51 protein-coding genes (1 of these 51 running past the window's edge) are annotated in these 56,823 nt (G+C 69.5%); 28 read left to right on the top strand and 23 right to left on the bottom strand.

Features of this window, described 5'->3' with window-relative positions; genetic code table 11:
• A protein-coding gene (locus MKK58_RS23965; RefSeq protein ID WP_243915465.1) for a pyridoxal phosphate-dependent aminotransferase crosses the window boundary here: on the top strand, positions 1–949 show its 3' portion. The gene continues 254 nt to the left of window position 1, outside the view; the window shows 949 of its 1,203 coding nt (coding positions 255–1,203); its start codon lies off the left edge, out of view; its stop codon occupies positions 947–949.
• 114 nt (positions 950–1,063) lie between these two features.
• On the opposite strand, the gene MKK58_RS23960 is transcribed toward MKK58_RS23965, so the two are convergent.
• Positions 1,064–4,183: a ribonuclease E/G gene (locus tag MKK58_RS23960; protein WP_243915464.1), complete on the bottom strand. Its 3,120-nt coding sequence runs from the start codon at positions 4,181–4,183 to the stop codon at positions 1,064–1,066.
• Between the two features lie 768 nt (positions 4,184–4,951).
• Here MKK58_RS23960 and MKK58_RS23955 point away from each other — a divergent pair.
• Positions 4,952–6,232 carry an N-acetylmuramoyl-L-alanine amidase gene (locus tag MKK58_RS23955; protein ID WP_243915463.1) on the top strand — a complete coding sequence of 427 codons (1,281 nt, stop codon included), beginning with the start codon at positions 4,952–4,954 and terminating at the stop codon, positions 6,230–6,232.
• Positions 6,233–6,467: 235 nt separating this feature from the next.
• On the top strand, positions 6,468–8,897 hold the full coding sequence (locus MKK58_RS23950; protein ID WP_243915462.1) for a penicillin-binding protein 1A: 2,430 nt from the start codon (positions 6,468–6,470) through the stop codon (positions 8,895–8,897).
• A 64-nt stretch (positions 8,898–8,961) separates the two neighbouring features.
• Here the strand turns inward: MKK58_RS23950 and MKK58_RS23945 are convergent, their stop codons facing one another.
• Positions 8,962–9,525, bottom strand: a complete 564-nt coding sequence (locus MKK58_RS23945; protein ID WP_243915500.1) for a TetR/AcrR family transcriptional regulator — start codon at positions 9,523–9,525, stop codon at positions 8,962–8,964.
• A 58-nt stretch (positions 9,526–9,583) separates the two neighbouring features.
• Here MKK58_RS23945 and MKK58_RS23940 point away from each other — a divergent pair, with 58 nt between their 5' ends.
• A complete protein-coding gene (locus MKK58_RS23940; protein ID WP_243915461.1) occupies positions 9,584–9,982 on the top strand; it encodes a DUF2306 domain-containing protein in 399 nt (132 codons plus the stop codon).
• A 115-nt stretch (positions 9,983–10,097) separates the two neighbouring features.
• Here MKK58_RS23940 and MKK58_RS23935 read toward each other — a convergent pair whose 3' ends face one another.
• The 3 genes from MKK58_RS23935 to MKK58_RS23925 form a co-directional block, all read right to left on the bottom strand.
• Positions 10,098–12,218, bottom strand: coding sequence for a TonB-dependent receptor family protein (locus MKK58_RS23935; protein ID WP_243915460.1), 2,121 nt, complete (start codon positions 12,216–12,218; stop codon positions 10,098–10,100).
• A gap of 189 nt (positions 12,219–12,407) precedes the next feature.
• Positions 12,408–13,400 (bottom strand): DUF1775 domain-containing protein, encoded by a 993-nt coding sequence (locus tag MKK58_RS23930; protein WP_243915459.1) that lies wholly within the window; start codon positions 13,398–13,400, stop codon positions 12,408–12,410.
• Between the two features lie 43 nt (positions 13,401–13,443).
• Positions 13,444–13,788 carry a hypothetical protein gene (locus MKK58_RS23925; RefSeq protein ID WP_243915458.1) on the bottom strand — a complete coding sequence of 115 codons (345 nt, stop codon included), beginning with the start codon at positions 13,786–13,788 and terminating at the stop codon, positions 13,444–13,446.
• A 314-nt stretch (positions 13,789–14,102) separates the two neighbouring features.
• Between MKK58_RS23925 and MKK58_RS23920 the strand changes: the two genes are divergently transcribed.
• The 12 genes from MKK58_RS23920 to MKK58_RS23865 all read left to right on the top strand — a co-directional run bounded on the left by MKK58_RS23920 (position 14,103) and on the right by MKK58_RS23865 (position 26,650).
• On the top strand, positions 14,103–15,401 hold the full coding sequence (locus MKK58_RS23920) for a murein L,D-transpeptidase (RefSeq protein WP_243915457.1): 1,299 nt from the start codon (positions 14,103–14,105) through the stop codon (positions 15,399–15,401).
• A 272-nt stretch (positions 15,402–15,673) separates the two neighbouring features.
• The gene (gene glyA / locus MKK58_RS23915; RefSeq protein ID WP_243915456.1) at positions 15,674–16,978 is read left to right on the top strand and encodes a serine hydroxymethyltransferase; all 1,305 of its coding nucleotides are present in this window, start codon (positions 15,674–15,676) and stop codon (positions 16,976–16,978) included.
• A 135-nt stretch (positions 16,979–17,113) separates the two neighbouring features.
• The gene (nrdR, locus tag MKK58_RS23910) at positions 17,114–17,692 is read left to right on the top strand and encodes a transcriptional regulator NrdR (protein ID WP_243915455.1); all 579 of its coding nucleotides are present in this window, start codon (positions 17,114–17,116) and stop codon (positions 17,690–17,692) included.
• A gap of 14 nt (positions 17,693–17,706) precedes the next feature.
• Positions 17,707–18,825 (top strand): bifunctional diaminohydroxyphosphoribosylaminopyrimidine deaminase/5-amino-6-(5-phosphoribosylamino)uracil reductase RibD, encoded by a 1,119-nt coding sequence (gene ribD, locus MKK58_RS23905; protein WP_243915454.1) that lies wholly within the window; start codon positions 17,707–17,709, stop codon positions 18,823–18,825.
• 1 nt (position 18,826) lies between these two features.
• On the top strand, positions 18,827–19,471 hold the full coding sequence (locus MKK58_RS23900; RefSeq protein ID WP_243915453.1) for a riboflavin synthase: 645 nt from the start codon (positions 18,827–18,829) through the stop codon (positions 19,469–19,471).
• Between the two features lie 200 nt (positions 19,472–19,671).
• Positions 19,672–20,178: a 6,7-dimethyl-8-ribityllumazine synthase gene (ribH, locus tag MKK58_RS23895; RefSeq protein WP_243915452.1), complete on the top strand. Its 507-nt coding sequence runs from the start codon at positions 19,672–19,674 to the stop codon at positions 20,176–20,178.
• Between the two features lie 5 nt (positions 20,179–20,183).
• On the top strand, positions 20,184–20,693 hold the full coding sequence (gene nusB / locus MKK58_RS23890; RefSeq protein WP_243915451.1) for a transcription antitermination factor NusB: 510 nt from the start codon (positions 20,184–20,186) through the stop codon (positions 20,691–20,693).
• A gap of 5 nt (positions 20,694–20,698) precedes the next feature.
• Positions 20,699–21,727: a thiamine-phosphate kinase gene (gene thiL, locus MKK58_RS23885; protein ID WP_243915450.1), complete on the top strand. Its 1,029-nt coding sequence runs from the start codon at positions 20,699–20,701 to the stop codon at positions 21,725–21,727.
• An 89-nt stretch (positions 21,728–21,816) separates the two neighbouring features.
• Entirely contained in the window at positions 21,817–22,260 is a 444-nt protein-coding gene (gene uraH / locus MKK58_RS23880) for a hydroxyisourate hydrolase (RefSeq protein ID WP_279578528.1), read from the top strand.
• A 5-nt stretch (positions 22,261–22,265) separates the two neighbouring features.
• Positions 22,266–22,916, top strand: coding sequence for a 2-oxo-4-hydroxy-4-carboxy-5-ureidoimidazoline decarboxylase (gene uraD / locus MKK58_RS23875; protein ID WP_243915449.1), 651 nt, complete (start codon positions 22,266–22,268; stop codon positions 22,914–22,916).
• A gap of 631 nt (positions 22,917–23,547) precedes the next feature.
• Positions 23,548–25,695 (top strand): sodium-translocating pyrophosphatase, encoded by a 2,148-nt coding sequence (locus MKK58_RS23870; protein ID WP_243915448.1) that lies wholly within the window; start codon positions 23,548–23,550, stop codon positions 25,693–25,695.
• Between the two features lie 511 nt (positions 25,696–26,206).
• Positions 26,207–26,650 carry an NUDIX hydrolase gene (locus tag MKK58_RS23865; RefSeq protein WP_243915447.1) on the top strand — a complete coding sequence of 148 codons (444 nt, stop codon included), beginning with the start codon at positions 26,207–26,209 and terminating at the stop codon, positions 26,648–26,650.
• 131 nt (positions 26,651–26,781) lie between these two features.
• On the opposite strand, the gene eutC is transcribed toward MKK58_RS23865, so the two are convergent.
• From eutC to MKK58_RS23825, 8 genes are all read right to left on the bottom strand, one after another.
• Entirely contained in the window at positions 26,782–27,585 is an 804-nt protein-coding gene (gene eutC, locus MKK58_RS23860) for an ethanolamine ammonia-lyase subunit EutC (protein WP_243915446.1), read from the bottom strand.
• The gene (locus MKK58_RS23855) at positions 27,582–28,979 is read right to left on the bottom strand and encodes an ethanolamine ammonia-lyase subunit EutB (RefSeq protein WP_243915445.1); all 1,398 of its coding nucleotides are present in this window, start codon (positions 28,977–28,979) and stop codon (positions 27,582–27,584) included. The genes eutC and MKK58_RS23855 overlap by 4 nt, the downstream gene beginning before the upstream one ends.
• Positions 28,980–29,102: 123 nt before the next feature.
• The gene (locus MKK58_RS23850; RefSeq protein ID WP_243915444.1) at positions 29,103–29,963 is read right to left on the bottom strand and encodes a transglutaminase-like domain-containing protein; all 861 of its coding nucleotides are present in this window, start codon (positions 29,961–29,963) and stop codon (positions 29,103–29,105) included.
• Between the two features lie 124 nt (positions 29,964–30,087).
• Complete coding sequence (locus MKK58_RS23845) at positions 30,088–30,681, bottom strand: lactate utilization protein C (RefSeq protein WP_243915443.1); 594 nt, start codon at positions 30,679–30,681, stop codon at positions 30,088–30,090.
• The gene (locus tag MKK58_RS23840; RefSeq protein WP_243915442.1) at positions 30,678–32,282 is read right to left on the bottom strand and encodes a lactate utilization protein B; all 1,605 of its coding nucleotides are present in this window, start codon (positions 32,280–32,282) and stop codon (positions 30,678–30,680) included. Before MKK58_RS23840 ends, MKK58_RS23845 begins: the two co-directional genes overlap by 4 nt.
• Complete coding sequence (locus MKK58_RS23835; RefSeq protein WP_243915441.1) at positions 32,279–33,022, bottom strand: (Fe-S)-binding protein; 744 nt, start codon at positions 33,020–33,022, stop codon at positions 32,279–32,281. The genes MKK58_RS23840 and MKK58_RS23835 overlap by 4 nt, the downstream gene beginning before the upstream one ends.
• Before the next feature lie 219 nt (positions 33,023–33,241).
• Positions 33,242–33,934 (bottom strand): LysE family translocator, encoded by a 693-nt coding sequence (locus tag MKK58_RS23830; RefSeq protein ID WP_243915440.1) that lies wholly within the window; start codon positions 33,932–33,934, stop codon positions 33,242–33,244.
• 16 nt (positions 33,935–33,950) lie between these two features.
• Positions 33,951–34,097, bottom strand: coding sequence for a hypothetical protein (locus MKK58_RS23825; protein ID WP_243915439.1), 147 nt, complete (start codon positions 34,095–34,097; stop codon positions 33,951–33,953).
• Between the two features lie 28 nt (positions 34,098–34,125).
• On the opposite strand from MKK58_RS23825, the gene MKK58_RS23820 reads away from it, so the two are divergent.
• Together MKK58_RS23820 and MKK58_RS23815 are read left to right on the top strand one after the other, a co-directional pair.
• Positions 34,126–34,494: a hypothetical protein gene (locus MKK58_RS23820; protein ID WP_243915438.1), complete on the top strand. Its 369-nt coding sequence runs from the start codon at positions 34,126–34,128 to the stop codon at positions 34,492–34,494.
• 32 nt (positions 34,495–34,526) lie between these two features.
• Positions 34,527–35,603, top strand: coding sequence for a helix-turn-helix transcriptional regulator (locus MKK58_RS23815; protein WP_243915437.1), 1,077 nt, complete (start codon positions 34,527–34,529; stop codon positions 35,601–35,603).
• A 46-nt stretch (positions 35,604–35,649) separates the two neighbouring features.
• Here MKK58_RS23815 and MKK58_RS23810 read toward each other — a convergent pair whose 3' ends face one another.
• The gene (locus MKK58_RS23810; RefSeq protein ID WP_243915436.1) at positions 35,650–36,579 is read right to left on the bottom strand and encodes a ribokinase; all 930 of its coding nucleotides are present in this window, start codon (positions 36,577–36,579) and stop codon (positions 35,650–35,652) included.
• A 159-nt stretch (positions 36,580–36,738) separates the two neighbouring features.
• On the opposite strand from MKK58_RS23810, the gene MKK58_RS23805 reads away from it, so the two are divergent.
• Positions 36,739–37,443 carry a GntR family transcriptional regulator gene (locus MKK58_RS23805; RefSeq protein WP_243915435.1) on the top strand — a complete coding sequence of 235 codons (705 nt, stop codon included), beginning with the start codon at positions 36,739–36,741 and terminating at the stop codon, positions 37,441–37,443.
• Positions 37,444–37,470: 27 nt separating this feature from the next.
• Here MKK58_RS23805 and poxB read toward each other — a convergent pair whose 3' ends face one another.
• Complete coding sequence (gene poxB, locus MKK58_RS23800; protein WP_243915434.1) at positions 37,471–39,231, bottom strand: ubiquinone-dependent pyruvate dehydrogenase; 1,761 nt, start codon at positions 39,229–39,231, stop codon at positions 37,471–37,473.
• A 127-nt stretch (positions 39,232–39,358) separates the two neighbouring features.
• Positions 39,359–39,715: a hypothetical protein gene (locus MKK58_RS23795; RefSeq protein WP_243915433.1), complete on the bottom strand. Its 357-nt coding sequence runs from the start codon at positions 39,713–39,715 to the stop codon at positions 39,359–39,361.
• Positions 39,716–40,134: 419 nt separating this feature from the next.
• On the opposite strand from MKK58_RS23795, the gene ilvD reads away from it, so the two are divergent.
• The 4 genes from ilvD to MKK58_RS23775 all read left to right on the top strand — a co-directional run bounded on the left by ilvD (position 40,135) and on the right by MKK58_RS23775 (position 45,251).
• Positions 40,135–41,865, top strand: coding sequence for a dihydroxy-acid dehydratase (gene ilvD, locus MKK58_RS23790; protein ID WP_243915432.1), 1,731 nt, complete (start codon positions 40,135–40,137; stop codon positions 41,863–41,865).
• A complete protein-coding gene (locus tag MKK58_RS23785; RefSeq protein ID WP_243915431.1) occupies positions 41,852–42,754 on the top strand; it encodes a tetratricopeptide repeat protein in 903 nt (300 codons plus the stop codon). The genes ilvD and MKK58_RS23785 overlap by 14 nt, the downstream gene beginning before the upstream one ends.
• Before the next feature lie 605 nt (positions 42,755–43,359).
• Positions 43,360–44,454, top strand: a complete 1,095-nt coding sequence (locus MKK58_RS23780) for a DegT/DnrJ/EryC1/StrS family aminotransferase (RefSeq protein ID WP_243915430.1) — start codon at positions 43,360–43,362, stop codon at positions 44,452–44,454.
• Positions 44,451–45,251 (top strand): class I SAM-dependent methyltransferase, encoded by an 801-nt coding sequence (locus MKK58_RS23775; RefSeq protein WP_243915429.1) that lies wholly within the window; start codon positions 44,451–44,453, stop codon positions 45,249–45,251. Before MKK58_RS23780 ends, MKK58_RS23775 begins: the two co-directional genes overlap by 4 nt.
• 123 nt (positions 45,252–45,374) lie before the next feature.
• Here MKK58_RS23775 and MKK58_RS23770 read toward each other — a convergent pair whose 3' ends face one another.
• From MKK58_RS23770 to xth, 3 genes are all read right to left on the bottom strand, one after another.
• Complete coding sequence (locus MKK58_RS23770; RefSeq protein WP_243915428.1) at positions 45,375–46,550, bottom strand: glycosyltransferase family 2 protein; 1,176 nt, start codon at positions 46,548–46,550, stop codon at positions 45,375–45,377.
• Positions 46,551–46,821: 271 nt separating this feature from the next.
• Entirely contained in the window at positions 46,822–47,451 is a 630-nt protein-coding gene (locus tag MKK58_RS23765) for a glutathione S-transferase family protein (protein WP_243915427.1), read from the bottom strand.
• A 64-nt stretch (positions 47,452–47,515) separates the two neighbouring features.
• Entirely contained in the window at positions 47,516–48,310 is a 795-nt protein-coding gene (xth, locus tag MKK58_RS23760) for an exodeoxyribonuclease III (protein WP_243915426.1), read from the bottom strand.
• A 125-nt stretch (positions 48,311–48,435) separates the two neighbouring features.
• Between xth and MKK58_RS23755 the strand changes: the two genes are divergently transcribed.
• The 4 genes from MKK58_RS23755 to MKK58_RS23740 all read left to right on the top strand — a co-directional run bounded on the left by MKK58_RS23755 (position 48,436) and on the right by MKK58_RS23740 (position 53,096).
• Positions 48,436–49,140: a ceramidase domain-containing protein gene (locus MKK58_RS23755; protein ID WP_243915425.1), complete on the top strand. Its 705-nt coding sequence runs from the start codon at positions 48,436–48,438 to the stop codon at positions 49,138–49,140.
• 165 nt (positions 49,141–49,305) lie between these two features.
• Positions 49,306–50,628 (top strand): homoserine dehydrogenase, encoded by a 1,323-nt coding sequence (locus MKK58_RS23750; RefSeq protein WP_243915424.1) that lies wholly within the window; start codon positions 49,306–49,308, stop codon positions 50,626–50,628.
• A 130-nt stretch (positions 50,629–50,758) separates the two neighbouring features.
• Positions 50,759–51,745 (top strand): class II fructose-bisphosphatase, encoded by a 987-nt coding sequence (gene glpX / locus MKK58_RS23745; protein WP_243915423.1) that lies wholly within the window; start codon positions 50,759–50,761, stop codon positions 51,743–51,745.
• 307 nt (positions 51,746–52,052) lie between these two features.
• Positions 52,053–53,096, top strand: a complete 1,044-nt coding sequence (locus MKK58_RS23740; protein ID WP_243915422.1) for a DUF2778 domain-containing protein — start codon at positions 52,053–52,055, stop codon at positions 53,094–53,096.
• 49 nt (positions 53,097–53,145) lie between these two features.
• Here MKK58_RS23740 and MKK58_RS23735 read toward each other — a convergent pair whose 3' ends face one another.
• From MKK58_RS23735 to MKK58_RS23720, 4 genes are all read right to left on the bottom strand, one after another.
• Positions 53,146–54,021, bottom strand: a complete 876-nt coding sequence (locus MKK58_RS23735; RefSeq protein WP_243915421.1) for a tetratricopeptide repeat protein — start codon at positions 54,019–54,021, stop codon at positions 53,146–53,148.
• Between the two features lie 261 nt (positions 54,022–54,282).
• Positions 54,283–55,407, bottom strand: a complete 1,125-nt coding sequence (locus MKK58_RS23730) for a 5-(carboxyamino)imidazole ribonucleotide synthase (RefSeq protein WP_279578526.1) — start codon at positions 55,405–55,407, stop codon at positions 54,283–54,285.
• A 13-nt stretch (positions 55,408–55,420) separates the two neighbouring features.
• Positions 55,421–55,918: a 5-(carboxyamino)imidazole ribonucleotide mutase gene (gene purE, locus MKK58_RS23725; protein WP_243915420.1), complete on the bottom strand. Its 498-nt coding sequence runs from the start codon at positions 55,916–55,918 to the stop codon at positions 55,421–55,423.
• A 137-nt stretch (positions 55,919–56,055) separates the two neighbouring features.
• Positions 56,056–56,274 carry a YdcH family protein gene (locus MKK58_RS23720; protein ID WP_238281906.1) on the bottom strand — a complete coding sequence of 73 codons (219 nt, stop codon included), beginning with the start codon at positions 56,272–56,274 and terminating at the stop codon, positions 56,056–56,058.
• A gap of 194 nt (positions 56,275–56,468) precedes the next feature.
• On the opposite strand from MKK58_RS23720, the gene MKK58_RS23715 reads away from it, so the two are divergent.
• Entirely contained in the window at positions 56,469–56,651 is a 183-nt protein-coding gene (locus MKK58_RS23715) for a YdcH family protein (RefSeq protein ID WP_243915419.1), read from the top strand.
• Positions 56,652–56,823: the final 172 nt, after the last annotated feature.

Here is a 56,823-nt window from a genome sequence, read left to right as displayed (position 1 = left end):
CCTGCCGGCCCTGCGGGAGCGGATCGCCCGTCACTATGCCGAGACCTACGGCGTGGCGGTCGCGCCGAGCCGGATCGTGGTGACCACGGGCTCCTCGGCCGGCTTCGTTCTGGCCTTCCTCGCTCTGTTCGATGCCGGCGCGCGGGTCGCGGTGCCCCAGCCGGGCTACCCGGCCTATCGCAGTCTGCTGCATGCCCTCGACCTCGTGCCCGCGCCCCTGATCCTGCGGGATGCGGACCGCTTCGCCCCCACGGGCGCGGCCCTGCGCGAACTGCACGCGCGGGAGGCGCTCGCCGGCATCCTGGTGATGAGCCCGGCCAATCCCTCCGGAACGGTGATCGAGCCCGAGCGCCTCGCCGATCTCTGCGCGACGGCGCGCGGGCTCGGCCTGCGCTTCATCTCCGACGAGATCTATCATGGGCTCGCCTACGGCCTGCCCACCGAAACCGCGCTCCGCTACGACGACGACGCGATCGTCATCAACTCGTTCTCGAAGACCTGGTGCATGACCGGCTGGCGCATCGGCTGGATGGTGGTGCCCGACTGGCTGGTGCGGCCCGTGGAGCGCCTGGCCCAGAACCTCTACATCTCGGCGCCCTACCTCTCGCAGGTGGCGGCGCTGGCGGCCTTCGATGCCGTGGAGGAGGTCGAGGCCGTACGGGCCGGCTACGCCGCCAACCGAGCCCTGCTCCTCGACGCCTTCCCGGGCCTCGGCCTCGGGCGCACGCATCCGGCGGACGGCGCCTTCTACCTCTATGCCGACGTCTCCGACCTCACGAACGATGCCAGCGCGTTCTGCCGGCGCATGCTGGACGAGGCCGGCGTCGCCGCCACCCCGGGGCTCGACTTCGACGCGGTGGACGGTGGCCACCACGTGCGCTTCTCCTTCGCGGGCTCGCGGGCCGATTGCATCGACGCGGTCCGGCGCCTGAAGGGCTGGCTGCGCTGAAACGCGAAACGGGGCGGGCGCCGTGCCCACCCCGTTCCCCTTGACACCATCCCTGACTGATTCCGGCTTGGGCCGGGATCGGTCGGGCGTCCGCTTACGCGACTCCGCCGGCGCTTACTCGCCCGTCAGGGCCGCCTTGGTGCGCGACCACCACCCGGCGCGCTTCGGGCGATCGGGATCGGCGGGGGTCAGTACCACGGCCACGGGCTCGGGGGCGGGCGTCCGGACCGGAGCCGGGGCGGGCGCCTCGGCCGGCTGAGCCTCGGTCTCCGGCTTGGGCGCGACCGGCAGATCCTCCGCCTGGATCACGTGCCCTTCCGAGAAGGCCGGAGCCTGCGCGGGCGGGGTCTCTGCGGTCGAGGCGGCGGCGACCGCCTCCGCGCTCACCGGCTCCTCGCCGCCGAGGAAGGCGGACGGCGCATCGCTCGCGCCCTGATCGCCGTCGATCGAGCCGACGGGCTTGTCCTGGGGAGCCCGGTCCTCGGAGACCGGCTGCCCGAAGGACTCGTCCTGAGAGGTCTCGTCACGGGCGATGTGGTCCTGGCCAATCCGGTCCTGAGAGGTCTGGTCCCGGAAGCCCTCGCTGCCCTCGCCGTCGCGCGAGCGGCCCTCGCGGTCACGGCCACGGCCGCCGCGACGGCCCCGGCGGCGGCGGCGTCCGCTGCCGTCGTCATCGCCCGCCGCCGGGGTCTCGCCGGCCGCGACGACCTCGTCGCCCTCGGCCTGGGCGGCGACCTCATCGGTCTCCTCGCCCTCGCCGTCATCCTCGCCCTCGGACGTGGCACCCTCGGCCCCGGAGGATTCGCCGCCCTCGGGACGGCCGCCGCGCCGGCGACGGCGCCGGCGACGACCGCCCCGGCCCTCGCCGCCCTCGGCGGATTTCTCGCGCGCTTCCTCGGACGCGCCCTCGGCCTCGGCCTCGTCGGCTTCCGCCTCGCCCATCTCGGTCTCGGCCTCGATCTCGGGATCGAAATCCTCCTCCGGCTCCAAGGCGGAGTTGATCGCCACGGCGCGCACGCCGGTCACCGGTCCCTCGAGCCGGCTCGCGGGCTCGCCGCGATCGAGCTGGAAGGCGGAGGTGGCGGCCAGGCGCTCGTCGGCCGCGATCGTCACGGAGACGCCGAAGCGCACCTCCAGTTCGCGCAGGTGGGCGCGCTTCTGGTTGAGGATGTAGAGGGCGACCTCGGTCTTCGTGCGCAGGATGAGGTTGTGGCTGGTGCTCTTGAGGAGCGATTCCTCGATGGCCCGCAGGATCTGCAGGGCCACCGACGCGGTGGCGCGGACATAGCCCGAGCCGCCGCAATGCGTGCAGGGGAGGGAGGAGCTCTCCAGCATGCCGGTGCGGATGCGCTGGCGGCTCATCTCCAGGAGGCCGAAGGGCGAGATCCGGCCGACCTGGATGCGGGCGCGATCGTTCTTCAGGCACTCGTTGAGCTTCTTCTCGACGGCGCGGTTGTTGCGCTTCTCGTCCATGTCGATGAAGTCGATCACGACGAGGCCGGCGAGATCGCGCAGGCGCAGCTGGCGGGCGACCTCCTCGGCCGCCTCCAGGTTGGTGCGCAGCGCCGTGTCCTCGATGTCGTGCTCGCGGGTCGAGCGGCCCGAGTTCACGTCGATGGAGACCAGGGCTTCCGTCGGGTTGATGACGAGGTAGCCGCCCGACCTCAGCGTGACGTGCGTGGAGAACATCGCATCGAGCTGCTGCTCCACCCCGTAGCGGGCGAAGATGGGCGTCGACTCGCGATAGGGCTGCACGACCTTGGACTGGCCCGGCATCAGCATGCGCATGAAGTCGCGCGCCTCGCGGTAGGCCTCGTCGCCCGCCACCAGGATGTCGTCGATGTCCTTGTTGTAGAGGTCGCGGATGGCGCGCTTGATCAGCGAGCCTTCCTCGTAGACCAACGCCGGGGCGGACGAGGACAGCGTCAGCTCGCGCACGCTCTCCCACAGGCGCATCAGGTACTCGAAGTCGCGCTTGATCTCGGGCTTGGTGCGCGAGGCGCCGGCCGTGCGCAGGATCACGCCCATGCCGTCCGGCACCTCCAGGTCCTGCGCGACCTCCTTGAGGCGCTTGCGGTCGGCCGCGCTCGTGATCTTGCGGGAGATGCCGCCGCCGCGTCCCGTGTTGGGCATCAGCACCGAGTAGCGGCCGGCAAGCGACAGGTAGGTGGTCAGCGCCGCGCCCTTGGTGCCGCGCTCCTCCTTGACGACCTGCACCAGGATGATCTGGCGGCGCTTGATCACCTCCTGGATCTTGTAGTGCCGACGGTAGGCGCGCGGACGCTCGGGGATCTCCGCCATGGCGTCGCCGCCGACCTGGGCGATCTTCTGCCGGCGCTCGCCGTCCTCGCCCTCGCCCTCCTCGTCGTCCTCATCCTCGTCGTCCGAATCGTCGTCGTCATCTTCCTCGGACTCGTCGTCCGAATCGTCGTCGTCCTCATCCGAATCGTCATCCGCGTCGGACTCGTCCTCGGACGTGGCGGGAGCCTCGGCCTCCTCGGCGTTAGGGGTCTCCTCGGCGACGGCGTCGCCCATCGGCGCGGCCTCGAGGGCGAGTTCGGCGGCCGGGGCCACCGGCTTCTCGGCCGTAGCGCCCTCGAGCACGCCGTCCTCGGTCGGCTTCGCCTCGGCCTCGGGCGACGCATCCGCGGGCGCGGCGTCGGCGCGTTCGGCCTGCGGCAGGTCGGCGGAGGCATCGCTCTCCGGCGCGTTTGTCTCGTGCGCGGCGGACTCATGCGCCACGGTCTCGTGGGTCGTGGCGAGGCCGCCTTCCAAGAGCGCGTCCGCCGCGCCGATCGCCGGATCGCCCTCGGGACGGTCCTCGAACGCCTCGGAAGTCACGCTCTCGGAGGTTTTTGCCACCTTCGCGGCGTTGCCGTCGCGACGGCCGCGCGAGCGGCGGCGGGGCTTGCGCTCCTCGCGCTCGCGGTGCTCCTCCGCCTCGCGGGCCTCGTCCTCCAGCAGCGCCTGCCGGTCGGCGAGCGGGATCTGGTAGTAGTCGGGATGGATCTCGCTGAAGGCGAGGAAGCCGTGGCGGTTGCCGCCGTACTCGATGAAGGCCGCCTGGAGCGAGGGCTCCACGCGGGTCACCTTGGCGAGGTAGATGTTACCGCGAAGCTGACGCCGGTTGGCGGCCTCGAAGTCGAATTCCTCGACCCGGGACCCGTGGACCGTGACGACCCGGGTCTCCTCCGGGTGCATCGCGTCGATGAGCATCTTGTTGTTGTTGGCCATGACGAACTTTCGACATGGCGGCCGACGTCGTTCTCCTCGAACCGCGCGGTCCCGATGGTGCGCCCCCCGATCCCGACGCGTCGGATGGTGGGGTCAGCGCACGTAACGACCCGGGGAAGGGGGTCGCGGAAGCTGTGGGGAAGGGATTGCCGCCAACCGCCGTTGGGCGCCGGATCTCGGCGCGCGTGGGGTTGATCCTGGCCAGGGTCGACGAGAAGGCGGCGCCACGCGAAACGCGCAGGCGTTGAACACGAGCAACGGCAACCGATGCTGTGTGTCCGCTCATTCTCTCCCTGACCTCGCGAAGACTGTATGGGCCCGTCCGAGGACAGGCCGGCATTTGAAGAACGGTGCGGCGGCCAAAAAAGGCCACCGAATGAACCGACTCCCACCCGGCCTTGGTATGCCGCCATGTCTGACGCGGGGAACCGACTGCGAATGCGATCCGGCGCGATGCCGGGCCGCGTCCGCGGGCCGCGGAGCAAACCGCACGGCACCGGGAAGGGGACCGTATCATTACAGAGCGTCGCGACGTTTTGGCAAGGTCCTTAATCTGTCACGGGCGTCGCGACGCCGCTTCGATGATCCTCCGGCGTGCCAAGCCTGGGTTGTCGCCTCCGGGACACAAGGGTCCGGGAAGTGGAACCGGCCCTTTGAGGAACGGTTAACCAACCCGTCGGTATCCCTTAGAGGCAGGCTCACGCCACAGCCCGCTCGCGAGCACGCCCCGATGGCGCGCCCGTCCTCACGGGGATGATTGCCGGAACGATGCCGAGACGCGCCCGCCTCCTCCGCTCCGTCCTCCTCGCCCTGGTCTGCACCGGGGCGGTCCCGGCCGCGGGTCCCGGCGCGATGGCCCAGGACACCGACAAGGCGCGCGGCACCGCCTCCCAGGCGGCGGTCGCCATCGCGGCCGACCTCGCGACCGGCGGCGGAACCACGAAGCTGACCCTGACGCTCTCGAAGGCCATCGAGGCCAAGGCCTTCGTGATGGAGCGGCCGGACCGGGCCGTGATCGACCTCGCCGAGGTGAACTTCCAGCTCGGCCCCGAGACCGGCCGCAAGCGCGACGGGCTCGTCTCCTCCTTCCGCTACGGGCTGTTCGCCCCCGGCCGCTCGCGCATCGTCGTCGACCTCGCCCAGCCCGCCAGCGTGGGTAAGATCGAGACCGTGACCCGCCCCCGCGACGGCGCCGTGCTCCTCAGCGTCGAGTTCCAGCGCGCCGACCGCGACGCCTTCCGCCGCGCCGCCGTGGCGAGCGATCCCGCACCCGCCCAGCGCAAGGCCGCCGCACCGGAGCCGACGGATGCCCGCCCCCTCATCATGGTGGATGCCGGCCACGGCGGCACCGACCCGGGCGCCATCGCGGCCACGGGCGTGTTCGAGAAGGACATCGTCTTCGGCTTCGCCCAGTCCCTGGTGACGCGGCTCGAATCGGGCGGCCGCTACCGGGTGCGCATGACCCGCGACCGGGACGTGTTCGTGCCGCTCTCCGAGCGCGTCCGCCTCGCCCGAGAGGCGAAGGCCGATCTGTTCGTCTCGATCCACGCCGACTCCATCTCGTCGGCGCCGCAGGTGCGCGGCGCCACCATCTACACCGGCTCCGAGAAGGCCACCGACGCCGAATCGGCCAAGCTCGCCGAGCGCGAGAACCGGGCCGACGCCGCCGCCGGCACCGAATCGAACGAGGGGCCGGGCCACGTCGCCGACATTCTGCAGGACCTCACCCTGCGGGAGACCCGCACCTTCTCCTCGGGCTTCGCCAAGGGCCTGATGGCCCATCTCGGCCCCGTGATGGAGATGAGCGCCAAGCCGCACCGCGAGGCCGGCTTCATGGTGCTGCGCTCGCCCGACGTGCCCTCCGTGCTGGTCGAACTCGGCTACCTGTCGAGCAAGCGCGACCTCGACCTGCTCCAGTCCGAGGGCTGGCGGGCCGAGGTCACCGGCGGCATGGCCAAGGCCATCGACGCCTTCTTCGGCAACCGCACCTCCCTGACCCGCCCGGTTCCGCCCCGGCGCTCGGCGGCAATCGCCCCAGTTTCACCATAGAATGGTTGTGAAACCGGGGCTCGCAACGCCCCGGTCGGATCGACGTCGATGAGCCTCGACGAGAACCGTCGCGGGCACCTTGAGCCTACGCCGCCCATCGCACGCGCCTCGCCCGCACAATCGCGGCGAGACCCTTGCATTTAGGGCCGGGACGCGGTCCAGGGAGCACACGCCACGGTGGCGGGTGCTCTCGCGGCCGGCGGGCGGCGGCGGATCATCGACGGACGGGACCCGGATGCGCTTCATCCTTCGTTTCTTCGGCTTCCTGTTCAGCATCGGCGCGATGGTCTTCGTGATCGGCGCGGCGGGGGCGGCGTTCTTCTACTGGAAGTTCAGCCAGGACCTGCCGGACCACGCCGCGCTCGCCAATTACGAGCCGCCGGTGATGAGCCGCGTCCACGCGGCGGACGGCTCCCTGCTGGCCGAATACGCCACCGAGCGCCGGCTCTACCTGCCGATCCAGGCGATGCCGAAGATCGTGGTCGCGGCGTTCCTCTCGGCCGAGGACAAGAACTTCTACAAGCACGGCGGCGTCGACCCCGAGGGGCTGGTCCGCGCCGCGCTGACCAACTTCAAGAGCGGCAAGAAGCAGGGCGCCTCGACCATCACCCAGCAGGTGGCCAAGAACTTCCTGCTGTCGCCGGAGCAGACCTTCGAGCGCAAGGCCAAGGAGGCGCTGATCGCCTTCCGGATCGAGGCCGCCTACTCGAAGGACAAGATCCTCGAACTCTACCTCAACGAGATCTTCCTCGGCACCATCGTGCCCGGCCGCAACCTGCACGGGGTCGCGGCGGCCGCCCTAGATTATTTCGGCAAGTCCGTCCACGAGCTGACGATCAACGAGGCGGCCTACCTCGCCGCTCTGCCCAAGGGGCCGAACAACTACCACCCCTACCGCCAGACCCAGAAGGCCCTGGACCGGCGCAACGAGATCATCGGCCTGATGGCCCAGAACGGGTACATCACCAAGGAAGAGGCCGAGGCCGCCCGCAAGATGCCGCTCGGGGTCAACCCGCGCGTCGCCTTCGCAAACGCCGCCAATGCCAACTACTTCACCGAGGAAGTGCGCCGCGAGATCGCCGAGCGCTACGGCGAGAAGAAGCTCTACGAGGGCGGGCTGTCCGTGCGCGCAACCCTCGACCCGAAGATGCAGGCCTGGGCCCGCAAGGCCCTGGTGGACGGCCTGATTCGCTACGACCAGTCCCATGGCTGGCGCGGCGCGCAGGCCAAGGTCGACCTCGTGGGCCGCGACTGGGGTCTCGCCGTCTCGGAGGTCTCCGGCCTCGGCGACGTCGCCCCCTGGCGCCTCGCGGTGGTGCTGAGCACCACGGGCGGCGCCGCGCAGATCGGCCTCCAGCCCCGCCGCGAGGCCTCGGGCCACGTCTCCAAGGACCGCGAGACCGGCACCATCGGCGCCGACGGCACCCGCTGGACCGGGCGCTCACCCGCCGCCGCCCTGAACCCGGGCGACGTGGTCTACGTGGAGGCCATCGACGGGGGCCGGGGCCTGTACCGCCTGCGCCAGCGCCCGGAGATCTCCGGCGCCATCGTGGCGATGGACCCCTATACGGGCCGCGTCCACGCGATGGTCGGCGGCTTCTCCTACGACGAGAGCCAGTTCAACCGTGCCACCCAGGCGATGCGCCAGCCCGGCTCCTCGTTCAAGCCGATCGTCTACTCGGCGGCCCTCGACAACGGCTACACCCCGTCCTCCATCGTGCAGGATTCGCCGATCACCATCGAGGCGGGTCCCGGCCAGGAGGCCTGGACGCCCTCGAACTACGACGGCAAGTCCGGCGGCCCGCACACGCTGCGCTATGGCATCGAGCACTCGAAGAACCTGATGACGGTGCGGCTGGCCAAGGATGTCGGCATGCCCCTCATCGCCGAGTACGCCCGCCGCTTCGGCGTCTACGACGACATGCTGCCCGTGCTGCCGATGTCGCTGGGTGCGGGCGAGACCACCGTCATGCGCATGGTCACCGCCTATTCGATGCTCGCCAATGGCGGCCGGCGCATCCGCCCGACCCTGATCGACCGCATCCAGGACCGGGTCGGCGAGACCATCTACAAGCACGACACCCGCAAGTGCCTGGGCTGCGACGCCGACAAGTGGTCGGGTCAGGATGAGCCCAAGCTCGTGGACGATTCCGAGCAGGTCCTCGATCCGCTCACCGCCTACCAGATGACCTCGATCATGGAGGGCGTGGTCCAGCGCGGCACCGCCACGATCCTGAAGCAGGTCGGCAAGCCGCTCGCAGGCAAGACCGGCACCACCAACGATGCTAAGGACGCGTGGTTCGTGGGCTTCTCGCCGGATCTGGCCGTGGGCGTCTATCTCGGCTTCGACAAGCCGCGCTCGCTCGGCGACCGGGCCACCGGCGGCGGCCTCGCTGCCCCGATCGCCCTCGACTTCCTGAAGCAGGCGCTCAAGGACAAGCCGCCGACGCCGTTCCGCGTGCCCCCGGGCATCAAGCTGATCCGCGTCTCGGCCTCCTCCGGCATGCGGGCCGGCTCCGGCGACGGCCCCGGCACGATCCTGGAGGCGTTCAAGCCCGGCACCGCGCCGCCGGACGCCTACGTGGCCGCGCCGTCCCAGAACAGCGCCCCGGCCGCAGTGCCGCCGGACGCGGACCGCGCCGCCCAGGCCGGCGGGCTGTACTGAAGTCACGCCGCGCGCCGCCGGGACGATTACGGTCCGGCGGCGCGCGCGAAGTCATCGCTCGCGATCAGGGCGCCGTCCCATCGGCGGCGAGGGCCCTGGAAGCAGCCTCCAGGCTCAGCTGACCGTCGGCGACGAGGTGGGCGAAGCCGTGGACGATGGCCCAGGCGCGAAGCGTCGCCGGCCCGATGGTGCGGGATTCGCACGCATCGCCCCCGGATGCGGCTCGGCCCGAAGCGACCCGGTCGAGCGCCCGCAGGGCTTCGAGGGCGGCGCTGGCGAGGTCCGGAAAATCCGCCTTGCACAGGCTGCTGCCGAACATCAGCAGGAAGCACGGGCGTTCCGCCACGGCGAAGGCGAGGTAGGCTTCCCCCATCGCCGCGAGATCGTCCCCCGCCGCCGCGAGGCGCGCGCGCAGGCGGCCGAACCCCTCGGCCGCGACCCCGGCCAGGAGGGCATCCCGGCTCGGAAAATGCCGATAGGGCGCGTTGTGCGAAACCCCGGCCGCGCGGGCGACCTCGCGCAGGCTCACCGCCCCGATACCGTCCCGATGCAGGATCCCGGAGGCCGCGTCCAGCAGCGAGCGCCTGAGATCACCGTGGTGATACGGCGCCTTGTCGGATGTTGACACTGCCAACTTCTGCTCTCATGTTGTCTGCGTCAACATAGCAGATGTGCGGAGAGACGGCATGACGCTCGAGCCCCTGATCGCTTCGGGCCCCGTCATCCAGGCCCATGCGCTGGCGGCGATTCTCGGGATCGGCCTCGGCACGCTCCAGTTCGCGATGCCGAAGGGCACGCCGGGGCATCGCCGGCTCGGACGGGTCTGGGTCGGCCTCCTCGCCTTCGTCGCCCTCTCGTCCTTCGGCATCCACGAACTGCGGCAGGTCGGCCCCTTCAGTTGGATTCACGGCCTGTCGATCCTCACCCTGGGCGTGCTCGCCGTCGGCATCGCCCTGGCCCGGGCGGGGCGGATCGCTGCGCATCGCTGGACGATGATCGGCCTGTTCGTCGGCGGCCTTCTCATCACCGGGCTGTTCACGCTGGTGCCGGGCCGGATCATGTACCGGGTCCTCTTCACCGCTTAGACCAAGTCTCAGGGAGCCTGACCCATAGGTCAGCCTCCCTGAGGTCCGGCGGACGACCGCCGCCGCGCCGTCGCGCGGACGGACCTCGATGAGTCAGGCTCATCGAGGTCCGGTATTAGAAGGCCGCCCGCACCCCGCCGAAGACGCTGCGGCCGACGCCCGGATAGAAGGCCACCGGACCGCCGGCCACGGTGGCGGCGTTGGTGACCACGCTGATGTCTGAGACGTAACGGGTGTCGGTCAGGTTGCGGGCATCCACGAACAGCGAGACGCCGTTCGCGAAGTCGAACCCCGCCGCCACGTTGAACACCGTGTAGCCCGGCACCTGCAGGGTGTTGGCGTGGTCGGCGAAGGCGCCCCGCGGCACCCAGTCGAGGGACGGGCTGATGTGGAAGCCCTCGCGGTTCCGGTAGGTCATCACCGTCCGCAGGACGTCGTCCGGGATGCCGGCGATGCGGTTGTTGGCGAAGACCGGGTCGCCCACGAAGCGGAAGTCGTTGTGGGTCCAGATCTGCGAGACGACGAGGCCGTCGCCCCGTCCGAACAGGTCGCGGGCGAGATCGAGTGAGACGGCCGCCTCTACGCCCTGGTGGCGGGTGCGCGGCGCATTGAAGGTCGCGGCCGGGATGTTGAGCCCGGGATTGATCGAGAAGTTGATCAGTTCGTCGCGGATCTCGGAGCGGTAGAGCGTCACGTCCCAGGAGAGCCGGTCGATGCGCCCCCGGGTCCCGGCCTCGTAGGTCACCGCCCGCTGGGCCCGCAGCGGCACGAAGGTGGTGTTGAGGGAATTCATCTGCACGAGGTCGGAGAAATCCGGCACGTCGCGCGAGCCGGTGACGTCCCCGAAGACCTGGATCTCCGGCAGGGGCTGCCAGAGCAGGCCAAGCTTCGGGTTGATGCCCTGGTAGGTTTCGTCGGCGAAGGAGGCGCGCGCGTTGGCGCCGCTGAAGCCGCCCTTGTTGCTGTAGGTGCGGTTCGACGAAAACGCCTTGGCGCCGGTCATCAGTGCAACATCCGGCAGGAACCAGAACCGGTTCTCGCCATAGGCCTCGTAGTTTGATGCACTCAGGACCGCGCGCAGCGTCTGGGCGCCGCGCTGGCCGCCGTTGTTGACGAACTGGAGCGCCGAGTTCTGGCCGGCGAAGGCGCGCAGCCCCAGGATCGTATCGTTGCGGAAGCCCCCCACGTCGAAGCTGCCGGCCCAGCGCGGCGCGATGCCGTAGGTCCAGCCATCCTGGTCGATGACCTGAAAGATGGGGTGATACAACGACTTGTGGATGGCCCAGGTGTCGATGTCGAGCTTGCCCATATCGAGCGCGAAGGAGGTCCGGTTGGCGATCCGCTCGGTCTCGACCTTGCGCGACTGGTTGCCCGAGATCGCCGTGGGGTTGGCGAGCGTCGGGTTGTTCAGGGCGTTGAACAGGCTCAGCGTGCCGGGGAGCTTCTGATCGGTGAGGTAGATGCCGGCGTAGAACCGCGTCTCGACACCCGGCGCGAGCTGGTAACCGAGATTGGCGTTGAAGTTCTGCGTCCGTTGGGTCTCATGGTTCCGATAGCTGTCGGAATTCGTGATCGTGCCGTTGATGAGAAAATCGGCCGGGCCGGAAATCCGGGAGGCCTGGAAGTTCTCGCGAATCGTGTTGAAGGCGCCCCCGTCGATGCGGAGGATGTTGGGCGCGAAGGCCGTATAAGCCGTCGGCGTGACGACGTTGATGGCGCCGCCCAGCGTCGTGGCTCCGAAGGTGAGGGCGTTGCCGCCCTTGTAGACCTCGATCGAGCGCAGGCTGAGCGGGTCGACCTGGTAGAAGTCGCCGCTGCCATCGGCGAGGTTCAGCGGGATGCCATCCTGCAGGAGCTCGAGTCCCCGCAGGTGGAAGCCCCGCGAGATGCCGGACCCGCGCACCGAGAGGCGCAGTTCCTGCCCGTAGCGCTCCTGCACGTAGACGCCCGGCACTTCCTTCAGGGTGTCGCGCAGGGTGTTGGCGTAGCGGTTCTGGAAGGCGCTGGCATCCACGAAGGCCACGGAGCCGACGGTTGCGTTCACGGCGGCGCGCTGGGCGGTCACGCTCGGCACGGTGAGGGAACCCGCCGCCACGCCCTCGACGCTGAGTTCCGCGAGCGTCGCGGCGGCGGAATCCTGTGCGGTGGCCCGGTTCATCGCGAGACAGATCGCCAGGAGCGAGACGCCTGCGGCGAGGGTGCAGGACACGGCGAGGCGGGGCAGGGGAGCGGACATCGGACAGGCTCCGGACCACGGGCCCGCGCTCCGCGACAGGCGCGGAGGGGCCGGCGTGATCCCGGTGAGAGAAACCAGGGGGTTAGGACAGGGCCGATGCCCCGCGGCGTGAACCACGCCGGAGGGCAGATGCGGGCGCACCGGATCGAAGGACGCCTTCGCCCGGGCACTTCCCGCGCCGGTGCGCGCTCAGTGGTTGTGATGATCCGACGTTGCGGGCGCGCCGGGCTTCGAAGCCCCGATCGGCGCGACGCTGAAGCTCACCGGTACGCTTCCGGCCCGCTCGAAGGTCAGGCTGCCCTGGATCACGTCGCCGGCCTTCGGCGCGCCGTTGAGACCCTCGAACATGAGGTGCAGGCCGCCCGGCTTCAGCTCCACCGTCTCGCCGGGCTTGATGGTGAGGCCGCACTCGACCGGGGCCATCTTCATCACGCTCCCGTCCATGCTCATGGAATGGATCGAGCCGCGCGCAGCGAGCGGGATCGCGGTGCCGGTGAGCCGGTCGGCCTGCGTGCCGGTATTGGTGATGCGCACGTAGCCGCCCGCCACCTTGGCGCCGCCGGGGGTCGCGCGGATCCAGGGCGTCTCGATAGTGAGGTCGCCGGCCTTCACGCTCGTGGAGGCGGCCGCGCCGGCGGGCGCCGTTTTGGTCGCGGCCGCGACGACCCGGACCCCGGGGGCGGGCGACTTGAGGGTATGGGCGTCCTGGCCCGCGACCGGGATCTCGCTCCAGCGATACTTTCCCTTCGCGCAATCCTGCTCGATGGGGAAGTAGACCGTGGCGCCTGGGGCGAAGGCATCCGTGACCCGCGCCAGGAAGGTGAATTCGTCGACCTGATCGTCCGGCAGACTGCCTCCGGTCCAGGTGATGGTCTTCACGCCCTCGCGGATATCGCCGTGGAAATAGGGATAGGCACGGGCGTAGGGGCCCTTCTCGGTGGTCACGGTCCAGCCGGGCTTCGGCATCGGCTTGGCGCCCACGATGCCTTCCGGGATGGTGACGCTGACGCGGTTGGTCGGCTGCCCGTCGCAGCCATGGGTGATCTGGACCACGCCGCGATAGCTGGCGTTGGGGGTCGCCTCCTTGCGCTCGAGGGTGGCGTGCGCGCGGGCGGCGGTGGTGGTCAGCGCAAGGGAGAGCACGAGGCCGGCGAGGGGCGCGGCGTGGAGAATGCGGGTCATGAGTCGAGTCCGTGTCGGAAGGGATCGGAAGTGTGTGATCGCTTCAGACGACGGGGGGACCGCGCGGCCGGGGTATCGCGCCCGGCGGACCGCGCACGAAGTGGGCGGCCTTACGCTGCCACGCGATGCGGCTCAGGACGGCGCGGGGAGGCCAGACGACGGCGTGGGCATCGATCTCCGGCAGGGCCACCTGCAGCATCGGCCCGGCCACGGTACAGCAGGACTGATGATGGGCATGGGAGGGGTCCGGCACGGCCGGACTCGCGTCGTCCGCCTGCCCGAGACACAGAACGCCGTGCGAGATCGAGGCGGGCAAGGGGACGAGCCCGCCCAGGATGGCGTTCAGCACGAACGCGTACAGCGCGATCACCGCAGTGACCGCGCGCAAGGGGGCCCAACCTCCGTGGCCTGCCTGATGTGCCGGGAACGTCATCGTTACTCGACTTACGCCATCGGGCGTGCGGGCGCCATGCCGATCGCGGAACGCCGCACGGTGCTGTGGCGCACGGGCCGCAGTCGAGGGGCTGTGTTCGGGGATCGCGGGGATAAACCCCGCTATGCCACAATGTGGCCGGGTGACCATGAGTTCTTAACCCTACCCCGACACGTTCGCGGCACGGGGAGTTCGAAGTCCCGGCGCGGCGCGTTTGGGATCACGGGCGCCACATGTCGCTTCGTAAATCAGATCAGAGTTCACGTCCGATGCTGAAACAGGCTTTCCACACCCGGTCGCTCGGCCTTGCACTGCTCGCGTCGGCGGGCGTCCTCGGTTCGTCCGCGATGGCGCGCGAGGCCGGCGGATTCGCCCAGGCCGAATGGGCGCAGGACTACGCCTCGCCCGCCGCCATGCAGGTGCAGCGCTCCTCCACGCCGATCCTGTCGCCCCAGACCGTGGCGGCCACCGAGCAGATGATCGAGCGCTACCGCGACATCGTCAATCGCGGCGGCTGGAAGCCCGTCTCGGGCGCCGACCGCCTGCGCGTCGGCGCCAAGGGCCCGGCGGTCGCGGCCCTGCGCCAGCGCCTGATCATCACGGGCGATCTCGATCCGGCCTCGGGTGGCTCGGGCGTGTACGATTCCTACGTCGCGGCCGGCGTGAAGCGCTTCCAGGCCCGGCACGGCCTCAGCCAGACCGGTGCCATGAGCCAGACCACGCAGGCGGCCATGAACGTGCCCGCCGACGTGCGCCTGCACCAGCTCGAGATCAACGTGGTGCGCCTGCGCTCCTACGCCGGCAACCTCGGCAACCGCTTCGTCATCACCAACATCCCCGCCGCCCTGGTGCAGACGGTGGAGAACGGCCAGGTCGTGACCCTCCACGCCGCCGGCGTCGGCAAGATCGACCGTCAATCGCCGATCATGAACACCAAGGCGACGCAGATCAATTTCAATCCCTTCTGGACGGTCCCGGCTTCCATCGTGAAAAAGGACCTCATCCCCAAGATGCAGAAGGACCCGACCTACCTCACCGAGAACAAGATCCGCATCTTCGCGGGCGACAACGAGATCTCGCCGGCCTCGGTGAACTGGAACTCGGACGAGGGCACGCGCTACCGCTACCGCCAGGATTCGGGCGCCGACTTCAACTCGATGGGCATCGTGCGCATCAACATCCCGAACCCCTACGGCGTGTTCATGCACGACACGAACTCGAAGGGTGTCTACGGCGACGATTTCCGCTTCATCTCCTCGGGCTGCGTGCGCGTGCAGAACGTGCGCGAGTACATCACTTGGCTCCTGAAGGACACGCCCGGCTGGGGCCGCGAGCAGGTCGAGCAGGCCATCGAGAGCGGCAAGCGCGTCGATGCCACGCTGTCCTCTCCGGTGCCGGTCTACTGGACCTACATCACCGCCTGGTCGACCCCGGACGGCCTCGTTCAGTTCCGAGACGACATCTACAAGCGCGACGGCGTGAACGTGCCCTCGACCCTCTCGGCACCGACTCCCGTCGCCAGTGCCGAACCGGTTCAGAGCTTCGAGCCGGGCGACGAGGAGAACTAAACTTCACGCGAGACGGCAAGACTGTCCGCAATTCGGGCCCGCGCTGAAAAGCGCGGGCCTTTTGCATGGCGGATGCGACGCCACGACACGGGTTGTTGCGTCCGCGACGCATCACGTCGCGCTCTGCGCTGAATTTTTTTGACGACCCGCAAAAAAATGCCTGTGCTTGGCCTTGGAACCGGGCCCGTGTAGTAATCCAGCCTTCGAACGCCCGCCCGCCCAACGCCAGCGGATTACGGGTGCGTCCGCCCGTTCAACAATCGAGGCTTTCCATGAGCGCCGGTACTGCTGCCGACAAGCACTTCTCCAACTCGTTCTTTGCGGCTCCCCTCACGGACGCGGATCCGGAGATCGCCCAGGCGGTGGCTCAGGAACTCGGCCGCCAGCAGCACGAGATCGAGCTGATCGCCTCCGAGAACATCGTCTCGCGCGCCGTCCTTGAGGCGCAGGGCTCGGTCCTCACCAACAAGTACGCGGAAGGGTATCCGGGCCGGCGCTACTACGGCGGCTGCCAGTTCGTCGACATCGCCGAGAACCTCGCCATCGAGCGCGCCAAGCGCCTGTTCAACTGTGGCTTCGCGAACGTGCAGCCGAATTCCGGCTCCCAGGCGAACCAGGGCGTGTTCATGGCCCTGATGCAGCCGGGCGACACCTTCATGGGTCTCGACCTCGCGGCCGGCGGCCACCTCACCCACGGCGCCCCCCCGAACGTCTCGGGCAAGTGGTTCAAGCCGGTCTCCTACACCGTGCGCCGCGACGACCAGCGCATCGACATGGAGCAGGTCGAGGCCCTCGCGCACGAGCACAAGCCCAAGGTCATCATCGCCGGTGGCTCCGGCTACCCGCGTCACTGGGACTTCGCGAAGTTCCGCGAGATCGCCGATGCCGTCGGAGCCTACTTCTTCGTCGACGCGGCCCATTTCGCGGGCCTGATCGCGGCCGGCGTCCACCCGTCGCCGTTCCCGCACGCCCACGTCGTCACCACCACCACCCACAAGACCCTGCGCGGCCCGCGCGGCGGCATGATCCTGACGAACGACGAGGCGCTCGCCAAGAAGTTCAACTCGGCGATCTTCCCCGGCCTCCAGGGCGGCCCGCTCATGCACGTCATCGCCGGCAAGGCCGTGGCGTTTGGCGAAGCCCTGAAGCCCGAGTTTAAGATCTACGCCAAGCAGGTCATCGAGAACGCCAAGGCGCTCGCCGACACGCTGATGTCGAGCGGCTACAACATCACCTCCGGCGGCACCGACAACCACCTCATGCTGGTCGACCTCACCAGCAAGGGCCTCACCGGAAAGGCAGCGGAAGCCGCGCTCTCCCGCGCCGACATCACCTGCAACAAGAACGGCGTGCCGTTCGACACGCAGAAGCCCACGGTCACCTCGGGCATCCGCCTCGGTACCCCGGCCGGCACCTCGCGCGGCTTCGGCGTCGCCGAGTTCAAGCAGATCGGCGGCTTCATCGTCGAGGTGCTCGACGGCCTCGTGGCCAAGGGCGAGGCGGGCGATCCCGCCATCGAGGCGAGCGTGAAGAGCCGCGTGCACGCCCTCACCGACCGCTTCCCGATCTACAGCTGAGACGAGACGCCCCGGAGGGGCTGTTCTCCGGCGCTTGAACCGGCGCCCCGCACCATGCCATGCAGCGGCCGCGGACCCTCGGGTCCGCGGCCGCTCCCGTTCTGTCGATCTTCGGCTTACCCAGGTGTCCGTCCGATGCGGTGTCCCTATTGCGGCGGTCCCGACACCCAGGTGAAGGATTCGCGCCCGAGTGACGACGCGGCGGCGATCCGCCGGCGCCGGGTCTGTCCGGATTGCGGCGGTCGCTTCACCACCTTCGAGCGGGTGCAGTTGCGCGAACTCACGGTGCTCAAGCGCTCGGGCAAGCGCGTGCCCTTCGATCGCGACAAGCTCCAGCGCTCCATTGGCGTCGCCCTGCGCAAGCGCCCCGTCGACCCCGAGCGTGTCGAGCGCCTGGTGAGCGGCATCACCCGGCAGCTCGAGAGCAGCGGCGAGGCCGAGATCGGCAGCGAGGCCATCGGGGAACTCGTGATGGAGGGTCTCAAGGGTCTCGACGACGTCGCCTATGTGCGCTTCGCCTCGGTCTACAAGAATTTCCGTGAGGCCAGCGACTTCAAGGCGCTGCTCGGTACCCTCGCCCCCCCCGTTGCGCAGGAGTCGGCAGCCCCCAAACCGGAGTGCGATGCGCCCTCGGGCGAACTTCCGCCCCAGATCGAGCTTCCGCCGCACGTGACACCGCTCCGGGCCAAGCGCCAGACGCGGTCGTCCCCGTGAGCCGGCCCTCGAACATGCCCGTCAGCGCCGCCGATCTGCGTTTCATGCGCCTCGCCCTCGCCCTGGGGCATCGCAACCTCGGACGGACCTGGCCGAACCCCTCCGTGGGTGCCGTGGTGGTCGCGGGCGAGCCGGGGGTGGAACGCATCGTGGGGCAGGGCGTCACCGCGCCCGGCGGCCGACCGCACGCCGAGCCCATGGCCCTGGCGATGGCCGGTGCGGCGGCGCGCGGCGCGACCCTCTACGTCAGCCTGGAGCCGTGCTCGCATCATGGACGCACGCCCCCGTGCACGGACGCGATCATCGGAGCCGGAATCACCCGGGTCGTCACCGCCCTGACGGATCCCGATTCCCGGGTCGCCGGCCGGGGGCACGGGCTCCTGGCGGAGGCGGGCATCGCGGTGACCACCGGTCTCCTGTCGGAAGAGGCGGCGCGGGATCACCGTGGCCACGTCACCCGCGTGACCCTGGGACGGCCGAGCCTGCACCTCAAGCTCGCCCAGACCCGGGACGGTTTCGCCGGGGCGCCCAACGAGCGCCTGCGCATCACCGGGCCGATCGCGGACGGGGCCGTCCATCTCTGGCGCGCCCACGCCGACGCCATCCTGGTCGGCATCGGCACCGCTCGGGCCGACGATCCCGCCCTGACCGTGCGGCTGCCGGGCCTGTCCGACCGCTCGCCCCTGCGGGTGGTGCTCGATTCATCCCTGCGCATCCTGCCCTCGACCTACCTGGTGCGCAGCGCGCGGGACGTGCCGACGTTGATCGTCACCACCCGACGCGCGCCCATCCACGCCAAGCGGATGCTCGCCTCCTTCGGGGTCGAGGTGATCGCCGTCGATTCCGACCGGACCGGGCGGATCGACCTTGCCGAGGCCCTGCGGGCCCTGGCCGAGCGCGGCCTGACGCGGATCTGCTGCGAGGGCGGCCCCGGCCTCGCCGATGCCCTCGCGGGGGCCGACCTCGTCGACGTCTTCACGCTGATCACCGGCCCGAACGCCCTCGGCGGTGCCGGCGGCCTGCCGGCGATCGGACCAGCCCTTCAGGACCGCCTGGCCCATGGCCATCTCAGAGCGATCGAGACCCGGTCCCTCGGGCCCGACCAGGCCGTCACCTATGAGCGGAGCGTCTGAGATGTTCACCGGTCTCGTCACGGATGTCGGGGAAGTGGTGTCGGTCGAGGGCGATGACCGCCTGCGCCGCATCCGCATCCGCTCGCACTACGATCCGGCCTCGATCGCCCTCGGCGCCTCCATCGCCTGCTCGGGTCCCTGCCTCACCGCGGTGGCGGTGGAGCCTGTGGAGGGCGGCTGCATCTTCGCGATCGACGCCGCGGCCGAGACGCTCGCCCGCACCCATGTGGGGGAATGGCGGGAAGGCCGGCGCCTGAACCTGGAGCGCTCCCTCAAGATCGGCGACGAACTCGGCGGCCACCTCGTCACCGGCCACGTCGACGGTCTCGCCGAACTCGTCGCCCGCGATCCCGTCACGGGTGGCGCGGGCGATCCGCAATGGGCTCCCTCCGACCGCTTCACCCTCCGGGCTCCGGCGCAGCTCGCGCGCTTCATCGCCGAGAAGGGGTCCGTCTGCCTCGACGGCACCTCGCTCACCGTGAACACCGTGGACGACGACCTGTTCTCGGTGCTCCTCATCCCGCACACCCTCGCGGTCACCACCTGGGGCGAGCGCCGGGCCGGGGACCGGCTCAACCTCGAGGTCGATCTCATCGCCCGCTACGCCGCCCGCCTGTCCGAGAGCCGGCCTGTACGCGACGCATGATCGCGGCGCGGGGCGGGACCCCGCGATGCTCAGCCTCGCCTTGTCGCGACCGCGCCTTCGGTCTATCGCTCGCGCCTGCGATCGAAGGGATTCCCCCGCCGGTCGAGCCGCGCACGCCGGCACGCGCCGCTCCGTCGGGCTGCCGCCCGGGACAGACCGGCCGCGCGCCAAGCGTCGATCGCATCCGTGAAGGCCCCTCGATGGTATCGCACGCCTACGCTGTCCGCACCGCCCCCGCCAACGTCAAGGGCGCGCGCGTCCTCGTGGTGGAGGCCCGCTATTACGAGGATCTCTCCGATGAGCTCCTGGCCGGCGCCGAAGGCGCCCTGGCGGCGGCCGAGGCGGTGGCGACCGTGGTGACGGTGCCGGGTGCCCTGGAGATTCCTGCGGCCATCGCGATCCTGGTCGAGGCCGCCGCTCGCGCAGGACAGCCCTACGACGCCGTGGTGGCCCTGGGCTGCGTCATCCGCGGCGAGACCAGACATTACGACATCGTCGCGGGCGAGAGCGCGCGGGCCCTGATGGACCTGTCCGTCACCCTGCGTCTGCCGCTCGGCAACGGCATCCTGACGGTGGAGACCGAGGCCCAGGCCCAGGCCCGCGCCCGGGTCGCCGAACTGAACAAGGGCGGCGGTGCCGCCGAGGCCGCGCTCGCGGTGCTGTCGCTGAAGCGCGACGCATCGGCGGCGTCGGTCGGAGAGGATTGAACATCATGGCCAAGAATTCCGAGTCCAAGAATTCCGAGTCGAAGAGCTCCGAACGGAGCGGTGCTCGCCTCGCCGTGGTGCAGGCGCTCTACGACATGGAGATCTCGGGCAAGGGCGTGATCGAGGCGCTGGCCGAGTTCGAGACGTTCTGGATCGGTCGCGAGGTCGACGGCATCGCCCATCCGCAGGCCGAGATCGCCTTCTTCCGCGACCTCCTGCGCGGGGTCGTCGACGAGCAGCGCGCCATCGATCCGCAGCTCGACGGGGCGCTCGCGGCGGGCTGGCCCCTGAAGCGCATCGAGACGGTGCTGCGCGCCATCCTGCGTGCGGGTGCCTATGAACTGATGTACCGGCGCGACGTGCCGGCCCGCGTCGCCATCTCCGAATACGTCGACGTCGCGCACAGCTTCTACGACGGCGACGAGCCGGGACTGATCAACGGCGTCCTCGACAAAGTGGCGCGCGAGGTACGCGGCAATGAATTCGCCGGCTTGCCGGCCTCCGGGCGGGCCTGAGCCGCGTGGCCGAAGACCGGCCGGAGGCCGGCGGGCTCCGGCCCGACGAGGACGGCCTCATCGCCCGCTACTTCGCCCCCCTGGCCGGCCCCGGTGCGGACGGCCTGCGCGACGACGCCGCCACCCTGACCCCGAGCCCCGGCTGCGACCTCGTTCTCACCGCCGACGCCATCGTGGCCGGCGTGCATTACTTTCCCGACGACCCACCCGCATCGATCGCCCGCAAGGCCCTCGGCGTGAACGTCTCGGACCTCGCCGCGAAGGGTGCCAGTCCGCGGGGTTACCTGCTCACCCTGGCCCTGCCGGACGATTGGAGCGAAGACTGGCTCGCGGGCTTCGCGGCCGGGCTCGGCGCGGGGCTCGCCGCGTTCGGCGGCGCGCTGCTCGGCGGCGACACCGTGCGGGCGGCCGGACCCGCACTGATCGGCGTCACCGCCATCGGCGAGGTGCCGCGGGGCGCCATGGTCCGACGCCTGGGAGCCCGAATCGGCGACCGCCTCTGCGTCAGCGGTACCATCGGCGATGCCGCCCTCGGGCTGCATCTGCGGAAAGCGCCGCCGGCGGCCTGGGCGGAGGCCCTCGACGCCTCCGACCGTGCCGCCCTGATCGACCGCTACTGGCACCCGCGTCCGCGCATCGCCCTGGCGCCCGTCCTGCGCGCGCATGCGCGGGCCGCGATGGACGTCTCGGACGGACTCGCCGGGGATCTCGCCAAGATGCTCAAGGGTGGGCCGGACGAGCAGGGGCTCTCGGCCGACGTCGATCTTGCCGCGCTGCCCCTGTCCGAGGCGGCGGCCCGCGCCCTGGCGGCGGCCCCCGAGGTGCTGCCGACGATCGTCACCGGGGGCGACGACTACGAGATCCTCTGCGCGGTTGCGCCGGAGCGCCTGGACGCCCTGCTGGCGGAGGCCGAGGCGGTCGGCGTGCCCCTGACCTGCATTGGCACGGTCACGGCGGGGCAGGGGGTTTCGGTCTTCCGGCAGGCCTCGGGGCGGCCATTGTCCATCGGGACCGGATCGTTCAGCCATTTCTGACGATTGGCCCGGAGAACCCGGCATCGTTCCTGCTAGTTCGGTCGGTGCGGACCCGCGCGGATGCGGTGCCGCGACGGGGGAAGATGCGCATGAACGGCTTCGGATCATCGCGGCGTGCACTGCTCGCGGGCCTTATCGGAGCCGCCACGCTGCTGACGGCCCCAGCACGGGCCGAGGAGACCGGACGCCTGACGACCCACGTCCTCGACACCGCGAACGGCAAGCCGGCCGCCGGCATGGACATCGACTTCTATCGACGGGAGGGCGAGACCTACGCCCTCGTCGCCTCCACGAAGACCAACAAGGACGGGCGCACCGACAAACCCCTGATGACCGGCGAGGCCTTCAGGACCGGCAGCTACCAGATCGTCTTCCATGTCGCGGCGTATTACCGGAGCCTCGGCACGCCGCTGGCCGAGCCGGCCTTCCTCGACACGGTCCCGGTGCAGTTCTCCATCGCGGACGGCAAGGCCCACTACCACGTACCGCTGCTGACAACGCCCTGGAGCTACGCGACCTATCGCGGAAGCTGAGCACCATGCCGGGCCGCCCCATGCTCAAAGCCACGATCGTCGCGCTCGTGCTGACTACGGCAGCGACCATCGGCCCGGCACGCGCCGCGCCAGACGCGATCGCCCCGGCGCCCGTCGACCTAGCACCCGTCGACTTGGCACCCGTCGACTTGGCGAACGTCAACCGCATGGATCGGGACGCCTTCGTGGCCAATTTCGGCAGCGTCTTCGAACACTCGCCCTGGGTGGCATGGCGGGCCTGGGCGGCGCGTCCCTTCGCGAGCCGTGACGCGCTCCACGACGCCATGGTGGCGATGGTCCGCGAGGCCTCGCCGGCGGAGGTCCGCGCGCTGCTCAACGCCCATCCCGAGCTCGCCGGCCCGGAGGCGAGGGGCCGGCAGATGACCGACGCCTCCGTCTCCGAGCAGGGAAGCGCGGGCCTCGACCGCATGAGCCCGGCGGAGTTCGACCGCTTCGACCACCTCAACGCGGCCTATCGCGCGCGCTTCGGCTTCCCCTTCATCATCGCGGTGCGCGGGCGCGGACGCGCCGAGATCCTTCGGGAGTTCGAACGGCGTCTAGCCCATTCGCCGACAGCGGAGTTGGAAGCAGCTCTTGCCGAGATCGCGGCCATCACCCGGATGCGCCTGGAGCGCCGGGTCACCGCCGGGCCCTGATCCGCGTCCGGCCCCGACCGCACGCACGGATATGCGCCTGATCCGTCCGATACCGGGCACCGCGCCGCTGCGCCCGATCACGCGCCGATCGTCCGCGCGTCCGAAAAGTGCATTATTTCGCAACTTCCCTCATCTGGTTCACCAGAAGACCATCGGCTTGTTGGGAGACAATAATCCTCGAGAGTGTCGAATATCGCAGCAAATACTACTCTTATCATCACGTTCACAAATATTCACGACTGCGCCCGGGGACGTTCCCGCAGCGTGATGCTACGATATCCCGAGGGGTGACAAGGATCTCGTCCCGCTCACGAACCCGTATTGCGGCACCGAGCCGGCGCACGCGACCCTCCGCATCGACAGCCGACCACGCACCGATGCTGCAACGCACCAATATTCGCGGATGAAAAACCTAAGCAGCATTTGCAAGTGCCTCGGAAGTTTGGCACTCAGAGCAGGCGCGCACTGAAGCGAAACACCAATACTGGCGCGATGCGGGTTCCCGAGCGCGCGGCTCGAGCCTGCCATCGCCGCCCGGAACCCCGCACGGCCAGCAAGTCCAGGAAACGGCTGAGACGACCAAGAAGACGCCCAAGCCCCCAGCGGACATCATCCAATCAAGGACGGTCGCATGACAGCATTGGTGCTCATCATCCTGGGCGGGCTCTGCGCCGTCGCCTACGGCATCCTCACGATCAACGACGTTCTACGGCGCGATGCCGGCACCCCGCGCATGCAGGAAATTGCAGGCGCCATCGCGGAGGGCGCGCAGGCCTATCTCCGGCGCCAATACGCAACCATCGCGGTCGTCGGGCTCGTGCTGTTCGTGGCCCTGGCCTACTTCCTGGGTCTGAAGGTCGGCATCGGCTTCCTCATCGGCGCGGTGCTGTCGGGGGCGGCCGGCTTCATCGGCATGAACGTCTCGGTGCGCGCCAACGTCCGCACCGCCCAGGCCGCCTCGACCTCCCTCGGCGCCGGCCTCGACGTGGCGTTCAAGTCCGGCGCCGTCACCGGCATGTTCGTGGCCGGCCTCGCGCTCCTCGGAGTGGCGCTCTACTACGCCTATCTCACGCGCATCGCCGGCCTGTCTCCGGCCAGCCGCGACGTCATCGACGCGCTGGTGGCGCTGGGCTTCGGCGCCTCGCTGATCTCGATCTTCGCCCGCCTCGGCGGCGGCATCTTCACCAAGGGCGCCGATGTCGGCGGCGACCTCGTCGGCAAGGTCGAGGCCGGGATTCCGGAGGACGACCCGCGCAACCCCGCCACCATCGCGGACAACGTCGGCGACAATGTCGGTGATTGCGCCGGCATGGCGGCCGACCTGTTCGAGACCTACGCGGTGACGGTCGTCGCCACCATGGTGCTGGCGGCAATCTTCTTTTCCGGGCAGACCGATGTCGGCGGGCGCAACGTGCTCGAGGCAATGCTGCTCTATCCGCTGGCCATCGGCTCGGCCTGCATCCTCACCTCGATCGCCGGCACCTACGCGGTCCGGCTCGGGGCTAACCAGTCGATCATGGGCGCGCTCTACAAGGGGCTGATCACGGCCGGCCTCCTCTCGGTTCTGGCCATCGCGGGGGTGAACTACGCCCTGTTCGGCGGCCTCGGCACGGCCTTCACCACCAACGCGGGCGTCACCTTCACCTCGGCGGCTCTCCTCGGCTGCGCGGTGATCGGCCTCGTCATCACGGCGCTGATCGTCGTCATCACCGAGTACTACACCGGCACCAACTTCCGGCCCGTGAAGTCCATCGCGGACGCCTCGGTGACGGGCCACGGCACCAACGTGATCCAGGGCCTGGCGATCTCGCTCGAATCCACAGCGCTCCCCGCCCTCGTCATCGTGGCGGGCATCATCAGCACCTACTCCCTGGCCGGCCTGTTCGGCATCGCCATCGCGGTCTCGGCGATGCTGGCGCTCGCCGGCTTCATCGTGGCGCTCGATGCCTTCGGTCCCGTCACCGACAATGCGGGCGGCATCGCCGAGATGGCCGGCCTGCCGCCGGACGTGCGCAAGTCCACGGACGCCCTCGACGCGGTCGGCAACACCACCAAGGCGGTGACCAAGGGCTATGCCATCGGCTCGGCGGGCCTCGGCGCCCTGGTGCTGTTCGCCGCCTACACCTCCGACCTGAACTACTTCATCGCCAATGCCAGCCCGACGCAGTACCGTTTCTTCCAGGGGGTGAGCGTCGATTTCTCGCTCTCGAACCCCTACGTCGTCGTCGGTCTGCTGCTGGGCGGACTGATTCCGTTCCTGTTCAGCGGCATGGCGATGACGGCGGTGGGCCGCGCGGCGGGCGCCGTGGTGGAGGAGGTCCGCCGGCAGTTCCGCGAGAAGCCGGGCATCATGGCCGGCACCGACCGGCCGGATTACGGCCGCGCCGTCGACATGCTGACCCGGGCGGCGATCAAGGAGATGATCGTGCCGTCGCTGCTGCCGGTGCTGTCGCCGATCGTGCTGTTCTTCGTGATCCAGCCCATCGCCGGCAAGAGCCAGGCCTTCGCCACGGTGGGGGCGATGCTGCTGGGCGTGATCCTCACCGGCCTCTACGTCGCCGTCTCGATGACCTCGGGCGGCGGCGCCTGGGACAACGCCAAGAAGTACATCGAGGACGGCCACCACGGCGGCAAGGGCTCGGACGCGCACAAGGCGGCCGTGACGGGCGACACCGTCGGCGACCCCTACAAGGACACGGCCGGCCCCGCCGTGAACCCGGCGATCAAGATCACCAACATCATCGCCCTGCTCCTGCTCGCGGTGCTGGCCCATAGCTGATGGATAGCCGACCCAAGGGTCCACGTTCGGTCCTTAAAGGTCCGTGCGTTGTCAGCCTGGAGCAAGCGTGGCGTCCGAGCGATGGCCGCCACGCGGGTCTGCGATCGTCTCCTGGATCGCACGTCGAGCCTCACATGCCTGACGCGTGATGACGGCCGATGCCGAGGGGTCCTGGCCGTGGCCGTTGAACCGGACAACGGACAGGATCGCGATACGCTGCCGACGCCGGATGAGGGGACACCGCTCCGGCCGAGAACCCGGCCCCCGTCGGCGGCAGCGGCACCTCGCCGAGATCGTCGACGATCGGGAGCTTCACCGCGGCCCGGTCGCGCTGTGGTCTCCAGGTTTTTAGGGTATCGGTCCCTGCCGCCCGGCATCGCCACTCGGCTGCAGATGAGGATCAGGAATGACCGGTGATAAGCGCTGGACGATCCATCGATCGGCCCACGCCTTCCGTGATCGGTGGATCAGCGTCAGAGCCGACGATTGCTCCACGCCCGCCGGGGTCGCGGTGGCGCCGTACTACGTTCTCGAATTTCCCGACTTCGTGCATGTCTTCGCGACGGATGAGGCCGATCGCGTCGTCCTGGTCCGGCAGTACCGCCATGGAATTCAGGATCTCAGCCTCGAGCTTCCCGGAGGCGTGATGGACCCTCAGGACACCGACGCCGTCGCAGTCGGCGCCCGCGAACTCCGCGAGGAAACCGGGTTCCACGGGGGGACCCTCGCCCACGTGACCACGCTCAGCATCGACCCGGCGCGCTACGCCAATCGCCTGCACCTCATCCGCGCCACGGGTGTGGTCGCCGGCGCGTCCGATCCGGAGCCGACCGAGGACATCGAAGTCGTGCTCGTATCGCGTCAGAAAGCCAAGCGCCTGGCTCTGTCCGGGGCGATCGCCAACGCAGCCCACGTTGCCTTGATGCTGATGGTCCTGTCCGGGCCGCAGGACTGACGCAGCGCAGACGGAATAGACGGTCTTCGGCATCGGGAAAGGGTCGGCGCATCCGCGTCGGACGGCACCATGGGCATGCGCTCAGGTCCGCGCCCGTCGCCCGATCACTCACGCGTTCACCCCGCCACAGCCTAAGATCCGGGTGAGGCGCCTCCCACGAGGGGAACCGGCTTCGCGCCGCCTTCGAGCGCGGTGCCGCTTCCGTCCTTCAGGTTCACACCCGAAATGCCGAGGGCGAAGGCCTGGGTCAGGAGCCAGTCGAGCTTGAAGGCTGCGATCTCCGCCGAGAGGCCTGCCGGGCGGATGTTCGAGATGCAGTTGCGCTCGGCATCCGAGCGCCCGATGCGCGGATCGAGGGTGAGATAGGCCCCGAGGCTGTCCGGGGAGGACAGTCCGGGCCGCTCACCGATCAGCACGACCACGGCGCGGGCCTTCAGCGCGGCGCCGATGCCGTCGCCCAGGGCAACCCGGCCCTGAACCGCCACGATCACCGGGGCCAGGCGCCAGCCGGCCCGTGCGACGTAAGGCTTGAAGGCCGCGAGGAAGCCGGCCGCGCCCTCGTGCACCGCGCGGGCGGAGAGGCCGTCCGCCACCACCAGGGCGAGATCCACGGCCTCGCCGGCGCGGGCGGACAGGGCCTCGCGCGACGCGTCGCTCAGCGCGCGTCCGAGGTCGGGCCGGCGCAGGTAGGTCGCCCGGTCGGGCGCCGACGAGGCGACGGTGAAGGTTTCGAAGCCGAGCGACGCGATGCCGGCGCAGACCGCCTCCGCATCGAGGGCGGTGTGGACCGCGTCGCGGGCCTGGGCATGGGCGAGGCCGAAGCGCAGGACTTCCCGCGTCGGCAGACCGGCGCCCGCCCGACCGAGGCCGATGCGGGCGGGCGTGAGCCGCGCGAGGCGCGCCCAGGGATCGTCCGTCGTGCGATCGCCGCTCATGCCGCCACGTCCCGGTCGGCGAGGCCGGGGGCCGCGGCGATGAGGCGGGCGCTCGGCCCCTCCGGCACCAGGGTGCCGTCCGCGTCGGTCAGCCCGATCCGTTCCAGCCAGGCCTCGAATTCCGGGGCGCGCTTCAGGCCGAGCACCTCGCGCAGGTAGAGCGAGTCGTGGAACGAGGTGGACTGGTAGTTCAGCATCACGTCGTCGGCCCCCGGCACGCCCATGATGAAGTTGCAGCCCGCCGCCCCCAGCAGGGTGAGCAGGGTGTCCATGTCGTTCTGGTCGGCTTCGGCATGGTTGGTGTAGCAAACGTCGCAACCCAGCGGCACGCCCATGAGCTTGCCGCAGAAATGGTCCTCCAGGCCGGCCCGGATGATCTCCTTGCCGTCGTAGAGGTATTCCGGCCCGATGAAGCCCACCACCGTGTTGACGAGGAGGGGCCGGAACGGCCGCGCCACCGCATAGGCCCGCGCCTCCAGGGTCTGCTGGTCGATGCCGTGGTGCTGGCCGGCCGAGAGGGCCGAGCCCTGTCCGGTCTCGAAATACATGCAGTTGTCGCCCACCGTGCCGCGCTTGAGGGCGAGCGCCGCCTCGTGCGCCTCCTTCAGGATGGGCAGGGTGACGCCGAAGCTGGCATTGGCCCCTTGCGTGCCGGCGATCGACTGAAACACCAGGTCGACCGGAAGGCCCCGGTTCATCGCCTCGAGCGTCGTGGTGACATGGGTGAGGATGCAGCCCTGCGTCGGGATCTCGAGGCGCTGGATCAGGTCGTCGATGAGGTGGAGGAGGGCGCTCAGGGCCGAGACGGAATCGGAGGCCGGGTTCAGGCCGATGACCGCGTCCCCGCAGCCGTAGGACAGGCCGTCGATGATCGAGGCCGTGATGCCGGCGGCATCGTCCGTCGGGTGGTTGGGCTGCAGCCGCACGGCGAGGCGCCCCGGCAGGCCGATGGTGCTGCGAAAGCGCGTCACCACCCGGCACTTGCGCGCCACCAGGATGAGATCCTGATTGCGCATGATCTTGCAGACAGCCGCCGCGATCTCGGGCGTGATGCCCGGGGCGATCCGGGCGAGCGTATCCGACGACGCGGTGAGCAGGAATTCACGAAAATCGCCGACGGTGAGGTGCGCGATCGCCGCGAAGGCCCCCGCATCGTGGGTGTCGAGGATGAGGCGGGTGACGTCGTCGTCCTCGTAGGCGATCAGCGGCCGCGCCAGGATCTCGCTGAGCGGAACCTCGGCGAGACACCAGCGAGCCGCCATCTCCTCTTCGGCGGATTCGGCCGCGATGCCGGCGAGCCGGTCGCCGGAGCGCACCGGCGTGGCCTTGGCCATCAGGGTCGCGAGATCGGCGAAGACATGGGTGCGAGGGCCGACGACGTGACGATAGGCCATGACTCGACGCGCTCCTGCGTTGCCGCTCGGTATCCGGTAGCCCGCCCGGGGGAAGGCGCCGCGATCCGGGATCACAGGATGCAGGGATCCGGTGATCCTGTCTCGCCTGAGAGGACGTTCGGACTACATGGCGCCCGCGTGCGGGGCCGGCTCCTCGGTGGAGATCGCGTCGACCGTACGCTGGGGCGGGCTGCCCCGACCGTCCGAACGGGCAATGCGGATCTGTTGGTTCACCGGCTGCATGTTGCCCCAGGGGGTCGAGAAGGCGATCTCGGCGGCGTCGCGGCCGACACCGATGCGCACGAGTCCATCGAGGTCGGCCTGGCGCGTGGCGTCGAACAGCCACCAGCGTCCGTCGAGATAGGCCTCGAAGACCGCATGAAAGTCGCTCGGCACGAGGCCGTGGGCATAGCAGCTGACGAAGCGGGCCGGGATGCCGAGTGCCCGGCAGAAGGCGGTGCCGATATGGGCGAAGTCACGGCAGACGCCGGCCCGCTTGAGGAGGCTCTCGTCGGCGGTCGTCTCGCCGTCGCTGGTCCCCGGCTGGTAGGTGAGGTGGTCGTGAATCCAGTTGCAGATCGCGTTGACCCGCTGATGGCCCTTCGGCAGGGCGCCGAACTCGGCCAGCGCGAAGGGCGTCAGACGATCGGAGGAGACGAAGCGGCTCGGCAGCAGGAAGGGCAGGATGTCGAGGGGCAGTTGCGCGATCGGAGTCTCGTTGATCGTCGCCGGGTCGGCCCGGTGCACGGTGAGCTCGACCTCGGCATTGTACTCCAGCGAGAACTGTCCGACCGGCACGTTGACGCCGAGGTAACGGTTCAGGAGATCGGGCGTGACGTAGATGTCGCGCTTGAGGTTGGGGTTCAGCGTCAAGGTCTCGCTGATGATCTGCAGGCTCCGAAGCCGCGCGACTTCGACGTTGAAGATGAAGGTCGTGTCCGAGAGGATGTTGTAAGAGAGGCTGCAACCGAGCGTGTAGCGCATGGGGGTTCCTTCCATCATGCCGCGGGAGCCTGCAAGGATTACGCCCCCGCCGAACGGAAAGATCCGGTTCCTCGTCCCCCGAATGACAGTCCACACGGGATTGTCGGCGCTTCCAGGCGCGATGTCAGGTTCGGGGCGTCAAGATCACGGTGAGCGAGCGCACCCCCTGCGCGCCGTGGATCAGCACGCCCTCGATGTCGGCGGTGGCCGAGGGGCCGGTGTGGAGCACGGCGTAATCGGCGCGGGCGAAATCCGGGCGACGGTAGGCCGCCTGGATGTTCACGAGGATGTCGGCCGGGTCGAGGAGCACGACGAGGTGCTGGGCGAGGTAGGCGACGGCGTTCACCTGTAATTCGGCCTGCGTGAACAGAACCGAGCCGGTCTCGGCGACCCCGAACACCGCCCGCACGATGGCGACGTCGACGTCGGCGAGGTCCTGCGGCCGGGCGACGGCGGCAAGATCGCGGTTGCCCGCGAATTCCGGCACGGCGGAGGCGATGACCGTCGCCCCGTCGAGGCGCTCGCGCACGCTGGCGAAAAGGTCGTCGCCGGAGGTCGCTTCGGCGAGCCGCCCGCCCATACGCTTCAAGCGCTCGCCGAACTCCGCGACGTGATCGTCGCCAACGAGCGGCGCGAAGAGTGGCACCTCCGGCAGCGGATGCGCGCCGGCCGGGCGGTTCCGGCGGATGCGGGCGAGGGTGTCTTCGCGGACGCTCACTTGATCCCCTCGGTCTTCTTGCCGCCCGCCTTCGTCATGCGGTTCTGCCTGTACCAGGCGTGGAAGGTCTGGCGCGGGGCTTCCGGCATCTCGCGGCCCTTCCCCCAGGTGTTGAGCGGGTTGTAGACGGCAAAACGCGGCAGCACCTTGAGGGCGGAATCGGCGGCCCCGATGGCGGCGCGATAGGTGGCCGGGCGGCTCAGCACCTGGCCCGCCGCCTTCATCATGCCCTGCTTGAGCAGCGGGATGTGGTGCTCCTCGGCCAGGACCTTGCGCCAAGCGAAGATCTGCTCGTGGATGTTGATCTTGACCGGGCAGACGTTGGTGCAGGAGCCGTTCATCGTCGAGGAGAACGGCAGCGTCGAATACTTCCGCTTGTTGAAGGTCGGGTCGATGATCAGTCCGATCGGCCCCGAATAGGTGGCCCCGTAGGAGAGCCCCCCCGAGCGCCGGTAGACCGGGCAGGTGTTCATGCAGGCGCCGCAGCGGATGCATTTCAGCGAGGTCCAGAACTCCTCCATCCCGAGCCGCTCGGAACGGCCATTGTCGACCAGCACCATGTGCATCTCGGTGCCCTTGCGGGGCGCGCGGAAATGCGAGGTGTACTGAGTGATGGGCGAGCCCAGCGCCGAGCGCGAGAGCAGGCGCAGGAACACGCCGAGATGCTCGATGCGCGGGATCAGCTTCTCGATGCCGATGGAATGAATCTGGAGCTTGGGCACGTTGCCCGAGAGATCGGCATTGCCCTCGTTGGTGCAGGTCACCACCGTGCCGGTCTCCGCGATGGCGAAGTTGCAGCCGGTCAGCCCGGCATCCGCCTCCAGGATGAGCGGGCGCGTGTGCATGCGCTGACTCTCGGCCAGATAATGGGCATCGTCGTTCTCCGGGTCGGTTCCCATGGTGCGGGAGAAGACCTCGGCCACGTCGAAGCGGGTCTTGTGCACGGCCGGCACCACCACGTGGCTCGGCTCCTCGTTGTCGAGCTGCTGGATGCGCTCGCCGAGATCGGTCTCGATCACCTCAATGCCGGTGCCGGCCATGTAGTGCCGAAAGCCGCATTCCTCGGTGAGCATCGACTTCGACTTGATCAGCGATTTTGCGCCGTGATCCTTGAGGATGCCGTGGACGATGCGGTTGTGCTCGGCGCCGTCGGCGGCCCAATGCACGTGGACGCCGTTGGCTTTGGCCTGCGCCTCGAACTGTTCGAGGTAGCGGTCGAGGTTGGCCAAGGTGTGGGTCTTGATCTGCGAGGCGAGCTCGCGCAGCTCTTCCCATTCCGGGATGCCGAAGGCGGCCGTGTCGCGCTTGGTGCGCAGGTCCCAGAGCCTCGCGTCGTGCGCCTTCTGGTGCATGGGCGCCGCGAGGAAGCGCTCGGCGGCCTCGGCCTGATCGATCGGCCGATCGCCGCGGATCTTGGCGCCGCGCGGCTGCGGCTCCCGGGGCGCTTTGGCCGAGATCGGCCGCGAGGCGCCCTCGGCGTGCTGGAGGCGCCGGCCGTCCTGGCCGCGTTCGCTCTCGTCGTTGCCGGCCAGCACCTCCGGATGGATCACGCCGTCGCGGCGGGCCTCGTCCCGAGGACGGAGTTCGTCGGACGCACTCATGCGGTCGCTCCATTGAGGATGCGGGCGATGTGAATGAACTTGAGGGGCACGCCGATCCGCTCGGCGCAGCCCTTCTGATGCATCATGCAGGACGAATCGGCCGAGACGACGTACTCGGCCCCGGCCTGAGCGTGGTCCGAGACCTTGTCGTAGCCCATCTTGGCCGAGACGGCGGGCTCGAACACCGAGAAGGTGCCGCCAAAGCCGCAGCACTCGTCGGGCCGGGCCGGGGCCACGATCTCGATGCCCTTGACCTTCTTCAGGAGGTCGAGGGGCTTGGAGAAGAACGGCTTGTTCAGTTCGGACGGCCGGGCATGGTGGATGCCCCGCAGGGCGTTGCAGTTGCCGTGGTAGCCGACCCGGTGCGGGAACTCCGCCCAGGGGAATTCCTCGACCTTGAGGATGTCGTGCAGGAACTCGACCAGTTCGAAGGTCTTGGCCCGCACGGCCTTCACCTCGTCGGTCTGCGGAATCGCCGTGAGGTGCTCGCGCACCTGGTGCACGCAGGATCCGGATGGGGCCACGACGTAGTCGAAGCCCGAGAAATTCTTGACGAACAGCGCCTCTGTGGCGGCGGCCTCCGCGTGGCAGCCGGTGTTGGTCATCGGCTGGCCGCAGCAGGTCTGGTCGAAGGGGTAGTCCACGTCGAGGCCGAAGCGCTCCAGCAATTCCAGCGTGGCGATCCCCACCTCAGGCTCGAAGGCGTCGACGTAGCACGGCACGAACAGTCCGATGCGCATGGCGTTCCCTGGTCCCGCGCCCATCGGGACGCCCCGCCGGCCGCTTTGGAAGTGTTCTATGGTTGGCCTGGGTTTAGAGCATCGGGCGGGACGGGGGAACCGGTTTCGCGCGGGGCAGGGGCGGTTCGACGCGCGCCCGGAAGCCGAGATCCAGCTTGGCGTCCACGTTGAAGGCACCGAGTGAGGTCGGGCAATGGTCCCCGAGGGCGGGGTGCGGCGTCAGGGCCGGTCCGAGCCCGCCACAACGACGGCCCCGCCGATTCCCCGATAAGGTGGCCCGTCCAGGCTGCCCACCAGCCCCTTGGCCAGGAGGCTCAGCGCCAGGGCGGCGAGGAGGAGGCCGGCGGCCTTGTTCATCCGCTGGAGCACGTGGCTGGTCACACAGCCCCGGAACAGGGACACCGCGGTGTTGAGGGTGACCCACCAGGCGAGGGAGCCCAGGAACACGCCGGCCACCAGCACCGGAAGCGGAGCGGCCCCGTGGGCGAGGAGGGCCGGCATCGCCGCGAGGAACAGGACGGGCGTGACGGGGTTCGCCAGGGCGAGCCCGATGGCGCTGCCGTAGCTCGCCGCGAGGGTGCGGCGGCGCTCGCCTTCTTGGCGCTCGCCTTCTTGGCGCAGGACCGTGACGCTGCGCAGGACCCGGACAGCGAGGGCGAGCAGCACCGTCCCCGAGACCAGGGAGAGCACGGCCACGTTCGACCAGGCCGTGGCCAGGTCCGCACCCCACCCCGCCACCAGTGTCCCGTAGGTCAGATGCACGGTGGCGACCCCGAGACCGGTGGCGAGCCCCGTCGGCAGGCCGCCCGACAGGGTTCGCTGGACACAGAGCAGGCTGGTCGGGCCGATCGGCGCGGCGATGGACAGGCCGAGGCTCGCTCCGGAGAGCAGGGCCGTCGCGATGACGCTCATGGCGCGGCGAACGCGCCTAGTTGGCTTTGGCGCCGTCGTCCTCGGAGCGCTCGCGCGGAGACCCGCCCGTCCGCGGATCGACCGACGCGAGGTTCGCGTCCGAGCAACCGATCTGCGCGCGCTCCAGGGCCGACGATGCCTGCGCGCAGGCGATATCGGGCATATCGTTCAACTCGTCGGCCCGTGCGGCGATGCAGGAGACAACGACGATCGAGCAGGCAATCAACAGTCTCATGGCGGGTTCCTCCAGTTTCGGACAGTTTAGCGATGCCCCGGAAAGCGGCATCCTCCGTCCGGCGGAGGGCGACATCATCGGCGTCCTGGAGGCCCGAGGCCCGGGGCGATCCGGACGGACCGGACCGGGCGCCGGCCGAGAAAACATCACCGTTGCAGGGGTTTCCGACGAAGCGATCGGTGCTTGGGATGCCGGGGAGCCCAGCATGCTCGGCGCCGAAATGAGGCCGCGCAACACCCGGCGGGGCTTCACCGGCGCCGGCCGAACCAGGCACATCCCCCGTTTGGAGGATACCTTCGTCAATTTTGGACTGATATTGGACTGATTGCGATCAGTCAGTTCAGCTTGGGGCGGGCCGTGCACGAAGCACTCATCGATCGGATCTACGAGGCTGCCGGTACGCCGGAACTCTGGCCCGATGTCCTCCAGTGCCTCGCGGACACGACGAATTCGGATGGCGGCGTGCTGACGGTGCTTCCACCGGTCGGAAGGCCCCGTTGGATCGTCTCTCCGACCCTCGAGCACCGGATGCGGCAGCACACGGCGACGTCGTGGCGAGGCAGCGGGCGCCTGGCACAGTGGCGCGCGCTGGCTCATGCGGGCTTCGTGCGCGATGTCGACCTGATGCCGGCCTTCCTCGACACAAGGAGCTGCCAGGCCGAGGCGCGATCCTGGCAGGTGGGCACGACGATCCCGCTCCCCAGCGGCGAGGTCGCGATCGTCACGGTCGAGCGCCACGCCGACGCGGGGCCGCACGAGGCCGGTTTTCTGCCGCGGTTGGACGCTTTGCGGCCACACCTCGTTCGGGCCTGCCAGCTCAGCGCCCAGTTCGGCTCCGAGCGCGCACGCGTCACCGCGTCGGCGTTGAACCGGATCGGGCTCCCGGCCGCAATCCTGTCTGCGTCCGGACGGGCACTGACCATGAACGCCCGCCTCCACGAACGGGACGAGGTCCTGCCCACCGGTCACACCGGCGGCCTCGTGTTCAAGAGTCTGACCAACAGCAAATTCCTGCAGGATGCGATCGCCAACGTCGTCGAGGGCCGCAGCATCGTGCAGACCATGCCGGTGCGCACCTATGCGGGGCACCGCACGCACATCGCCCACATCCTCCGCTTCGATCGGCACGCAGACGACGTCTTCGACGAATCCGCCGTTCTCCTCGTGCTGGTGCAGGTAGGCGCGCGGGCCGCTCCGGATGACGGTCTCCTGCACCTCCTCTTCGACCTCACCCCAGCCGAGGCGCGCCTGCTCCAGGCCCTGGCCGGGGGCTTGCGCCTGCAATCCTACGCGGCCAGCGCCGGCGTACAGACCAGCACGGTGCGCACCCAGCTCACCTCGATCTTCCACAAGACGGGCACCAAGCGGCAGGCGGAGCTGCTCAGCATCATCGCCTCGCTCTCGATCTTCAGCGGGCAGCCGACCCATTGCTGAAGTTCGCCGGGCCCTAAAAGGAGCGGGGCATCGGAGGGAGCCGCGCTCAGGTCGGGGGCCGGTCCAGGAAGAGGTCCAGGTCACGCGCGCTCGGGAACGCATCGAAGGCTCCGAACCGGCAGGTGGCGAGCGCACCGCAGGCGGCCGCCTGCCGGAGAACGCCCTCCAACGGCCTTCCGTCGAGCAGGCCCGCGATGAGGCCGGCGCCGAAGGCGTCGCCCGCTCCCACCGTATCGACGGCCGCGACCGCGAAGGCCGGTTGGCGGAGGGGCGGCGAGTCCGGGCGGAACGCGACGGCACCCCGCACGCCCAGCGTCACGACGAGCAGTTCGAGGCCGCCATCGAGCAGGGCCGCGATGGCGGGCGTCGCGCTCCGCGCCTGGGCGATGCAGTCGGGATGACCGAGGCCGAGCTCGGCCGCCTCGACGGCGTTGAGGACGAGGATCGTCGTCTCGGCCAGGATCGCGGGATCGAGGGCGCGGACGGGAGAGGGATTGAGCAGCGTGCGGATGCCCCGGGCTCGCGCCAGGGTGAAGGCCTCCCGGATCGGCGCGTCCGGGGATTCGAACGTCGCGGCGACGAGATCCGAGTCCTGCAGGCGCGGGGCGAATCCCCGGACGTCCTCCGCCGTGAGGGCGAGATTGGCACCGAGGCAGACCGCGAGGCAGTTCTCACCGATTGGATCGACGAAGGCGACCCCGGCCCCCGTCGAGCCCACATGCGGCACCAGCATGTCGGTCGAGAAGCCGACCCGCGCGAAGGTCGACCGGACGACGGGGGAGAAGACGTCCTCGCCGACGGCGAAGATCCCGTCCACGTCGAGGCCGAGGCGGTGCGCAGCCAGCGCGAGGTTGAAGCCCTTCCCGCCCGGCTCCGCGAGGAAGGCGGAGCCTCCGAGGGATTCCCCCGCCTGCGGCAACCGCGCGACCTTCACGGAACAGGCGATCACGAAACTGCCTACGACGAAGACCCGCATGGAGCACCCCGGCCCGATCCGCTATGAACGTCTGGTACAGGAGGTCGGTTAAACGTGCGCCGGAAAAATCGGACGGGACATGGCGATGTCGAGCCGGATCTCGCTGTCAGCGATCGCCCCTCGGTGCTGTCCCTCCTGCGGCTTCGGGACGATACCGCGATGCCCCTCTATCGGCAGATCGAGGGACAGCTGCGCGACCTGATCGTGTCGGGCACTCTGCCGCCCGGCGTCATCCTGCCGGCGGAACGCCAGCTGGCCGACAGTCTGGGCGTCAGCCGCGTCACGGTCCAGCGCGCCTATGCCGAGCTCAGCGAGGACGAGCTTCTCCTGCCGCGTGGCCGCTCCGGCTTCCTCGTGCGTCGCCGTCCGGAGCCCGTGCGGCCCGGCATGGACCGCCTCAAGGGCTTCACCGAGGAGATGCGGGAACTCGGAAAGGTGCCCTCCTCGCGAATCCTGGAGCGCGCGGTCGCGGAGGACCGCTCGATCGCCTCGATCTTCGGCCTCCCGTCCACAGCCCCGTTCCTAAAGCTCACGCGGGTCCGCTCCGGCGACGGCGTGCCGATGTCGCGGGAGGTCGCCTGGTACAACATCCGGGCCGTGCCCGCCCTCGAAGGCGCCGACCTCTCGGGCTCGGTCTACGCCTTCCTGGCCCAGCACGAGGCGGGCCGCCTCGTGCGCTGCGAGCAGACGGTGGAGGCGACCATGCCGAATGCGGAGGAATCCGAGATCTTCGCGTTCGAGAAGCCGCTGCCCTGCCTGCTGATCAAGCGGCACAGCTACAATCGGGACGCCGTCATGGTCGAGTATGTCGAGGGCCTGTTCCGGGGCGATGCCTATCGCTACCGGGTCGATCTGACCCGGTAGGTCGACGGGACGACCCGGGTCGAGCCCTCACCGCAGAAGATTGGTCTTGGCCAGATCGAGCACGGAATCCCCGCGCCCGCTCATCACGGCACGCAGCACGTAGAGGCTGAAGCCCTTCACCTGCTTACCGTCGATCTTCGGGGGCATGGAGAGTTCCTGCCGGGCGACCACGCAGTCGAGGAGGGCCGGCCCCGGATGGGCCATCACCTCGCGCACGGCCGCCTCCAGCTCGGCCGGGTCCTCGACCCGGACCGCGTGGATGCCGGCGCCGCGGGCCATGGCGGCGAAATCCGGGTTGTCCAGGGACACGCCGGTCTCGATGTAGCCGGCGGCCTTCATCTCCAGCTCGACGAAGCCGAGGGTGCCGTTGTTGTAGACCACGATCTTGAGGGGCAGCTTGTGCTGGCGCAAGGTGAGGAGGTCGCCCATCAGCATGGCGAAACCGCCATCGCCGGAGAGCGAGACGACCTGCCGTTCGGGATAGGCCGATTGCGCGCCGATGCCCTGCGCCATGGCGTTGGCCATCGATCCGTGGACCCAGGAGCCGATGAGCCGGCGCCGGCCGTTCATCTTCAGGTAGCGGGCCGCCCAGATCGTCGGGGTGCCGACATCGGCCGTGAACACCGCGTCGTCGGCGGCCGCCTCGCTGACGAGCTTCGTCAGGTATTGCGGGTGGATCGGCTGCTTGGCCGATTTGAGGCCGAACCAGCCCTTGGCCGGCGCGCCGGTCGCAAGATCGTCGAGGTCCTCCCGCGCCTTGGCGTAGTGCTTCAGGGCGGCATCGAGATGCTTGCGCTCGCTCTTGACGGTGAGCTTCGGCAGCAGCGCCCGCAGGGTGTCATCGACATGGCCCACGAGGCCGAGGTCGAGCTTGCAGCGGCGCCCGAGTTGGCCCGGGCGGATATCGACCTGGGCGATCTTGGCGTCCTGCGGGTAGAACTGCCGATAGGGGAAATCGGTGCCGAGCATCAGCAGCGTGTCGCAGGACATCATCGCGGCGTAGCCCGAGGAGAACCCGATCAGCCCCGTCATGCCAACATCGTAGGGGTTGTCGTACTCGACCACGTCCTTGCCGCCGAGCGCGTGCACGATCGGGCTCTTCAGGGCCTCGGCAAGCCGGAGCAGCTCGGCATGTGCTCCCGCGCAGCCGCGCCCGCACAGCAGGGTGATCCGCTCCGAGCCGTTGAGGAGGTCGGCCAGCGCGTTCAGCTCGGTCTCGGCGGGGCGCACCACGGGCCGGGGCGGGATCAGCCCGGCATTGGGGGCGACGCCGCGGGTGGGCGCATCCATCAGGGCGACGTCGCCGGGGATGATCACCACGGCGACGCCGGAGAGGCCGATCGCCGCCCGCATGGCGTTCTCCAGCACCTGCGGCAGTTGCGAGGCGTCGCCCACCATCTCGCAATAGTGGCTGCACTCGCGGAACAGCTCGCCCGGATGCGTCTCCTGGAAATAGCCCGAGCCGATCTCGGCGGTGGGGATGTGCGCCGCGATGGCCAGCACCGGGGTACGGGTGCGGTGGCAATCGTAGAGGCCGTTGATGAGATGGACATGGCCCGGTCCGCAGGACCCGGCGCAGACCGCGAGCTTGCCCGAAAGCTGGCTGTCGGCCCCCGCCGCGAAGGCCGCCACCTCCTCGTGCCGGACATGCACCCAGTCGATGGTGCCTCGTACCCGGAGGGACTCGGTGAGGCCGTTCAGGCTGTCACCGACGATGCCGTAGATGCGCTGGATGCCGGCTTGGTCGAGGGTGTCGACGATGAGGTCCGCGACGGTGACGATCTTCATGGGGCACAGGCTCCGGTTGTCACGAGCCGAACCTTCACCGTCGCGGGGAGTTCCACCGGGGAGCGTGTCCCCGGTGCGGATGTGTCACGCGGTGCGCGCCCCGCGCAGCCGCTCCCGGTCACGGCCCTCAGCAGCTGAGGCGCCGCCCCTCCTTGCGACCGAAATTCCGGTAGTGGACAGCGGCCGAGGGCATCTGGCCCTGCTCGACCGCGCGGCGGACGTCGGGATTGCAGCGCAGGTACTCGCGCTCGTCGAACCCGTATTCCCGTCCGCGGTCGCGGCGCCCGCGACCCTCGTCGTCCGAGGCCCGGCGGCGGTCGTCGCGGTCGTCGTAGCGGGAACCGCGCTCACGATAGCCGTCGTCGCGCCCCTCGTAGCGGGAACCCCGGTCGCGGGAGCCGTAGTCGCGGTCGCCGTAGGGCTGCGCGAGGGCCGGTCCCATCAAGGTGAGGCCGACCACCACCATTCCACCGAGCAGCTTCATGTTCCGTGTTCTCCGCGTTCGATGCGTTGAAACACCTCATGTACAGATTTGGTTCGGTAAAGCGCGGCGTTTGATGACGTAGGGCCGCTCGACGGTTCATTCGCACACGCGGCACGGACCGATGGCCCGGCCCGGCCCCGGCCCGAAGCGTGGCTGTGGCGGGGTCGCAACACCGCGAAAGCATCCAGACTTTGCCTTGGGAGCCCCCAGCCTCCGCCGCGATCCCGCCATAAACCGGGACCACCTCAGGAAGCGCGGTAAACGATAGTCCCCCCAACGATTTACCGCAGAGTTCAGATGCTTTCCGAAGTTCGGCTCCCGGGAGTCGCGCGCTTGCCCCATGGGGCACGTGCGATCCCGTGCCCGCGGGCGCCCTGAAGTCAATCGAAGCGTAGCAGGCCGGGGCGGCGAGACAGACGATGGACGCGCGTAAAACCGACAAGTCGAAGCTTCCGAGCCGCCATGTCACGGAGGGGCCCGAGCGCGCGCCCCACCGCTCGTACCTCTATGCCATGGGCCTGACCCGCGAGCAGATTCACCAGCCGCTGGTGGGCGTCGCCTCCTGCTGGAACGAGGCCGCCCCCTGCAACATCTCGCTGATGCGCCAGGCGCAGGCGGTGAAGAAGGGCGTCTCGGCCGCCAACGGCACCCCGCGCGAGTTCTGCACCATCACGGTGACGGACGGCATCGCCATGGGCCACGCCGGCATGCGCGCCTCGCTGCCCTCCCGCGAGGTCATCGCCGATTCCGTCGAGCTGACCATGCGCGGTCACGCCTACGACGCCCTCGTGGGACTGGCCGGCTGCGACAAGTCCCTGCCCGGCATGATGATGGCCATGGTGCGCCTCAACGTGCCGTCGATCTTCATCTATGGCGGCTCGATCCTGCCCGGCTCGTTCCGCGGCCGGCCGGTCACCGTGCAGGACCTGTTCGAGGCTGTCGGCAAGGTCGCCGTGGGCGACATGAGCCTCGACGACCTCGACGAACTGGAGCAGGTCGCCTGTCCCTCGGCCGGGGCCTGCGGCGCCCAGTTCACCGCCAACACCATGGCCACCGTCTCCGAGGCCATGGGCCTCGCGCTGCCGTACTCGGCCGGCGCCCCGGCCCCCTACGAGATCCGCGACAGATTCTGCATGACGGCCGGCGAGAAGGTGATGGAACTCATCGCCAAGAACATCCGCCCGCGCGACATCGTCACCCGCAAGAGCCTCGAGAACGCGGCGGCCGCCGTCGCAGCCTCCGGTGGCTCCACCAACGCGGCCCTGCACCTGCCGGCGATCGCCCACGAATGCGGCATCAAGTTCGACCTGTTCGATGTCGCCGAGATTTTCAAGCGCACCCCCTACATCGCGGACCTGAAGCCGGGCGGGCGCTACGTCGCCAAGGACATGTTCGAGGTCGGGGGCATCCCGCTCCTGATGAAGACGCTCCTCGACCACGGTTTCATGCATGGCGACTGCATGACGGTCACGGGCCGCACCATGGCCGAGAACATGGAGCGGGTGCACTGGAACCCGGACCAGGACGTCGTTCGCTCCGCCGCCACGCCCTTGACCCCCACCGGCGGCGTCGTCGGCCTGCGCGGCAACCTCGCCCCCGAGGGCGCCATCGTGAAGGTCGCGGGCATGTCGGAGGAGAAGCAGGTTTTCACCGGCCCGGCCCGGGTGTTCGATGGTGAGGAGGCCTGCTTCGAGGCGGTGCAGGAGCGCACCTACAAGGAAGGCGAGGTTCTGGTCATCCGCTACGAGGGCCCGAAGGGCGGCCCGGGGATGCGCGAGATGCTCTCCACCACGGCGGCGCTCTATGGCCAGGGCATGGGCGACAAGGTCGCGCTGATCACCGACGGTCGCTTCTCTGGCGCCACCCGCGGCTTCTGCGTCGGCCATGTCGGGCCCGAGGCGGCGGTGGGCGGCCCGATCGGCCTGATCCGCGACGGCGACGTCATCACCCTCGACGCGATTCACGGCACCCTCGACGTGGCGGTCTCCGATGAGGAATTCGCCGCGCGCCGGGCCGCCTGGAGCCCGCGCACCAACTCGGCCACCTCCGGCTACCTGTGGAAGTACCAGCAGACCGTCGGTCCGGCGGTGAACGGCGCGGTGACCCATCCGGGCGGCGCCGAGGAGACGCACACCTATGCGGACATCTAGGACAGCCCACGGCCGCGCCATGCGGCCGGCGCGGGCCGCCCGGGATCGGCCGCTGGCGCGCCTGGGCCGACGGCTCGCCGCGGCGGCGGGACTCGTGATGCTCGTGGGCACCCTTCCGGCGGCGGCCCTCGACGCCACAGCCCGGACGCCGGTGCCCGGCGGCAGCTACCGCAACGCCCGCGAGGCGCTGCGGATGGGCGTGCGCGACTACAATGCGGGCGACAAGGAAGGCGCGGCTCGCGCTCTCGAATACGCCGCCGACCAGGGCCACGCTCTGGCGCTGTGGAAACTCGGTCGCATGTATGCCGAGGGCGACGGCGTGCCCCACGACGACCTCAAGGCCTTCGAGTTCTTCTCCCGCATCGCCGACGACACTACGGACGACGGACCGGACGCCCAGAACTCGGGCGTTGTGGCGAGCGCCTTCACGGCTTTGGGCGCCTACTTCCTCGATGGGATCAAAGGCACCTACGTGCGCGCGAACCCCGAGCGCGCCTACGACATGTTCAACTACGCGGCGTCGTATTTCGGGGACCCGAACGCGCAGTACAACCTCGGCCGGCTCTACCTCGACGGCACCGGCGTCGACACCGACGCGCGCCAGGCCGCGCGCTGGTTCAACCTCGCCGCCGAGAAGGGCCATGCCCCCGCCCAGGCCCTGCTCGGCCAGATGCTGGTCAACGGCCAGGGCGTACCGGCCCAGCGCGCCCGCGGGCTGATGTGGCTGTCCCTCGCCCGGCAGGCCGCCCAGGGCCGAAAGGACGAGTGGATCATCGCGCTGTACGACAAGGCCTGGGCGGCCGCGAACGAGGACGACCGCGCCGCCGCGATGGCACAGGCCTCGCAGGCCACGACGCAGGTCACCGGCTCCGCACGCCGGCGCCGCTGACGCATCCGGGGTGGGGATCGCGCCGATCGCGCGACCTCGACCCTGTCGTGACGGCAACGCTTCGCCGGCACGGTCCCTGTCCGCACCGACTCGACGAAAAGGCGCCGTCGTTTCGACGCGCGCGGGGATGCGCGCGTCATGCAAGCGCACGTGCGATGAACGAAACGCTCAGATTGCGAGCGATCAATTTTCGCAAAGAAAAATTTTTATCTTACGGAAGATACTTGATCGACCTTTTTGGAATGCCCCGCTCTCTCTCGCGGCAATGCATTTTTCCTTATAAAATCGTATCAAACCGTATTTCTATAGTGTAGAACTCTATTCTTTCTGGAATATCACCTCGATCACAAGCAAGGGATACCGGCCGCCGAGCCCTGGCGTGTAAAGCTCCGCCTCTGTACGGATGGGCTAACCAACACGCCACGTCGCGCATCGCAATCTGTTTCGCCACACAGGTCCTGTCGCGTCGGATACGGTTTTCGGGAGCCGACTCAATTTCTGGTCCTGTGTTCACTGATCCGGTGCTGGATCCTCCCGAGAGCATAGCGACGCATCCGGCGTCACCCATCCGGCTCATACAGCCCAATCCGCCACGCCTCAGCGCGATGACGCGAGAGTTGGAGGCCATCGAGCCCTCCGGACGCTTCAGCAATTACGGGCCCGTGAACACGCGGCTCGAGCAGGCGCTGGTCCGGGATCTGTTCGGGGGAAGCGGCGCCTGCGTCACGGTGTGCAACGCCACCCTGGGCCTGATGCTGGCGATCCGCCAAGCCGTCGATGCCGCGCGCCACCCGGCGGCACGGCGCGCGCCGGCCTACGCGCTCATGCCGGCCTTCACCTTCGCGGCCACGGCGCACGCGGCCCTGTGGTGCGGGTTGACGCCACTGCTCTGCGATATCGACCCGGAATCCTGGATCGCCTGCCCGGAGGCGGAGCGCGCCCTGGTCGAGCGCTACGGCGAAGCCATCGCGGTGATCGTCCCCTGCACCACCTTCGGATGTCCCGTCGATCGCGCGCACTACGAGGGACTGGCGGCGTCGATCGGGGCTGCCATCGTCGTCGATGCCGCGGCGGCCGTGGGCACGCGAGACGCGGACGGACTGAGCGTCGGCACGGGCTGGCGCGCACCGAGCGTGTTCTCGATGCACGCGACCAAGCCCTTCGCGACCCTCGAGGGCGGGTTCGTCTACTCGGCCGATCCCGACCGCATCTTGGGATTGCGGGCCATGGCCAATTTCGGTTTCGACGGCGCGCGCTCGGCGATCATGCCCGGCCTCAATGCCAAGATGAACGAGGTGACGGCCGCCATGGGCCTCGCCCGGATCGAGGCCATGCCGGACATCCTGCTTCATCGCGAGACCCTCGCGGGGGCCTATCGGGCGCTGCTGCCCGAACTGATGTTCCAGGACTGTCGCGCCGTGTCCCAGGCGCATGTCTTCCTGCCGGCCCTGTTGCCGCGCTCGGTGCCTGGCGGACGCGCCGCGCTGATCCGCCGAGCCGCGCAGGCGGGCATCGAACTCGGGACGTATTATGCGCCGCACCTGGGTGACCAACCCTATTTCCGGGAGACCTGCCTTCGTGGCGATCTGCCGGTCACCGATGATGTCAGCGCGCGGATCGTCTCCCTGCCCCTGCACGAGGGGCTGGCGCTGCGGGATGTCCGCCGCGTCGCGACCTTGATCAAGGAAGCCTGCCTGTGAGCACGACGCCGAACGCTCCCGAGACGGTGGCGCTCTACGATGCTTTCGCGGCGGATTACGACCGGCGCTTCGACTCGGAACCCCTGCGACGGATCTACGAGCAGCTGAGCTGGGAGCGCGTCGCGGCTCTATTGCCGCCCGGGCCCGATGGAATCGTGGATGTGGGCTGCGGGACGGGCCGCACCGTGGAGCGCCTGCTTCCCCTCGGCCATGCGGTGACGGGGATCGAACCTTCGGGCGCGATGCAGGATGTGCTGACGGCCAAGCTCGCGGGCCGGACCGGTTTCACCCTGCTGCCGCAGACCATGGAGGCGGCGGAAATCGAGCCGGGCCGGGCCGGGGCCGTGCTGGCGATGGGATCGCTGCAATACGCGCCCGATCCCGACGCGATGATGCGGCGGTTCGTCGAGTGGGTCCGACCAGGGGGCCTCGTCTGCGTGATGGTGGATTCCAGCGTCGCCCTGACCTTCGAGCTGCTGCGCCTGAAACGGCCGGACGAGGCGGTGCTGCGCCTTGAGGAGCAGCGCGGCGTCTTCGCCTATGCGGGCCGCCGCTCCGCCCTCCACCTGTTCGATGCGGACCAGATCCGCGGCGTCATGGCCCGCGCCGGCCTCATTCGCATCGACGCCTGCGGCATCCTCATGTCCGTCAGCGCCCTGGGGCGCGGCCCGTGCGAGGAGGCGATCCGCGACGACGAGGCGGCCTTCCTGGCCACCGAACGGCGCCTGCAGACGTTCCCCGCCCTCGCGAACGCGGGCAAGCACATCCTGGCCTGGGGCTACAGACCTGAGGGCTGATCCGGGCTCCACTTGATCAAAGCGGAGCCCGGATCGGCAAGCCAGCGCGGCGCCTGAGCGAAGCCCAAATCCGCGATCCCGCAGGGATCGCCGGAAGGGGTGACGGATTTGGTATGATTCCGGTCAGGTCAGGCGGTCCCAGACTCCGCGCAGGCGCGAACGGTGCGACGCACCGGACGTGTCGCTCGTCGACCCGGCGAGGACGTGCCGCAGGGGGCTGACGCCCGACGCGAGGCCCTTCTCGAGTCGGTACAACTCCGGATCGAAATCGACGCAGGGGAAACGCCCGCACTTTTCCCCCACGCGGATGTAATCGAGGAGCGGATTGACACCCTTCGGGATTTCGCGGGCGTAGGTCGCCAGGTACCAGGCCGAATCGAAGCGGGGATTGGGATGGCGGGCCTCCTGCCAGCCGAACGCGCAGTAATGCGTCAGCGGATCGAGCGTGGAGGTCGCGACATCGGGATTCTTCGCCACATAGTAATCCGGGTCGAACAGTTGGGAGGCGGCGATAACGTCCATCTCCTCCGGAAAACTCAGTTCGCCGTCGGTTTCGTCCGACGCATGGAGGCCCGGCACCCGACGGGCATAGGCGCGGATGGCCCTGAGATCGGCCTCCGTCTGCGCACGGTTGCGCAGGTAATGTGCCCCATGCCGGGCTTCGATGTCTTGGGATTGCAGGCCGCCGGCCAGAGATTCGTTTCGCGCGCAGACGTAGTCCAGGCCGAGGCTCTTGTAGTGCAGCAGCTTCACCTGGCGCTGCGGTTCGTGGACGATGTGCCCGGTCGGCGCGGCCGCGTGGCGGCCGTTGTAGTAATTGATCTCCGTCACGGCCTGGGGATCGAAGATGGCCGGCTTGTCGTAGGCCGTTTCCCGGGCGCCGCGCACGACGTGCTGCCACAGCGGACGCGGGTCGGTGGGAAAGGTGTCGGCGATCATGTTGTAGCCGAGCGCCGTGATGAAGGTGACGCCGACGTAACGCGAGCGCGCAAGATAACCGCGCAGGTCGGGATGGTGGAGATGCTCGTCCATCTCGGCGGTGACGATCCACTCGGCCTGCCCCCGCGAGCGGGTCCAGGCCGAATTCATCAGCGCGTTGTAGGTGTCCATGAAGGAACCACCTCGCGTCTTGACGTCGGCTACGACGATCCTGTCGTCACCACTCAGCAGTTTCAGGCTCCCGTCCGTCGAACCATTGTCAAAAACATAGATCCTGTCGACAATCGGGAGATAATGCGCAAGAAAATAAGGAATCATGGCCTCTTCATTCAAACACATACAGTAGAGATGAATGGCCATAGATTCGAAACCCCGGCAGTTTCCGCTCCGTAATCAGGCGTATAGAGGAACGGTCACGAGCCATGCAATCGGGGACAGGACCGGATACCCCGTCCGCCCCCATCGAAAGCCGGCGTGCCGAGAGCCGTATCCGCCCTGATTGCATCAGGCCGGCGGCTCTTGGCTCTTGTCTTACCGTGCATTTCGGCAACGAACCGGTTTTCACGTCGTCGGAATGCACTCTCGGCAGTCGGCAGACGGTCGCATCAGGCGGCGACCGTTTGCCCGGTCCTCAGCGTGGGCTCGTGGGCGCTGCCAGGGCCGTGGCGAAGGAAGGCCGGGCCAGGATTTCAGTCACGTACGCCGCAAGCTTGGGCCAGCGACCGGCATCGACGGACTCGCCGGCGAGATGCAGGTTGTGGAAGCCGGTCACCACCGAGATGTCGGCGATGCTGAAGGCGTTACCCACGAGGTAGGGCCCGTCGATCTGCCCCTCGAGGTAATCGTAGATTTTCGGCAGTTCCTCGGTCAGGGCCTTGGCCACGGCAGCGTCGTCCCCGGGCTGCCCGAGAAGTTTCGGCTTCACCACCCGATTGGCGAAGGGCTTGATGATGACGTCGAACATCTCGGTGTCGCCGTACTTATCGAACCAGATTGCGCGGCCGCGCGCCTTCGCCTCGGACGGGAACAGGGCCGGGCTCGGAAACTTCGCCTCGAGATAGGTCAGGATCGCCGAGGAATCGGCCAGGAGGAAGCCGTCGTCGTCGAAAGCCGGGATCTTGCCCAGCGGGCTCGCCGCCTGGAAGGCCGGGTCCTTGTCGTGGAAGAACAGCGGGATGTGCTCGGCCGCCTCTCCCTTCTCCGCCAGGGCGACGAGGACCTTGCGGACGTAGGGTGAATAGCCGGTGCCGTAGAGTTTCACGCGGGGGTTTCTCCATATGGAAGGATCGGTGGTGGCCCAACCCGCGGGCAGCCGGATCGTTCGCTCACGCGTCTGTGAGTTCGGCCGTCACCGGCACGTGGTCGGAGGGCTTCTCCAGACCGCGCAGGTGCTTCTGCACCGAGGCCGAGACCAGCCGGTCGGCGGCCTGCGGCGAGAGCAGGAGGTGGTCGATGCGGATGCCGGCATTCCGGTTCCAGGCCCCCGCCTGGTAGTCCCAGAAGGTGTAGAGGCCGGCGCGCGGATCGCAGGCGCGCAGGGCGTCCGTATAGCCCTCGGCCAGCAGCGCCCGGAAGGCGGCCCGGCTCCGGGGCAGGAACAGCGCGTCCGCGCGCCAGGCCTCCGGGTCGGCGGCATCCTCGGGCTCCGGGATGACGTTGTAGTCGCCGGCCAGCACCACCGCCTCCTCGGCCGCGCGCAAGGCCTGCGCATGGGCCCGCAGCCGCTCCAGGAAGCCGAGCTTGTAGGGGTATTTCGGGCTGTCGACCGGATTGCCGTTGGGTAGGTAGATCGAGGCGACGCGCACGGGGCGCACATCCTCGCCGGAGACCAGCGCCTCGATGTAGCGGGCCTGCTCGTCGCTGGCGTCGCCCGGCAGGCCGCGGCGGATCTCGGACATCGCCAAGGGCGCGCGCACCAGCAGGGCGACGCCGTTATAGGCCTTCTGGCCCAGCGTCTCGACGGCGTAGCCCGCCGCCTCGATCTCCGCCCGGGGGAAGCCCTCGTCCTGGCACTTCAGCTCCTGCAGGCAGACCACGTCGGGCTTGGCCTCGTCGAGGAAGCCGACGAGGTGCCCGACGCGCTGCTTGATCGAATTGACGTTCCAGGTGGCGATCCGCATGGGCAGGGAGTCTCTGAGGGCGTTTGCGCGAGGAGGGCTTGCGCACGAGGACGTCCGTCATCGGGCCTTCGCCTCGGACTGGCAAGGCGTCACGCAGGCTGTGGATCGATCGGTGAGGGGGCCGGATGACCGGGGACTGGACGGCGCCGATCTGCGCCTATTGCGAGCGCGGCGATCCCGGCTTCTGGGCGGAGCCGGTCAACGCCCTGTCGAACGGCGCCTTCCTGGTCGCGGCAGCCCTGGCGGCGTGGCGGGTACGCCGCGCCGGGACGGTGGATGCGCCGGCCTTCCTGCTCAGCGCCCTGGTGGCGGTGGTGGGTGTCGGCTCGTTCCTGTTCCACACCCTGGCGGTGCGCTGGTCGCTGCTGGCCGACGTCATCCCGATCGCACTGTTCATCTACGCCTACTTCCTCCTGGCGATGCGGCGCTACTTCGGCCTCGGCCTCGTGGCGGCGCTGGCAGCCACCCTGGCCTTCGCGGCAATCAACATCGGCCTGGAGCCGGCCCTCGACGCGGCGACGGGCCGGTCGATGGACGCGCTGACCAACGGCTCGATCGGCTACGCCCCGGCGATCCTGGCGCTCGCGGGCGTCGCCGCAGGCCTGCTGGTGCCGCAGGGCTGCCGTCTCGGCCCGGCCCGGCGCGAGGCCGGCCGGGCGCTTCTCGGCGTCGCCCTGCTGTTCGCCGTCTCGCTCGCCTTCCGCACCCTCGACCGGGCAATCTGTCCGGTCTGGCCCCTCGGCACCCATGCCCTCTGGCACCTCCTGAATGCCGGCGTGCTCTACGCGCTCATCGCCATCGCGGCCCGCTACCGCGAGCGCCGATCGTAACCCGGCGGGTCTTCAGCGGCCGGCCGTTTTGTTGCGCCTCCTGCCAAATCGTTGCAGAAGATCGGGCCGCGTCGAGCGCGGCATTCGCCTCCGCCGACCGACGCCGGGCCCGCACCGCCGCCGGACGCGGCAGGTCCACGGCGCGACAGAGTGACGGAACACACCATGACACAGAGCCTTCGCCTCGGCGTTGCCGGCCTCGGCACCGTCGGCGCCGCCGTCGTCCGGATGGTCGCCCGCCGGGCCGAGGCCCTCGGCCGGACCAGCGGGCGGACGATTCGCGTCACCGCCGTCTCGTCGCGCGACCGGGGCCGCGACCGCGGCCTCGACCTTGCCGGCGTGACCTGGTTCGACGATCCCGTTGCCCTGGCGACCTCCGGCGAGGTCGATTGCGTGGTCGAGCTCATCGGCGGCGCCGAGGGACCGGCCCGGGAGACGGTCGAGGCGGCACTGGCGTCCGGCAAGCACGTGGTCACCGCCAACAAGGCGCTGCTGGCCAAGCACGGCGCGGCACTCGCCCGGCAGGCCGAGGCGGCGGGCGTGGCGCTCGCCTACGAGGCCTCCGTCGCCGGCGGCATCCCGGTGATCAAGGCCCTGCGCGAGGGCCTGACCGGCAACGCCGTATCGCGCGTCTACGGGATCATGAACGGCACCTGCAACTACATCCTCACCCGGATGGAGCGCGAAGGCCTGACCTTCGAGGCCTGCCTCAAGGACGCCCAGGCCCTCGGCTACGCCGAGGCCGACCCGACCTTCGACGTCGAGGGCTTCGACACCGCCCACAAGCTCGCGATCCTGACGAGCCTCGCCTTCGGCACCGAGATCGACGCCGAGGGCGTCTCCGTGGAGGGCATCTCGGCGATCCAACCCCTCGACCTGACCATGGCCGAGGAGCTCGGCTACCGGATCAAGCTCCTGGGCGTCGCGCAGGCCGCGGCCGGCGGCATCGAGCAGCGGGTGCACCCGACCATGGTGCCGAAATCCTCGGCCATCGCCCAGGTCATGGGCGTGACCAACGCCGTCACCATCGACGCCGACGCGGTGGGCGAACTCACCCTGATCGGCCCCGGCGCCGGCGGAGAGGCCACCGCCTCGGCCGTCGTCTCCGACATCACCGACATCGCCGCCGGCACCCGCCGCCCGACCTTCGGGCGCCCCTCGGCCAGCTTGAGCCCGTCGCAGCGCGTCGCCATGCAGCGGCACGAGGGCGGCTACTACATCCGCCTCACCGTGCACGACCGCCCCGGCGTCGCCGCGGGCGTCGCCACCCGCATGGCCGAGCGCGACATCTCCATCGAGAGCATCCTGCAGCGGCGCTCCGAGAGCGCGGCCTCGAAGGACCCGCACGGCCGCTCGGGCCAGCCGGTGCCCCTGGTCCTCATCACCTACGCCGCCACCGAGGGCACGATTCGGGACGCCCTCGACGCCATCGCGGCCGACGGGCTGCTCGCCGAGGCACCCCAACTGATCCGGATCGAGCGCGAGTAGCCGCCTGGCCCTCGAACCTGAAGCCGGATCCGTGAAGAAAAGTGCGTGCAAGGTCGGGAAACCTCATTTCCTCGGCGCATTTTAGTTCATAGAGAGCGCCGACAGACACGCGAAGGGACTCAAGGCTTACATGTCCGGTGACAATCGTGAACTCCGCGCGCCGGTGGCTCGGTCCCTGACCCTCGAACTCGCGCGCGTCACCGAGCGGGCGGCCATCGCCGCCGCCCGCCTGCGCGGGCAGGGCCGCGAGAAGGAGGCCGACCAGGCCGCCGTCGACGCCATGCGCCTCGAACTCAACCTGCTGCCTATCGACGGCACCGTCGTGATCGGCGAAGGCGAGCGCGACAACGCCCCGATGCTCTATATCGGCGAGCGCCTCGGCACCGGCGACGGCCCGAAGGTCGACATCGCCGTCGACCCCCTGGAGGGCACGACCCTCTGCGCCAAGGACATGCCCGGCGCCATCGCGGTCACCGCCCTGGCGGAAGCCGGCTCGCTGCTCGCCGCTCCCGACGTCTACATGCAGAAGATCGCCATCGGCCCGGGCTATCCGGCGGGCCTCGTCGATCTCGATGCCAGCCCGGCGGACAATATCGGGGCGCTTGCCCGGCACAAGGGCGTCGACCCCGCCCAGATCACCGCGATCATCCTCGACCGGCCGCGCCACATGCAGCTCGTGGCGGCGGTGCGGGAGACCGGGGCCGGCATCCGCCTGATCTCGGACGGCGACATCGCGGGCATCATCCACACCGCCAACGCCGACGCCACGGGTGCCGACATTTATCTCGGTATCGGCGCGGCCCCCGAGGGCGTCATCGCCGCCGGGGTGCTGCGCTGCATCGGCGGCCACATGCAGGGCCGCCTGATCCTCGACAGCCACGACAAGCGCGAGCGCGCCGCCCGGATGGGCATCAGCGATCCGAACCGGAAGTACGAGTTGCACGACATGGCCCGCGGCGACGTCATCGTCGCGGCCACCGGCGTGACCGACGGCGCCCTCCTCAGGGGCGTCCGCTTCCGGCCCGGCCTGATCGAGACCGAGACCGTGGTCTACCGCTCGGCCAGCGGGACGGTCCGGCGCATGCTCTGCGAGCACCGCCTGCTCGGCGACGCCTGAACCCGGGCTGGTGGGCCCGCCGGCGCGGAATACGCCGACCGCGCCCCATCCTATGTTTGCGAAGCCGGAACGATAAGGTTCGGCGGCCCGCCGGGATCTGTTCGAGGATCCCAAAGACCAGACCAGTGCCGCTTCGACGAGTATAGGCGCCCAAAGTCGGCACAATGCCGCCATCAAAATGTCTGTCCGGCCGAATGAGATGCCCGCGTGACGGGCGAATACTTCCACGTTCGTCGCCCGAGCCTGCAAGGGCGCGGATGGAGGGACCGGCATCGGCGCCGGCCCGGAACGGCGGACCGCGCTGACCATGATCGACCCTGCCAAATCCGACGATATCCAGGTCACCGATGTCAGGGTCGGCCCGACCGCGCCCCCCAGGCGGATCTGGCCGGGCGTCGCCGCCGGTGGCACGCTCGCGCTGGCCGTCCTCCTCGGGGGTGGCCTAGCTGACTGGTCCCGGCAGCCGAAACCGGCCCTGCAGGACGCCGTGGCCACCGCGCCGCTGATTTCGGCCGTGCCGGAGCCGGAGGCGGCCGAAATCGCGGCGGCGTCCGCACCCGAGACGCAGGCGCCCGCCGTGCCCGCCGAACGCGCGCAGGGCGAAACGCCCGCTGCGACGCCCGAGACCGCCCTCGCGACGGCCGCACCCGAGCCGTCGGCTCCGGACGCCGTGCCGGCGCCATCATCCACCCTCGCCGCCGTCGCGCCGCCCCTGGTGCCGCGGCTGGTCCCGCTCCCGGTGCCGCGTCCCCCCGAGTTTCGTTCGGGCCGGGCCGCATCGCGCGCGCCGCGCTCCGCCGCGCGCCAGGCCCTGCCCGTCGCCGCAGCCCCGCCGGAGGACACCCGCTCGTTCGTCGAGAAACTGTTCGGCATCGAGAATCCCGAACCGCCGCGCCTCGCCTACGCGGCCCTCGAGACGAAGCCCGCCGAGGATGTCTTCCGCAGGGCCCTGAACCTCGTGCCGCGCGGCACCGGCGGCGTCGCGGTCTACGACATCCGCGCCAGGGTGGTGACGCTTCCGAACGGCGAGAAACTCGAGGCGCATTCGGGGCTCGGCGAGAGCATGGACGATCCCGCCCACGTGCATGTCCGCATGAAGGGGCCGACCCCGGTCGGCACCTACGACATCACCGAGCGCGAGCAGCCCTTCCACGGCGTGCGCGCCCTGCGCCTCCATCCCGTCGGAGGGCCGGAGGCGGTGCACGGCCGGGTCGGCCTCCTCGCGCACACCTACATGCTGGGGGCGAGCGGCGCCTCGAATGGCTGCGTCTCGTTCAAGGATTACGAGAAGTTCCTGCGGGCCTACCTGCGCGGCGAGGTGCAGCGCCTCGTCGTGGTCGCCGGCGGTTAGCTCCGCCTGGCGCCCAAGCTCCCGAAAGCACTGGCGCTGCGGCGACGCGCTAGTTGAACAGCGAGCCGACGCCGCCCTGGACGCGGCCGAGGCCCTGCTTGGCCACCGGATTGCCGGGCTCGATCTGCGCGGCGCGCTGATAGCTCTCCGCCGCTTCCTTCTTGCGGTTCGACTTCTCGTAGGCGAGGCCGCGATAGGCCCAGGAGGTGGCGTCCTTGTTGTTGACGTTGAGCGCCGCGTTGTAGTCCTCGATCGCCTTGTCGTACTGGTTGGTGGCGATCAGGCTCTGGCCACGCGCCGCGTAGGGCGCCGCCACGAAGGGGTTGCGATCGATGGCGGCGTCGAAATCCGCGATGGCCTGGGTGTTTTGGCCCTGCTTCTGACGGACGAGGCCGCGGGCATGGTAGGCCTCGGCCGATTCGGGCGCGAGGCTGATCGCGCGGTTGAGGTCGGAGGTGGCGCCGTCGAGGTCGCCCTGGGCGCGCAGCACGTTGGCACGGCCGATATAGGCCGGCGCGTAGTTCGGGTCCGCCGAGATGGACTTCGAGAAATCCTGCAGCGCGGCGTCGTTGCGGCCGATCTGGCGGTTGGCCAGCGCCCGGTTGTTGTAGGCCGAAGCCGAGTTCGGGTCGATCTGCACCGCCTTGGTGAAGTCGCCGATGGCGTCGTTGAACTGGCCGGCCCGGGCATAGGCCGCGCCGCGCGTGACGTAGGCCGCCGCATCGTTGGGATTGCGCTGGATCACCTCGCTGAGCGAAGCGATGTTGACCGTGGTGGCGCCCGTCTGGTCGGATTCGAGCACGGCGAACTGGCGCGATGCCGTGGCACCGCCGCCATAGGTCTCGCAGCCGGCAAGGGCGGCCGCCACGAGCGCCGTGGCCCCGATCAGCCCCGCCTTCGATGCCCGCAGCTTCAAAACCGTCATGGTCCTCGCTCCCCCCGGCGTCGCGCGCGACGCCGCCCCCTAATCGATCGCAACCCGCGCCAGCACCCGCACACTGGGGGCCGGCCGCGCCGGCACCATTCCGCATCGCGGTGAATGCGCGCTTAAAATCGGTGCCGGGTTCCGCTCAAGCGGCTCGATGTGGCGAAGGTATGGCCCGCCCTGCGGGACCGTCCGAAAGGGCCGGCGGGGCCGTCGGTTGCCGGGCGGGTGTCGCAATCGGGCCGCGGTTCGGCACGCCCCTCAGGCCTTCGGGAGAAGCTGGGTGACGTGGCCCATCTTGCGTCCGGGCCGGGCCTCGCCCTTGCCGTAGAGGTGCAGTTGCGCCCCCGGCCGGCCGAGGATCGCGGCCCAGTCGTCGACGTCGCCGCCGATGAGGTTGTGCATCTCCACCGCCATGCCGCCGACCCGGGCCGAATCGCCGAGCGGCCAGCCGCAGACGGCGCGGACGTGCTGGGCGAATTGCGATGTCGTCGCGCCCTCGATGGTCCAGTGGCCGGAATTGTGGACGCGGGGGGCGATCTCGTTGACGACGACCCGGGCGGGGCCGTCCGCCTGCGGCACGAGGAACATCTCCACCGCCAGCACGCCGACATAGTCCAGCGCCTCGGCGATTCGGCGGGCGATACCGATGGCGGCGGCCTCGGTCTGCGGCGCGATGCCGGGGGCGGGGACGCGGGTGACGGCGAGGATGTGGTCGCGGTGCTCGTTGGCGCAGGGGTCGTAGGCCGCGAAGGCCCCGTCGGCCCCGCGGGCGGCGACGACCGACACCTCCGCCTCGAACGGCACGAAGCCTTCCAGGATGCAGGGCGCGCCGTTGAATTCGGCGAGAATCGCGGCGGGATCGATCACCGCGGCATCGGCCTCGCTTTCGGCCCGGATCATGCGCTGGCCCTTGCCGTCGTAGCCGAAGCGGCGCGTCTTCAGCACCGCCGGGCGGCCGATCTCGGCCAGCGCCCGGGCAAGGTCCTCGGCCGTGTCGACGGCACGGAACGGCGCGGTCTCGATACCGAGATCGTTGATGAAGCGCTTCTCGGTCAGCCGGTCCTGGGTCGTGGCGAGCGCCGCGGCGTTCGGGTGCAGGGGCGCCTTGGCGGCCAGGGCCTCGGCGGCCCGCGCCGGGATGTTCTCGAACTCGTAAGTGACCACGTCGACGCTGGCGGCAAAGCGCGCCAGGGCCTCGACGTCGTCATAGGCCGCGATCGTGGCCTCGGCCGAGACGTCGAAGGCCGGGCTGTCGGCGTCGGGGGCGAAGACGTGGACCCGCAGGCCGTAATTCGCGGCCGCGAGGGCGATCATGCGGCCGAGCTGGCCGCCGCCCACGATACCGAGGGTCGCACCGGGGCGGATGGAGGGGATGGAGGTCAAGGCAAGGTGCTTTTCAGAGTAAGTCGCTCTGCGGGGTTTCGGCGACGCTCGCGGTCTGGGCGGCGCGCCAGGCTTCGAGCCGTGCGGCGAGGTCCGCGTCGGTGAGGGCGAGGATGGCGGCGGCGAGCAGCGCGGCGTTGACCGCGCCCGCCCGGCCGATGGCGAGGGTGCCAACCGGGATGCCGGCGGGCATCTGCACGATGGAGAGCAGGCTGTCCTGCCCCGAAAGGGCCTTCGATTCCACCGGCACGCCGAGGACGGGGAGGGGGGTCATCGCCGCCGTCATGCCGGGCAGGTGGGCCGCACCGCCGGCACCCGCGATCACCACCCGGAATCCTTCGGCCTTGGCCCCCTTGGCGAAGGCGACGAGGCGGTCGGGGGTGCGATGGGCCGAGACGATGCGGTCGTCATGGGCAACGCCGAGCGCATCCAGCGTCTCGGCGGCATGCCGCATGGTCGCCCAGTCCGACTGGCTGCCCATGATGATCGCGACCGGGGAGGCTCCCGCCATGGTCGTCAGATCCCTTCGCGATCATGTGGTTGAGATGGGCCGTGCGACGCGCCACGACCCTTAGGAACGCCGAATACAAAAGCGGTGGCGCGCCCGCAAGGCGGGACCGAGGCCGAGGCCGGTCCGCCGGGCCCCGGTCAGGCGATGATGTCGGGGGTGATCTGGTCCTCGAGATACGAGATCCGGTCGCGCAGGGAGAGCTTGCGCTTCTTCAGGCGCTGGATCTGGAGTTGATCGGCCACCACCCCGAGTTCGAGGGCGTCGATGGCGCCGTCGAGGTCCCGGTGTTCCTGCTTCAGCCGCGCCAACTCGTCGGCCGGTTCCACCGATGCATCGTTATCGAACTGGACCGCCATCGCACCTGATGCCCCGGGACGCCTTCGGGGCAGACCATGCGACAGCCGGTCGGCCTCGGCAAGAACCCGCCGCCGCTCCTGCACAACCATCCGCCTGCACAAACATCCGTCAAGCCTAGCCGTCGATAGCCTTCGACAGCCGGCTGATCATATGTCAGTCTGCCCCCGTCGAAACGAGACAGGAGACACAGCTCATGTCACTGCAGACGCATCTCACCCAGCTCGCCCGCAAGCACGAAGCCCTCGAGCGGGAAATCCACGACGCCACCATCCGACCCTCGGCGAACGATCTGCGCATCGCAGAGCTCAAGAGACGCAAGCTCCACCTCAAGGATGAGATGAACCGCCTGCGAACCGAATCAGACGCGCTGCACTAGCGGCCGGTCCGCCACCACCTCATCGTCTCTAGAGCGTTCGCCGCCGCCGCTGGTCCCCAGGGCGGCGGTTTTCGTTTCAAACCGTTCGGCAGGATGGCGAAGCAGTCCGGCGGCGTAAATTCCGGTAGAGTGCGGAGAAACCGGCAGCCACGACCGGTCGCGCAGGATACGC

It is taken from the genome of Methylobacterium sp. J-078 (assembly GCF_022829285.1).
Classification (GTDB): Bacteria; Pseudomonadota; Alphaproteobacteria; order Rhizobiales; family Beijerinckiaceae; genus Methylobacterium.
This window is presented reverse-complemented; position numbering and strand designations above follow the sequence as displayed.

Excerpts from the sequence above, each read along its gene's own strand:
- MKK58_RS23960 (WP_243915464.1), bottom strand. The coding sequence starts at position 4,183 with ATGGCCAACAACAACAAGATGCTCATCGACGCGATGCACCCGGAGGAG.
- MKK58_RS23955 (WP_243915463.1), top strand. The coding sequence starts at position 4,952 with ATGCCGAGACGCGCCCGCCTCCTCCGCTCCGTCCTCCTCGCCCTGGTC.
- MKK58_RS23950 (WP_243915462.1), top strand. The coding sequence starts at position 6,468 with ATGCGCTTCATCCTTCGTTTCTTCGGCTTCCTGTTCAGCATCGGCGCG.
- MKK58_RS23940 (WP_243915461.1), top strand. The coding sequence starts at position 9,584 with ATGACGCTCGAGCCCCTGATCGCTTCGGGCCCCGTCATCCAGGCCCAT.
- MKK58_RS23935 (WP_243915460.1), bottom strand. The coding sequence starts at position 12,218 with ATGTCCGCTCCCCTGCCCCGCCTCGCCGTGTCCTGCACCCTCGCCGCA.
- MKK58_RS23930 (WP_243915459.1), bottom strand. The coding sequence starts at position 13,400 with ATGACCCGCATTCTCCACGCCGCGCCCCTCGCCGGCCTCGTGCTCTCC.
- MKK58_RS23920 (WP_243915457.1), top strand. The coding sequence starts at position 14,103 with ATGCTGAAACAGGCTTTCCACACCCGGTCGCTCGGCCTTGCACTGCTC.
- glyA (WP_243915456.1), top strand. The coding sequence starts at position 15,674 with ATGAGCGCCGGTACTGCTGCCGACAAGCACTTCTCCAACTCGTTCTTT.
- nrdR (WP_243915455.1), top strand. The coding sequence starts at position 17,114 with ATGCGGTGTCCCTATTGCGGCGGTCCCGACACCCAGGTGAAGGATTCG.
- ribD (WP_243915454.1), top strand. The coding sequence starts at position 17,707 with ATGCCCGTCAGCGCCGCCGATCTGCGTTTCATGCGCCTCGCCCTCGCC.
- MKK58_RS23900 (WP_243915453.1), top strand. The coding sequence starts at position 18,827 with ATGTTCACCGGTCTCGTCACGGATGTCGGGGAAGTGGTGTCGGTCGAG.
- ribH (WP_243915452.1), top strand. The coding sequence starts at position 19,672 with ATGGTATCGCACGCCTACGCTGTCCGCACCGCCCCCGCCAACGTCAAG.
- nusB (WP_243915451.1), top strand. The coding sequence starts at position 20,184 with ATGGCCAAGAATTCCGAGTCCAAGAATTCCGAGTCGAAGAGCTCCGAA.
- uraH (WP_279578528.1), top strand. The coding sequence starts at position 21,817 with ATGAACGGCTTCGGATCATCGCGGCGTGCACTGCTCGCGGGCCTTATC.
- uraD (WP_243915449.1), top strand. The coding sequence starts at position 22,266 with ATGCCGGGCCGCCCCATGCTCAAAGCCACGATCGTCGCGCTCGTGCTG.
- MKK58_RS23870 (WP_243915448.1), top strand. The coding sequence starts at position 23,548 with ATGACAGCATTGGTGCTCATCATCCTGGGCGGGCTCTGCGCCGTCGCC.
- eutC (WP_243915446.1), bottom strand. The coding sequence starts at position 27,585 with ATGAGCGGCGATCGCACGACGGACGATCCCTGGGCGCGCCTCGCGCGG.
- MKK58_RS23855 (WP_243915445.1), bottom strand. The coding sequence starts at position 28,979 with ATGGCCTATCGTCACGTCGTCGGCCCTCGCACCCATGTCTTCGCCGAT.
- MKK58_RS23850 (WP_243915444.1), bottom strand. The coding sequence starts at position 29,963 with ATGCGCTACACGCTCGGTTGCAGCCTCTCTTACAACATCCTCTCGGAC.
- MKK58_RS23840 (WP_243915442.1), bottom strand. The coding sequence starts at position 32,282 with ATGAGTGCGTCCGACGAACTCCGTCCTCGGGACGAGGCCCGCCGCGAC.
- MKK58_RS23835 (WP_243915441.1), bottom strand. The coding sequence starts at position 33,022 with ATGCGCATCGGACTGTTCGTGCCGTGCTACGTCGACGCCTTCGAGCCT.
- MKK58_RS23830 (WP_243915440.1), bottom strand. The coding sequence starts at position 33,934 with ATGAGCGTCATCGCGACGGCCCTGCTCTCCGGAGCGAGCCTCGGCCTG.
- MKK58_RS23825 (WP_243915439.1), bottom strand. The coding sequence starts at position 34,097 with ATGCCCGATATCGCCTGCGCGCAGGCATCGTCGGCCCTGGAGCGCGCG.
- MKK58_RS23820 (WP_243915438.1), top strand. The coding sequence starts at position 34,126 with ATGCAGGAGACAACGACGATCGAGCAGGCAATCAACAGTCTCATGGCG.
- MKK58_RS23810 (WP_243915436.1), bottom strand. The coding sequence starts at position 36,579 with ATGCGGGTCTTCGTCGTAGGCAGTTTCGTGATCGCCTGTTCCGTGAAG.
- MKK58_RS23805 (WP_243915435.1), top strand. The coding sequence starts at position 36,739 with ATGCCCCTCTATCGGCAGATCGAGGGACAGCTGCGCGACCTGATCGTG.
- poxB (WP_243915434.1), bottom strand. The coding sequence starts at position 39,231 with ATGAAGATCGTCACCGTCGCGGACCTCATCGTCGACACCCTCGACCAA.
- MKK58_RS23795 (WP_243915433.1), bottom strand. The coding sequence starts at position 39,715 with ATGAAGCTGCTCGGTGGAATGGTGGTGGTCGGCCTCACCTTGATGGGA.
- ilvD (WP_243915432.1), top strand. The coding sequence starts at position 40,135 with ATGGACGCGCGTAAAACCGACAAGTCGAAGCTTCCGAGCCGCCATGTC.
- MKK58_RS23785 (WP_243915431.1), top strand. The coding sequence starts at position 41,852 with ATGCGGACATCTAGGACAGCCCACGGCCGCGCCATGCGGCCGGCGCGG.
- MKK58_RS23780 (WP_243915430.1), top strand. The coding sequence starts at position 43,360 with ATGACGCGAGAGTTGGAGGCCATCGAGCCCTCCGGACGCTTCAGCAAT.
- MKK58_RS23770 (WP_243915428.1), bottom strand. The coding sequence starts at position 46,550 with ATGGCCATTCATCTCTACTGTATGTGTTTGAATGAAGAGGCCATGATT.
- xth (WP_243915426.1), bottom strand. The coding sequence starts at position 48,310 with ATGCGGATCGCCACCTGGAACGTCAATTCGATCAAGCAGCGCGTCGGG.
- MKK58_RS23755 (WP_243915425.1), top strand. The coding sequence starts at position 48,436 with ATGACCGGGGACTGGACGGCGCCGATCTGCGCCTATTGCGAGCGCGGC.
- MKK58_RS23750 (WP_243915424.1), top strand. The coding sequence starts at position 49,306 with ATGACACAGAGCCTTCGCCTCGGCGTTGCCGGCCTCGGCACCGTCGGC.
- glpX (WP_243915423.1), top strand. The coding sequence starts at position 50,759 with ATGTCCGGTGACAATCGTGAACTCCGCGCGCCGGTGGCTCGGTCCCTG.
- MKK58_RS23740 (WP_243915422.1), top strand. The coding sequence starts at position 52,053 with ATGATCGACCCTGCCAAATCCGACGATATCCAGGTCACCGATGTCAGG.
- MKK58_RS23735 (WP_243915421.1), bottom strand. The coding sequence starts at position 54,021 with ATGACGGTTTTGAAGCTGCGGGCATCGAAGGCGGGGCTGATCGGGGCC.
- purE (WP_243915420.1), bottom strand. The coding sequence starts at position 55,918 with ATGGCGGGAGCCTCCCCGGTCGCGATCATCATGGGCAGCCAGTCGGAC.
- MKK58_RS23720 (WP_238281906.1), bottom strand. The coding sequence starts at position 56,274 with ATGGCGGTCCAGTTCGATAACGATGCATCGGTGGAACCGGCCGACGAG.
- MKK58_RS23715 (WP_243915419.1), top strand. The coding sequence starts at position 56,469 with ATGTCACTGCAGACGCATCTCACCCAGCTCGCCCGCAAGCACGAAGCC.